The sequence below is a fragment of the Exiguobacterium sp. s28 genome, assembly GCF_018618135.1.
In the GTDB taxonomy this organism is placed as follows: Bacteria; Bacillota; Bacilli; order Exiguobacteriales; family Exiguobacteriaceae; genus Exiguobacterium; species Exiguobacterium mexicanum_A.
The window spans coordinates 1-55,836 of record NZ_JACSLL010000015.1; the positions used below are offsets into that span (position 1 = coordinate 1).

The following is a 55,836-nucleotide window of genomic DNA, read 5'->3' on the forward strand; positions in this document are numbered from 1 at the left end:
GGCAAGTCCTTTTTCTTTTCTAAAATAGGAGTGCAGAGTTGTGTACGTTTCCGTTGCACACTTCTGCACTCCTATTTTGCATTACACACCGAATTGATTGTTTGAAATATACGGATAAAATAACCATTTAGCTCGTCACGTAAACGATTTAACTTTAAGACTCGGTTGCTTTGGTTATGTATTAAAAATATCTCACTTATTTCGCTTTCTAATTGATTTAATCTTTCATCAAAATCCATAATCAAATTTTTAGTTGTACAAGCAAGATTCATGGCTTTTCTATATTCTTGAACCTTCATCGAAAGCAGCTCCTTTAGTTAAATAAATAATTTGCTTTTTATTGGTGGGGCCATTCCTTCTATAATTTTTGTGGTTTTATCAAAAAGATAAACTAACTCCTTATAATTCTTTATGTCTTCATCATTTATATATTGATATATATTATGAAAAGATATGTCACCCGCATATGCATTAACAAAATTAAAATTAAAGTCTCTCCATAAAGGCGATAAATTATCTTTATCTGCTAAAGCTTTTTCAACAATGGATTGAACCATGGGATTGCCACAGTCAATGCGAAGCGCTACATATTTTTGTGGATTGTCTCTAAGTGCTAAAGCATTTAAAAACATAATATTTTTTTCATTAAAATCCATAAAATTGGCTAGGTTTTGATAAACTTGAAACATTTCTTTAGCCCAGTAAGGAAAGATAATTGTAAAAACGTTACTAGATATAGAATCGCCAAAGTATTTCCCTAATTTTTGATTGTTTTGAATCATGTAAGAAACTGACGTTTCATTAAGTTTTAAATAAACATCTAGAGATTCTTGAAATCTTTTGAAAATTTCTGTTGGATTTGATACTTTATTAAATTCTGAATGACGTAAGTATTCTGTAAAATCATCAATCAAGTCAGTATTTAAATCTTTAAAGTCTATGGGATTATCGAGAGCCTCTGAAATAAGGTAACCATACATTTTTTCATCAGAATAAAAATGATCAATTAACATTTCCAGAACATCACCTTGTTTCATCTCCAAAGCATTAGAAATAAAATTTATACGAAATCGACTTTCTGTAGTCAGTTTAAATGATTTTGACTCGATACTATCCTGAACATACTCTCTATAAAAAGTGAGATTCATACTCCTCATCCTATCTATTATTGTTAAGTTTGAAATAACTATAACTGAATTGGAAATCCTAATCAATCAAAAAGATTTCTTTTTTAAAGATATAGATTTCTAATCCGGTTTTTATAAATATATTCCGTGGTTATGTACCCAAACGGTTGATTCAATAAGGTGTAAATAATAGAATGGATGAAGTGATTGGTTGGACCAGATAGGAAAGGGAATGATTTTATGAACGAAAACTTCTGGCGCGACCTTCCGCGTCCATTCTTTATACTTGCCCCGATGGAAGACGTGACCGATGTCGTCTTCCGCCACGTCGTCGCCCATGCGGGACGCCCGGACGTGTTCTTTACCGAGTTCGCCAACTCGGACAGCTACTGCCATCCGGAAGGGAAAGGCAGCCTTCGTGGACGCTTGACGTTCACCGAGGACGAGCAGCCGATGGTCGCCCACATTTGGGGCGACAACCCGGACTACTTCCGCGAGATGAGCATCGGCATGGCCGAGATGGGCTATAAAGGCCTCGACATCAACATGGGTTGCCCGGTGCCGAACGTGGCGAAGCGCGGGAAAGGGAGCGGGCTCATCCTCCGTCCTGACGTCGCAGCGGAACTCATCCAAGCGGCGAAAGCCGGCGGCATCCCGGTCAGCGTCAAGACACGTCTCGGATTCGCGAAGCTCGACGAGTGGCGCGACTGGTTGACGCATCTCTTGAAGCAAGACATCGCCAACTTGTCGATTCACTTGCGCACACGCAACGAGATGAGTAAAGTCGACGCGCACTGGGAGATGATCCCGGATATCGTCAAACTGCGTGACGAGATCGCACCGGACACGCTGATCACGATCAACGGTGACATCCTCGACCGTCAGATGGGATTAGAGCTTGTCGAAAAGTATGGCGTCGACGGCGTCATGATCGGTCGCGGGATTTTCAAGAACCCGTTCGCGTTCGAGAAAGAGCCGCGTGAGCATTCGATGGAAGAGTACCTTGACTTGCTTCGTCTCCAACTCGATTTGCAAGACAAGTTCCAAGAAGAAGTGCCGCGCTCGATTTCGAACTTGCACCGCTTCTTCAAGATTTACGTGAAAGGGTTCCGCGGGGCGAGCGACCTCCGTGTGAAGCTCATGGACACGAAATCGACAGACGAAGTGCGGGCACACCTTGATGCGTTCGTCGAGAACTATCATAGAGAAGAAGCGGCGCTTGCCGAGGCGGCGTCGACAGTCGAATAATGTTTTACGGGGATTCAGTGTATACTGGGTCCCTTTTTTATGTGGCGATAATGAATCGAAACTTTTGATCCACTTGGTTCGTAAGAAGGGATGGGAGGGATGAACATGAACGAATGGCGTGAATCTGCGGTCGGTCTTGGCCTTGCGTTTGGAACGGCTGGCGGGCTAATTATCTCATTATTATTCAATTTTCCGTCCATGTATGGAATCGTCATCGGTTCGATTATCGGCTATTGGATTGGGCTCTTCATCTCTATCCGTGCTATGAAACGATAACGACCCATTATTAAAACAGGAGGAGCGTTTCAATATGAGTGAATTCCAATTTATTACGAGCGATTACCCACTGAAAGAAGTCGAAAATCCGTATATCGAGTTCTTATCGATCAACGAGGCCATTAAAAGGGGCGTCGTGTTGCCTGACATGCTTACAGACGACGAAGACCTCGACCGCGATGAGAAGATTTTGATGAACGTCGAGGCAGAAGAACACCTCGACGAGATTGAAATCAAGCGCGACCTGTATTATGAAGTGGCGAACGTCGAGGCTTATTCGTCAAAAGCGCACGTCGTTGAATTGCGCTGGCGCTATTCCGATACGAGAGCCGAACAGCTCGTCGAGTATATAACCGACCACTTGAAGACGGCGGATGAAGTCGAGATTTGGAAAGTGTGGGTCGATGAACAGACGGAGCCGAACGTTCAATCGATCACGCTCGACGACTTGACGACTGATGCGCTGCGATTTTTAGGTGCAGACGGGTTCGAGCGGCCGGAATGCCTTCGCGTGACAAAAGCTTAACCTGACCGAACAAGATGTCTCGTTCGGTTTTTTGTTTTGTCTCCTCACTTGAAAAAGACTGCTATATTATGAAGAGAAGAGTCAGGAGGGAATCAGATGCACATTTTAATCGTTGAAGACGACCGGACAATCGCCTCCGGTCTCCAATATTCGCTCGAACAAGAACAATTCACGACGACGTTGTGCCAGAACGCGACCGACGCGACACGTTTGATTGAACAACAGTTACATACGATCGACCTGTGTCTATTCGACTTGTCGTTGCCGGACGGGAGCGGCTATGACTTATGTCGGCTCGTGAAGCAAAAACAGGATACGCCCGTCATCTTTTTGACGGCGTTCGATGATGAAGTGAACGTCGTCATGGGACTCGATATGGGAGCGGACGACTATATCACGAAACCGTTCCGGGTCCGTGAGCTTATCTCGCGGATTCACTCGGTGTTGCGCCGCTACCATAAACAGGTCAGCTCGCCCGTTTTGACAATCGGGTCGCTCGAAATCAACACGCAAGACGCGAAAGTCAAAAAAGATGGAAGCGAGATCCTGTTGACAGCGCTCGAGTATCGTTTACTGCTCATCTTCGGGAAACATACGGGCCAAGTGTTGTCCCGCGCCCAGCTGCTCGACCAGATTTGGGACATGGGCGGGGACTTCGTGAATGACAATACGTTGACCGTCTACATCAAACGGTTACGCGAGAAACTCGAAGATGACCCGCAACGGCCGACGTTGATTAAGACGGTTCGCGGGATTGGCTATAAGGTGGAACGCTGACATGTTGCGCAATCGAGAATTCCGTATCTATTTAGTCAGTCTGTTGCTGCTGATTGGAGTGGCTTCTATCGTCGCAGCTTTGTTCCTATCGATGGAGGCCGTCATTCTCGTCCTCCTTTTGTCGGTCGCGTTCTTGATCGTGACATATCGGTTCACGGCGTGGCGCTATCGGGAGATCAATCAGCTGTCGAGTTACCTGCAAGAGATCAGCAACGGCAATTATAAACTCGATGTCCGCGACAACCGTGAAGGCGAGCTCAGTCTATTGAAGAGCCAAATCTATAAAGTGACGAAGATGCTGTCCGAGCAAAGGACGCATCTCGAAGAGGACAAGCAGAAGTTGACGGATGCCATCTCCGACATTTCCCATCAGCTGAAGACCCCGCTCACCTCGATGACCGTCATGGCGGACTTGCTCAGTGACCCACGGCTGTCAGATGACAAGCGTCAAGAGTTCACGCATAACGTACAAGTGCAGCTCGAACGGATGGAGTGGCTCGTCTCGTCACTACTCAAGCTGTCTAAAATCGATGCCGGGACGATTCATTTCAAACGGGAACCGGTATCCATCCCCGTGCTCGTTCAAGCCGTGACGGAACCGATGCTTGTGCCAATCGATATTAAAATGCAGCGGCTTCAGATTACGGGTGAGGATGATGTCACGTTCGAAGGCGACTTGAAGTGGACGACCGAGGCGCTCATCAACATCTTGAAGAATTGCGTCGAGCATACACCGGAACAAGGGGAGCTGTTCATCGACTTCAGCGAGAACACCCTGTATACGGAAATCGTCATTCGCGATACGGGGAGCGGCATCGCCAAACAAGACATCCCGTATATTTTCCAACGTTTTTATAAGGGTATGAATGCGAGTGACGACAGCGTCGGCATCGGGCTCGCCATGGCCCACAGCATCATCACAAGTCAACAAGGTGAACTGACCGTCCGCAGTGAACGTGGAGCTGGGACTGCGTTTCAAATTCGATTCTACAAAGCAATCGTCTAAGTGACGAAACAGTCACTTTCGAGTCACGGACGTGTCACATTCGCTCGGTACACTCAAAGTAGATCAAGTACTGGAGGGTGCAAACATGAATATATTAGAAGTGCAACACTTATCGAAAGTATACGGAAAAGACGAGATGGAAGTGCGGGCGCTCGATGACGTGTCGTTCACCGTGAAAAAAGGCGAGTTCGTCTGTATCGTCGGACCGTCGGGCTCGGGAAAGTCGACGTTGTTACATTTGCTCGGCGGCGTCGATGTCCCGACGAGTGGACAGGTGTTAATCGACAATACGGATATTTATAAATTGGACGAGACGCAGCTCGCCATCTTCCGTCGCCGTCAAATCGGTTTGATTTATCAGTTTTACAACTTGATTCCGATTTTGACGGTTGAGGAGAACATTACGTTGCCGATGTTGTTGGACGAACAAAAAGTCGACGCCGCCCATTTGGAGCGCATCATCGGCATCCTTGGACTGTCGAACCGGTTGACGCATCTGCCGAACCAACTGTCTGGCGGGCAGCAACAACGCGTCTCCATCGGTCGGGCGCTCATCAGCAACCCGGCCATCATCTTGGCCGATGAGCCGACGGGGAACCTGGACAGTCAAAACAGTGAAGAGATCATGAGCCTCCTGAAACTGTTCAACAAGAAGTTCAATCAGACGCTGATCATCATCACGCATGACGAACGAATCGCCTTGCAGGCCGACCGCATCATCTCGATTGAGGATGGGAAGATTGCGAAGAACGAGGTCGTCCGCTCATGAACATCATCCATAAAATGACGCTGCGGCACTTGCGCGAGAACAAACGACGCTCGCTCGTCACCATCATCGGGGTCATCATCTCGGTGTCGATGATCACGGCCGTGACGACACTCGGTTCGTCGTTCTTGGACTTGATGATTCGCCAAGACATCGCGGATAACGGGGAATGGCACGTCAAATATGTCAACACGAACGAAGAACAAGTCGAGGCGATTCGGAAGGATGAGGCCACGAAGGACGTCATCCTATCGAGTGACGGCTATGCGACATTAACGGATTCGCAGAATGCGTATAAACCGTACTTGTACGTCCAGAATTATAATACCTCGGGACTGAAGAACTTCCCCGTCGAGTTGACGGAGGGACGCTTGCCGAACAAAGAAGGCGAAGTCGTCATTTCCGAGGCCATCCGTCAAAACGCGCAAGTCACGTACAACATCGGGGACGAGTTGACGCTTGAAATCGGCGAGCGCATGGACGAATCGTCGGGTCGGGTATTGACGCAAAACGACGGCTTGATTCGTGACGGGGAGACGATTCTGGAACAGCTGAACGTCGAGGACACGGTGACGTTGACCGTCGTCGGCACGATGACGCGCCCGGCCTGGGAGCCGACTTGGTCGCCGGGCTATACGGTCGTCGGATACATTGACGACAAGGCGTTGAACGGTGCGACCGTCGATACGTTCGTTGCCTTGAACGATGTCGATAACTCGATTTACTTGGATACGGAACGAGTGATGAACGAACAGAAAATGGAAGGGGTCGCTTATAACTCATCGTTGCTTCGCTATTACGGAGTGACAGACGACGGCGGATTGCGTAAGACGTTGTATGGTTTCGTCGGAATCATCATGACGGTCATCGTCATCGGCTCGATTTCGCTCATCTATAATGCGTTCGCCATCAGCGTATCCGAGCGCTCGCGTTATCTCGGGATGCTTGCGAGTGTCGGGGCGACGAAACGTCAAAAGCGGAATTCGGTCTTTTTTGAAGGATTGATTATCGGAGGGATTAGCATCCCGATCGGTATCATCGCCGGGGTGACCGGGATCGGAGTCACGTTCCTATTCATCAACGCCTTTGCTGAGAAGGCGCTCAATGTGACGGAGAAGTTTGAGGTCGTCGTCACACCGCTTACACTCCTGTTGACGGTCCTCATTTCGAGCGTGACGATTTTCATTTCCTGCTATCTGCCGGCACGTCGCGCTTCGAAGATTTCGGCGATTGACGCAATTCGTCAAACCCAGGACGTGCGACTCACGTCGAAAAACGTGAAGACGTCGAAGCTCGTTCGCCGTATCTTCGGATTAGAGGCGGAAATCGGGTTGAAAAACACGAAACGCAACCGGAAACGGTATTTGGCGACCGTGTTCTCGCTCGTCATCAGTATCGTGCTCTTTTTAGTCGTCAGTTACTTCACGGATCGGCTCGAACAGTCACTTGAGATGTCACAAGGGTCATACGAGTTCGATATCCTTGTGAACGGATCGAATCTCACCAAGGATGACTTGCGTCGCTATGAGACGTTGGACCATGTGACGGGCGGGACGTACTTCGAGAACACGACCGTCCAGACGATGGTCGACGAAGCCCGATTACCGAACGCGGTCACCGAAAACAAAGACTTGGTGTCCACGTTCGTCGATGGGAAATTTGTGTATTACGTGTCCCTTTATCAATTGGATGATGCCAGTTTCGATGCGTACTTGAAGCAAATCGGGGCATCCGCCAGCAACTTTGAAGACGGAGACATGCCGGGTGCCGTCTTAATTGATGAAGTGTCGTATCAAGACGTCGACAAGAAGAAGTTCGTCAACTCGAAGACGATTGAGACAGAGGTCGGTGATACGCTCGAACTCCAAAACGAAAACGCAACGGACGGCACGGCACCACTCAAAACAATCAAAATCGGAGCCATGACCGACGTCGCCCCGACCGGTGTGATGACGAGTTCACTTGGATGGCTTGATGTGATCGTTCGGGAAGGGACGTTTGAAGAGGATGCGATCGGTCAATTGATGAAACAATCAAGTCCATCGATTGCCTTGAACACGAGTAATCCTGATGCGACGCAACAAGTGATTGAAGCGGAACAAAACATGGACCAATACATTTTCAACGTGTCGGAGCAGCGTGAACAACAAGAGCAAGTGTTGTTGCTGTTATCGATTTTCGTCTATGGATTCATCGTCTTGATCTCGCTCATCTCGGTGGCGAACATCTTCAACACAATCTCGACGAGCGTCTCACTCCGACGCCGCGAATTCGCGATGCTACGGTCGGTCGGGATGACACCGAAAGGGTTCAACAAGATGGTGTACTATGAGAGCATTTTCTACGGCATGAAAGCATTGGCGTATGGGGTGCCGATCAGTATTCTCATCATGTACCTGATTTACCGAGCGCAAATCAACACGTTCGAAGCAGCGTTCACGTTGCCGTGGGGCGATATCTTGTTCGTCACGGTCGTAATCTTCCTCATCGTTGGTTCTTCGATGCTGTACGCGATTTCGAAAGTAAAGTCGGATAATATCATCGATCGGTTGAAGCAAGAGAATAACTAATATGCATGCAAAGGGATTCAGTGTCTACTGAGTCCCTTTTTCTGTAAAATGAGAATGAAGAAAGAGGTGGGAGAATGGACATCCGAGAAGTATTGAGTGGTGGGGATTTGCGATCGGTCGGCCACGTCGATGAGGTCGTCACTTTCGTCGGGAACGACCCGGACCGATTCAGCGAATTGATGACCGTCCTAACCGATGACCGTCCCGTCGTCCGGATGCGAAGCGCAGACGCGATGGAAAAAGTGACACGTCATTATCCTGCGCTGCTGCAAGCGCATCAGGCGTCCTTGTTCGAGCAGCTACAGATTGCCACCCAACAAGAAGTGAGGTGGCACTTGGCCCAACTCATGCCACGGATGACGTGGACGGAGGAAGAGGTGAGTGACATCGTCCGTGTGCTCACCGATTGGATTGCCGCGGAGACGAGCGCCATCGTCATCGTCAACGCTCTGCAGGCGATGTTCGACTTGAGCGCCATGCATCCACGATTCCGTGACGAGCTGAAAGCCTTGCTCGAGACGCAACTCGCGGCGGGTAGTCCGGCCGTGAAGAGCCGCGCCAAAAAACTTTTACACAAATTGTGACGGATGGACGTCATTTCCGGTCTATAAAGATGTAAGCACATCGAAAGGGGGATTCGATTGGACGATCAGGCGATCATCGATTTGTATTGGAGGCGTTCCGAGCGGGCGATTGAGGCGACGGCGCAAAAGTACGGCGGCTATTGTCATACGATTTCCTATAACATTTTGAACAGCCGAGAGGACGCGGACGAGTGCGTCAATGATACGTATATGAAGGCGTGGCAAGCGATTCCGCCGACACGTCCAGCACGGCTCGCCGCCTATTTGGCGAAGCTTGTTCGTAACGTCTCGCTCCATAAGTATGAGAAGGCGAACGCCAAGAAGCGCGGAGCGGGGCAAGTCCCGTTCATCGTCAGTGAGCTCGAGCACTGTCTCGTATCCTCCGTCGCGACCGATTCAGAAGTCATCGAGTTGTTGAACGACTTTTTGGCCCAGTTGCCGCAAGAGACTCGGCAGATTTTCATGGGACGTTACTTTCACTTTCAATCAATCAAAGACATCGCGACGATGCGCCAGGTGAGCGAGAGCAAGGTCAAGATGGTGCTGCTGCGGACCCGTAATGACTTGAAGCAAGCGCTCGAAGCGGAAGGGGTGGCGCTATGAATGGAGATCGACTTACACGTTTGATGGGGGACGTCGATGATCGTTTCGTCGAGGAATCGATGGAAGTCGAGGTAAAGAAACGAAGACATTGGCGTTGGATGGGCGGTCTCATCGCAGCAGCCGCTGTCACACTCTTTGTCGTGACATGGGACAGTTTTAAAGAATTGATTCCGCTGTCGGACAGCTCGAGCAATATGTCGGTCGCTTATATCGATGAAGGGGACATCGACGTCGGGATGTCATCGGCAAACCTTGCCGAGATGAGTGAAGACGAGCTGTTCTCGAAATGGGAACCTGCGGTGGTACGGGGCGTCGTGCAACAGATTGACCACATCGAGCTCGACTTCAACGGACAAGCGGAATATCAGTCGATTGTGACGATTAGCGTGACAGACGTCTATCGGGGTGAGGTTGAGCCTGGGAGTGAGATGAAAGTACTTACCGTTGCCGGTGTCGGTTCTGAAGTGCTTCAGTCGGATGCGGACGTCATCTCTGAACTTCGCCTTGGGATGGAAGGGATTTTTATGCCGATCCCATACGATGCGTCACACATCTGGTCACAAAACGAAGCCACGCTTCAAGTGATGGATGTGAGTGATTACGGATTTCCGGACGGTGAGCGGTACATGTTCTTGAACACGGACGAAGGACTCGTCTTCAGTCGAGATGCCTATCCGTCGCTACGTGGCGCTGAAACACTTGATGACATAGAGGAGTTCATGATGACTAAATTTAAATAAGTCACATTTCATGTCTATTTGATTTTTAAAAGCTGATAGATTATTATTAAGTCAATATTATAATAAATATGACTTAAAGGATGAGTGTCATGGCGATACAAGGATTAACCAAATTACCTGTCAAAATAGAAATCACACAAGCCATCAAATTACTTGAACGTCTGGCGCATGTGAATACGCTACTTGGAAAACTCGATGGTGAATTGACGCATTCGAAAGCAAGTAAGCAATTAATGCAACTCTTATCGCTTCAAGAATCCGTTGAATCAACGAAAATCGAAGGATCACAGGTGACGTTCACGGATATGATGGAGTCTTCGCTGAAGAAAAGTGACGATTCCGATGTTATCGAAATTCAGAACTATATGAGGGCCTTGCAGTTTGGGTATGAATCTGTCGAAAATGGTTATCCGGTGACGACGCGATTGATCAAGCAGTTACATGAGATTTTGATGAAAGGAAGTCGAGGCGAAGTCAGTTCAGCCGGTGAGTTCCGTAAAATTCAACATTTTATCGGGCCGACGAATCGATTAGAAGATGCTTCTTATATTCCGGTAGAGGCTCATTTGATTAACGAATACATGGAGAACTTAGAAAAATTTATCAATACTGATTCTTACGGACGATTGCTACCGCAGAACCACTTAAAGTCAGACGGATATGTCATTAATGAACAAGCGGCTCCACTTCTTAAAACAGGAATTATGCATGCTCAATTTGAATCCATCCATCCATTTTTGGACGGGAACGGGCGTTTAGGGCGGATTCTAATGGTGCTTTACCTCCTGCAGCAAAAAGTGATTACGCACCCCATCTTTTTTGTGAGTGAAGAACTTGAGAAAGAAAAAGCCCGCTACTACGATTTGCTCAACGGTGTTCGTGGAGACCAGTCGGATTGGGGGAAATGGTTACTGTTTTTCGTTGATGCTTCAGAACGAATGGCGACAAAGTTGTTGGATCAATTGAATAAAGCCAATCGCTTGCTGTCAGAAGGTGAACAGCTAATTGAAAACGAAGCGGAACGTAAACTATGGATTACGAGCTTTGAACAACCAATCTTGACGGTGGCGAAAGGTGTCGAAATGACAGGCTATTCACCGAACACGGTTCGAAAAGCACTTCATCAACTTGTGGAAAAAGAACTTTTATACGCTTCGAACACAGAGCGGAGAAATCGTAAATATCGAAATTATGCGTTATTGCGCATTTTCGTGAACTAAAAGCAGTGTGCCGTTTTTAAATCGCCAACAATGAAGGAGGAAATCATATGGACCGCACCATCACTGTCAAAGGCACAGGGAAAGTATCGGCCAAGCCTGATTTGATTGTCGTGAGAATGGATTTGTCGTCAAGAGCCGTCCGCTATGAGGAGACGATGAACGGGGCGGCACTCGCCGTCACACGTCTGCAAAAAGCGATTGAGCAGGCTGGCTTCGCGAAAACGGATTTAAAGACGACCGACTTCTCGATTGACACCGACTATGAGAGCTACCGCGACAAACAAGGTAACTACAAGTCTCGTTTCCGGGGTTACGTCTGTCAGCAGAAGACGAAACTCGAATTTTCGCTCGATACGAAACAATTGTCAGCGGTCATCGAACATGTCAGCAACTCGCTAGCCGAGCCGAAGCTGTCCATCTCGTTTACGATCAAGGATGCGGACACAATCCAAGACGAACTGCTCGCGAGCGCGGCGGCGAACGCGCGTCATCGGGCCGAACTGTTGGCGAAAGGGGCCGGGGCGACGCTCGGTGACTTGCTTCAAATCGATTACACGTGGGGCGAGCTTCATCTTTATTCGCCGACGCGTCTCACGCTCCATGACGAGGTTCTCTTCTCGGAGGCGGCAATGCCAGAACTCGAGCCGGATGAGATTGACTTGAGTGACTCGGCGACGTTCGTGTGGGCGATTCGATGAGGCGTATCATCGGATTGGTGCTGCTGTTCCTATCGGTTTCAATGTCAGCCCAAGCCTTATCTTGGGCGTATGCGTTCGTCGTGTTGGATGGACGGGTGTATGAAGTGATGGACGTCGCGGTATTGGAGGCTGACTTGGGAGAAGTCGTCGGCGAGGTCAAGACGATGGCCGACGATATGGATGGCAGCTATTATGGGGACGCCTCGAACATGTATCCGGTCGGGACGACCTATCGAAAAGTGAACGGGGAAGCGACGGAGGACGTGCTCGCGGTCGAGGATGGGTCTGGGTGGAAGCGGGCCGAATATCGGCATGACGCCCCGTTCAGCATGCGTGACCATTTGGATAAGGTGGCATATGGATTCGTCGGACTCGGCCTCGTATTTTTTGTTATGTATCGATTTAGGGGGACAAGATGAATTTATTTGAGTTTGAAAGATATGTATCACGGCGAATCGAGGACCGTGGCTACGGTTATTATATGAGTGGGAACCTCAAATTAGTGTCACAAACTCGAAATACGTACTGGTTTGATGTATATGGCAGTAGCGTTTATCGAGTGGGGGTTACATGTGCGAACGAGTGGATGATTCAATCGTCATGCGATTGCCCCTATAATCAAGGAACGTGTAAACATGAAGTCGCAGTTTATTATTGGTTACGCGATCGGCTTACACCGGGGGCACCATTTGATTTAGCAAAAGAACTCGGTAAGCTGAAGAAAGCCGACCTCATCGATGTGATGATAAAGCTAGCGCATGACCCGGATATTCACCATCGTTTGGCACACGACCTCGGACCGCCATCAAGCAACCCAGAAACATTCGTTCAAGTCTGTGAGCGAGAAATTGCCGAAAAGTTTTCAAACGGCACGATTAATCAACAAGAAATGAAGACCTTGAAACGTTATCTGTTTCGTAAAATAGATGTGATTCAGTCAGATGAAAATCCTGTATCACGCTTATTCAATAGTATTTCATTTCTTGATACAGTCACTCCGACAATCATGAGATGTGATATATTTCTTCACTTGTTGTTCGCTGTGCGGGACGAAGTCACTGATTTGATGGTGTCAGCCATTGAGGAAATCCCAGAGGCGGAACGAGACATGGTTTTTCAACGTTTCATTTTGATGTGGCATGAACTGCATCTAGCCGTTTACAATGACGTTCATGTTCAATTGTTGAAAGTGATTGTCCCCATCTATGAAGGAGATAAGACGTTTCTCATCGACCAAATCAATCGGTTTAGAAGCACGCACGCCGAGGCTAGTGATTTGGAGCACCTGGACGAGTTCACGAAAGTGTTAACAGAAGAAAGTTGGTAAGTTGATAATCAAGTATGGAAATGGGGAACAGATTCATGTAGGGGTTACCCAGTCTTGGAGAGAGAAGGGACAAACATGAAAATCCTCATCATCTTTGACTCGATGTACGGGTGTACCGAAAAAGTCGCATATGCCATCAAGGACGGATTCAGCGACTTACACCGCGTCGACATCATGCAGATCAGCCACGTCGGATACGGCGACCTCGCCAACCTTGATTTGTTCATCGTTGGTTCGCCGACTCACGGAGGGCGCGAAACCGAGGATGTGAAGACGTTTCTCGACGGCTTATCGGACCATGCACTGCGTGGTACGCGAGCTGCAGCCTTCGATACGAGTATGGCCGAAGAAGATCAAGGCTTTTTCGTCGGGAAAATCGTCAAATGGTTCGGTCACGCCTCGACCCGGATGGAGCAGTTATTGCTCGAAAAAGGAGCGGAGCCGGTGCTGAAAGAATCGTTCATCGTCCTTGATAAAGAAGGACCACTTAAAGACGGAGAGCTCGAGCGGGCGACCGAATGGGCCCGTCACTTGATGGACAAATAATCTGACGTGTTCCTTACGGGACGCGTCTTTTTTGACGCAGAATTGTCCGAAGCGTTCGCAAAACGGGTAAATATAAGGGTAGCTCTATTGTGTGGAACGGAGGGAGAATGATGAAAAAATGGGAACGTGACGTCCTCATGGGTTGGATTGTCGTCTTATTGGTGCTCGTTGCGCATTATGTGATCACGGTATCACTCGGCAACACGTATTTTGCCGAGTCCACGATGAACCGGATGCTTTGGCTCAGTAGCTTCCCGGCCTTTTTGATCGCCTTTCTCGCGGCCCTCTTCCAAAAAACGAACACGCTTACGCTTGCTGTTCGTCGTAGTGTCATTTGGACGGCCGAACTCGTCGTCGGCTTCTCGCTCGTCGCCTGGTTTTTCCGGGCGTTCGAGATGTTGTTTGTGAGCCCGGGCGCGTATTGGGTGTTCGGCGCCGTTCTGCTCGCTCCGCTCGTCTACTTGTTCGAGTTCCGGCGTCAAAACCGTGGGACGAAAGCCGGGGCCCACTAAATTTAGAAAACGTCTCCGCCATGGAGGCGTTTTTAGTCTGGTCTGGAATGGGAATGGGGTACAGAAGACAAGAATGGAGGGAATCACTATGAGTCAGTATTTTTCATCATCATACGAAGAGTCGCGTGAGAAGTTTCTCGCCTTACTCGACAACGTTAAAACCTATTATCCGACGGCCCGCGTGATGTCCCACTCGATCGGCGAGGACACGATCGACTTGATCATCGGTGAGCCGGCGGGGTCACGCGAGGCGGTGCTCCTCATGACAATCGGCGAGCACGGCATCGAAGGGTATGCCGGTGCCGCTGTGACGCATCAGTTCGTCGAGACGCAACTCGAAAACCTTCGGCACGAGTCGACAGGGATCTGTCTCATCCATGCGGTCAATCCGTGGGGGATGAAGCACTTCCGCCGCGTCAATGAACATAACGTCGACTTGAACCGGAACTACGTCATCGACCGGGAATCACTCCCGCGTAACGTCAATAAAGAGTATGAAGTCATGCGGCACTTGTTCGTCCCGGATGGCGTCATCGATGACTACCATGAATCGCGCGAACATATCTACTCGTTCCTCGGTTCTGGTATCAAGCTCGACGGCTTCGAGGCGATGACCGAGGCGAAAGGGATGGGACAATATCAGTTCCCGAAAGGCGTCTATTATGGCGGTGAGTCGGATGAGCCGTCCGCCATCTTTTTGAAGGAGATTCAACATGACCTGCTCGATCGCTATGACCGCGTCGTCCACATGGATTGGCATACGGCGCTCGGTCCGACGAACGAGGTGACTATGGTCATTAGTGAGCGCGACGGGCGTGACGTCGACGAGTTGAAGCGGACTTACGGGTTGAAGAACATCCAGACGTATGACCCGACCGATGTCCTCGGGGACTCGACGAACCACTTCTACTATGTGCGCGACACACATCACCCGGACAAACGGCTCGTCTCGGCGTTGTTCGAGTTCGGGACATTCGGGACATCGACGAAAGCGACGATTCGCGAGTTCTTGACGATCATCCTCGAGAACCGGCTCTACTTTGAAGGGACGAAAGACCCGGAAGCCCGCAACGGCATTCGAAAAGAGTTCATGGCGATGTTTTATCCGGAAGACGAGTCGTGGCGGACGTCCGTATTACGCGAAGGAGCGGCGGCGATTGAGCATGTCTTGAAAGGCGAATCGCTTTGGCGCGACAGTTGATAGGTTTCCACTTCGGTCAAACGGGAAAAGTTGGGTTGTGGGCAAACAAGCATGCCGCTCAACAATCCAACTGGGGGTTTTGACCAATGGGGAATTATATTACCGCACATGACGGAACGAGTATTTACGTGGAAGACGTCGGGACAGGCGATGCCGTCGTCTTCTTGCACGGCTGGCCGGCAAACAACAACATGTTCGAGTATCAAAAGAATGCATTGCTCGAAGCAGGCTATCGCTACGTCGGGATCGACTATCGTGGCTACGGCAAGTCGGATGCACCGGCGACAGGTTATGACTATGCGACGATGGCGTCGGACGTGCACATGGTCGTTGACGGGCTTGGCATCAAAGATTTCACGCTCGTCGGCTTCTCGATGGGCGGGGCCATCGCCATCCGCTATGCCGTCGATTTCCCGGATGACGGGTTGAAGAAACTCGTCCTCTCAGGCGCGGCGGCACCAGTGTTCACGCAACGTCCGGACTATCCGTACGGGATGACGCAAGCCGAGGTCGACGCGTTGATTGAGGATACGCTGAAAGACCGTCCGAAGATGCTCGAAGGGTTCGGTGAGATTTTCTTCGAGAAAGAACATTCGAAACCGATGCAAAACTGGTTCCATCATCTGTCGCTCGTCGCGTCGAGCCACGGGACGATTGCTTCGGCGAAAGCGCTCCGTGATGAGGATCTGCGCGAGGACTTGCCGAAAGTCAACGTCGAGACGCTCATCATCCATGGCGTCCATGACAAGATTTGTCCGTTCGAGTTCGCGCTCGAGATGGAAAAAGGAATCCCGAACTCTCGGATCGAACGGTTCGAGGAGAGCGGTCACGGTACCGTCCTCGACGAGATGGACAAGTTCAACAAGACGTTGCTCGGATTTATTTGAGTGTGTGACAAGCCTAGGACGTTCCTAGGCTTTTTTTGATGGTCATCTGTAGCACGTTTGTTACGGATTTTGAGGCTAGAACGACTTGTACACGGGTATAGCTAAAATGAAGCACTTTGTTCGAGTTGAGATTGAACAAGTTTGCTGTATGTCGAGGTTTTGACATAGAGTCGTTGGTGTTCGTCACACGGTCAAGGATGGCTATGGAAAAGCCGCTCGGGACCGTGCCTGTTTTTGTGGTCTCACACAATTCGAATAGCTCGTCTGGAAACGCTTCACAAGAAAAAAGAAATAAGCCTCCTTTTGCTAGAACGGATGACATTTAGATGGTCAATTTGTGCTGACTAGACCTTAATACATGGTACAATGGAGAGGTGGATTTTTAGATTGAGGAGAGATTGTACATGAATATCGCTTTCTTTTTATATCCGAAAGAAGACGTCAAATATTTAGACCCGGAATCGACGGTGCGTCAAGCGCTCGAGAAGATGAAACATCATCGCTTCACCTCGGTGCCGCTCGTATCCGAGAACGGCTTTTACGCCGGCACGATGACGGAAGGAGATTTGCTCTGGGCACTCGCCGAACAGCTTCGCGGGGAAGAAGACTACGAAAAAGTGCTCCGGACACGCCTGAAAGACATCAAGCAACGCGTACGGTATAAGCCGGTCGCCATCACGGCGCAAATCGAGGAGCTCGTCGATGCGATCACCGATCAAAACTTCGTGCCGGTCGTCGATGACGGGAAGTATTTCATCGGTATCATCCGGCGCCGCGACATCATCGAATATTACTCGACGAAGTTGCAACAGCTCGAGAATAAAGTGAACTGAACGAATGGACCAACCTGTGAAAGCGGGTTGGTTTTTGTATGTGTGAGTACAAGCAACGGGGAGGCGAGCTATAGATGGAAGCACGAGTCATTGAATCGATTGAGCTATGGTTTCAAGAGGCAGGGTCTGAGGAAGCGGTGAACTTCATCGACTTTATGTTGTTTTTGAATGAATCCGCCTATTCTTTGCTTCACCGAGACACGTTACATGGCATCTTCACCTATCAGGTCCGCTACCAAGATGGGACTTCTCAGTCCGTCTCGTACGATAAAGACGAGTGGGTCGCCCATGAACGGAATGAATGGCAAACCGGTATGAGCGGCGGTGAGTGGGTATGGTGGTTCATCGAACGATGGCGTTTTGTCGTGGAGTGGCGCAGTGGTCGAGACTTCCGGACAGGTGATGAGATAGAAGAGAACTTCTATGGGATCATCCCTTACGGTGAAGTTCAACCACTTGACGTTCTGTTGTATTCAATTATTGAAAATGATGCCCACAACACAGAAGCGTTAATCAAAGAGGGATATTACCATGACCCGCTGCTGCAGAAATGGATTGTCATTCCCGATTCGACGGACAGCCTACGACCGCTCGTGTTGGCCGTCTGTTACAACGAAGGAATCATCGAGACACCCCGAACTATCGAGCGGATTGAAGTGACGTTCACCGATTTGACGACAGGAGCGGTCCAATCGCTTGCGAGTGCACTCGAAGCGTATGAGAAACCGGCAGACCTCGATTTAGATGACATCGAGTATCGCGATGACATGTTTTATCGCGACGAGTCCATTCAAGGGACGATTCGTTTCGAGGTGACGTATCAAGGCGGAAGGGTCCAATATGTCGAACATGACAAATCAGAGATGTTTATGGATTGGGACATGGCGATCATCAAGTGGTTTTTCGAGCATTGGCTTAAGCTGTACGAAGCGTATGCCGAAAAGTCGTTTCCGTCCGGTCAACCATTGCAACGCTTTGAATCGGGCTATGATTATTGGAAAGCCAGACTGTCACCGGAAGCGTGGGACGAGCTCATTCATTCGACAGACCCTTTCGACCAACAACTTTTAACGGATAAGGAACCCCATGACGAGATTCGAGACGCAAAAGAGCAGTTCGAAATGATGTTCGATCAAGCAGCGGAACTCTATCTCGAAGATTTGCGTCACGGATTTTATGTTGATCAACTGTTGGAACAACGAATCGACGTCGAAAGCTCGTTCGATGCCGTGATTGCTCTTTACAAAGAAATATCCGAGGCAGAGCAGAAAAGGCGAACGAGGGAGCAACTGCTTTATGGGGAAAAGGATGAAGGCAACGCTAATTGATTGAATAAAGGCTATGGAAAAATAGGGACATTCCTTATACTTTTACGTATAGAGTCAAGACATACAAGGAAGGAGTGACAATGAATGGCGATGCCCGATTTACATATGCTGCGTGAATCGCTCAAACCGGATTGTGCGAATTGTTTCGGTCTCTGTTGTGTGGCGTTTCACTACTTGAAATCTGAGGATTTCCCGATTGATAAACCCGCAGGACAGCCGTGCGTCCATTTGGCAGATTCGTATGCCTGCAACATCCATTCCGAACTGCGCGAGCGGGGCTTCAAAGGATGTACGGTGTACGACTGTCTCGGGGCCGGGCAGTTCGTGTCACAAGTGACGTTTCACGGACGAAGCTGGCGGGAGGCGGATGTCGACGATACGCGTATGTTCACGGTGCTACCCATCATGAGTCAAGTCCATGAGCTGTTGCTCTACATAAGCGACATCCTGAGCCGAGTAATCCCAAAGCGCGATGCACGATTACTCGAGACGTTATTGGCAGAGCTACTGGCTTTCCGTGAGTTACCGCCTGAACAGTTGAGCGGTACGGCACTGATGGCATTCCGACAACGGGCCCGCCCATTGTTCGTCCGACTCAGTCGGCACATTCGAGCGGAAGGGTTGAAACATAACGGCCTGACGTTGACGTCACTCCACGAGCAAGACCGGGCCGATTTGATTGGTCGAAACGTGAGTCAGCATGACGTGAGAGGGACGTGTTATCGAGGCGCCTTGTTGATTGGTGCTAACTTACGTGGGCAAGACCTGTCCTATGTCGATTTCATGGGGGCCGACGTACGAGATTTGGATGTGCGAGGAGCAACGTTGACCGACAGTCTGTTTTTGACACAGATGCAAGTGAACGCGATGAACGGGGACCGGCAGACGAGACTGGCGCCCGTGTACACGCGACCGAGCCATTGGCTGTAACGCAAGAGACGACTTCCACAATGGAAAGTCGTCTTTTTGATGTGCTTGTGTTACGAGAGCGGTGGGAAATGGGGGAGCACATATTCCCCAAGCTCCTCGATGACCTCGTCGGCCGGACGTTGCCCGTCGAACAAGGCGAAGAACAGATGATTGACGCCGATGGCCCGATACGCCTCGAGCAGTTTGATCAATTGATTGCGACCGACACGGAAGCCGAGCCGGATCGGAGTCGGAAGCTCGTCCGCGTCATGCGCCAAATCGAGATGCATCGGCATCGAGAACGGGCGGAACCCTTTTCCATGCGTCTGACCTGACTCGCGCCAATCGTTGAGCACTTGCTGTTGGGCGAATGGGGCCTGCGGATAATACATCCACCCGTCCCCGTGTTGCCCGAGCCAGTCCATGTCCTGCTGCGCGAACCCGGTGATCATCGTTGGGATGCGTTTTTTCGGACGGGGAACGAGCGTCGCCTCATGGACCTCGCCGTACGACGAATCGATGGTCGGATAGTTGTGGTAGAGCGCCTGTTCCATGACACGGAGCGATTCTTTGAACTGCTCGCCCCGTGTCGCATGGTCGACCCCGAGTCCTTTGAAGTCGGCCCGACGGTCGCCGGACGAGATGCCGAGAATCAAACGTTCCGGGAACAACGCTTCAATCGTCGCGACTTCTTTCGCCGAACGGAGCGGGTGCCGGAGCGGCAAGACGAGGGCGGACGTGCCGAGGGCGATGCGCTTCGTCTGACCGAGCAAGTGTGTCCCATAGATGAGCATGTCGTAAATCTGTCCGACGGCCGGGTCTAGGAAGTTCGGGTCTTTCAGCAAGACGTCTCGGAGCCAGAGCGCCGTGAAGCCATAGTCGTCCGCTCGTTGGGCGAGCTCGACTTGACGTTCGAGCGTTGGGGTGCGCATCTTGAAATTTTCTAACGGGATGTGGAGGCCGAGCGTGAGCTCGCCCTCCCGATACATCCGATTGTAGCTGACATGATTGTTGAACATGGTGTCCTCCTTAGCTCGCTTCCAAACGACGTGAGACGGCGGTCAAGATGACAGCGATGATGACCATGATGCCACCGACCCAAGGCGTATGCACGAGACCGATCGAGTCCGCGACAATCCCACCGATGGTCGCACCGAGCGCGATACCGATATTGAAGGCGGCGATGTTGAGCGCCGACGCGACATCGACCGCGGCCGGTACATACTTCTCTGCCAACTGCACGATATATAGTTGAAGGCCAGGTACGTTCATGAAGGCGAGCAGTCCCATCAAGACGATGGCGATGAGTCCCGCGACTTTGAACGGAATCATGAACGACATGACGATCATGACAGCGGCGTGGACGATGAACATATAGAACAACGCCTTGGCCGGGTCTTCATTGGCGAATTTTCCGCCTGCCCAGTTGCCGATGGCGACGGCGATCCCGTAGACGAGTAGGACGATACTAATCAAGCTCGGACTGATGTTCGTCACGTCCTGCATGATTGGTGTCAAGTACGTGAAGGCGACGAACGTTCCGCCGTAACCGAGTGCTGTGATCAAGAAGCCGAGCATGATTCGGCCGTTCGTGAGCAATTTCTTCATATCGGAGAACTTCGCGGGCGGCGACTGTTTCAAATCTTTCGGGATCAAGAAGAAGCTGGCGATAATCGATACGATCCCGAGCGCGGCGACGGCGAAGAACGTGGCGCGCCATCCGAACGCTTGACCGATGAACGTGCCGAGCGGGACGCCGGTCACGGTCGCGACCGTCAAGCCGGTGAACATGAGTGCGATCGCACTCGCTTTTTTATGCGGTGGCACGAGCTGTACGGCGATCGTCGCTCCGATGGAGAAGAAAACACCGTGTGCGAACGCGGTGATGAAGCGGGCGGCAATTAACAGTTCGAAACTGGTCGACAGGGCAGAGACCAAATTTCCGCCGATAAAGACGACCATGAGTGCCATGAGTAACGTCTTGCGATTCATCCGGTTCGTGAGTGCCGTCAAGATCGGCGCACCGACGGCGACGCCGATGGCATAACCGGAGATGATAAGACCGGCGAGCGTGATGCCGATATTCAAGTCGCTGGCGATGGATGCGAGCAGGCCGACCGGGACGAACTCGGTCGTCCCGATGCCGAAGGCGCTAATGGCGAGGGCGAGCAGTGCCAGCCCTCCGTTTTTCGGTGCCTGTTCGTCGACAGGCTGGGTGTACGGTTGATTCATGAGTAGTTCCTCCTAAAGAATGTTTGTTGAGATGAGGGCCCTTCATCTCGAGGCAGCTCGAGCATCTCAATCTTCTCTATTGTCCAGTACGGTCGAAAAAGATCCTTACTGTCTCAAGAAGCGGTTACTGGTGAGATGAACTTGTATAACTGAGCTACAGTTGCTATCATAAGTCCATCGAATTTAATTGGGAAGTACGCACTTTCAAGTACGATAGGCACCGAAAAGTACCTATCCCGGTCTATAAGGAGGAACCATCATGCCATACAACATCCCGGTCGAGGCGACGCTCGACGTCATCGGCGGCAAGTGGAAAGTCGTCATCATGTGTCATTTGATTAAAGGGGAACGGCGGACGAGCGAATTGAAAAAGCTCATGCCGAACATCACGCAAAAAATGCTCACGCAACAGTTGCGCGAGCTCGAGGCGGACGGTGTCATCATTCGCACGGTGTATGAACAAGTCCCACCGAAAGTCGTCTATTCCCTGTCCGACTACGGCTGGTCGCTCCAACCGATTTTGGATGCGATGTGTGCCTGGGGAGAAGGGCATATTGAACAGACCGGGGAAGACGTCATTTCCTAAATCAGAAAAGACAGCGGCTCTTCAATGAGAGAACCGCTGTCTTTTTATCGTTATGAGGCGGATACGTCTTTTGAGACAGCTTGTTTGCGACTCCATAACGTCTCCATCTCTTCGAGCGTTTTGCCTTTCGTCTCCGGTACGAGCTTCCAGACGAACAAGGCGGACAATACGCTCATCACCCCGTAAAATCCGTATGTCATCGTACCACTAAATTCCATCATCATCGGATAGGTCGATGAAATGAAGTAGTTGGCGGTCCATTGAGCGGCGACGGCGATTGCGACCGCTTGCCCTCGAATTTTATTTGGGAAGATTTCCGAAATGAGTACCCAACAAATCGGTCCCCATGACATCATGAATGAGGCTGTGTAGATGATGATGAAGATGAGTGTACCGATTCCGATTGCATTCGTGTAGGCCATCGAAGCGACACCGAACATCCCGATTGCCATGCCGACCGAACCGATGATGAGCAGTGGTTTTCGACCGACTTTATCGACAAACAAGATGGCGACGATGGTGAAGACGACGTTGACGAGCCCCATGACGACGGTCTGCATCATGGAAGCATCTTTAGCGGCACCCATACTTTCAAAGATTCGTGGGGCATAGTACAATGCGACGTTGATGCCGACAAATTGTTGGAACACCGATAAGAGAATCCCGATGGTGATGACCAGTTTTCCGTAAGTGAACAGCTTGGCTGAAGAATGACTGACAGACGATTTGATGTCTTGCATGATCGCTTCGGCACGTTCTTTGCCATTGATTCGACTGAGGATGTGGAGAGCCTTTTCTTCCTCGCCTTGGAGCGCCAAATACCGTGGTGTTTCCGGAACAATCAATAAGAGCGAACCGAAAAGGAGGGCCGGGATGGCTTCAGAGGCAAACATATACCGCCAACCGATGTCATCGATCCAGGCGACCGTTTGCCCACTTGTGATCGACCAGTTGACGAAGTAGACGACGAGCATCCCGAGGATGATGGCAAATTGGTTTAGCGACACGAGCCGTCCTCGAATCGCAGCTGGCGCGACCTCACTGATATACATCGGCGTGATGGCCGAGGCAAGTCCGACGCCGATTCCGCCGATGATGCGATACAAGTTGAACGTAAGTAGAAGGGCAATCGTCGGTTCGCCTCTCGTAAAGAAGAGGACTTCGGGATAAGCCGATCCCAGTGCGGACAAGAAGAAAAGAGTGGCCGCGAAAATCAATGATTTTTTACGACCAAATCGGCTTGCGAATATACCGGAGATGATCCCCCCGATGATACAACCGATCAATGCCGAGGAAGTGGTCGCCCCGTGTACGAGCGAACTTAAATTCAGCCCGTCAATAAAATACTTCTCCAATGATTTCTCTGCGCCTGAGATGACAGCAGTATCATAACCGAACAACAAGCCACCTAATGTCGCGACGAGTGTGATGGTCATGAGGTATAGCGTGTTCTGATTTTGTTTCATCACGTTTTGCCCTCCTTGGAATTGGTAACGCTTACAATATCGGGTTAAAAAATAAGTTAGTTTGTTTGACGGATAAACTAACTATCCTTATCATACAAAATGAGGCTCGAATTCTCAACTATATTTTTGCAGTTTTTGTATAATGAAATTTGAGAGTAAACGGAATGGAACGAAAGTTAAACGATGGATGAGACATCACTTCGTATAAAGGGGAGACAAAGTCATTGGCAAAATTAGATGTGACCGCTGATCAACAGCTTGTAAAGAAAATGAATAAGACCGTATTGTTGAATGAAATCATTCGTAGTTACCCAATTTCACGCGCAAAACTGTCAGAAGTGACGGGGTTGAACAAATCGACGGTATCTGCGCAAATTGGCGCTCTATTGAACGAAGAACTCATCTTTGAAATCGGACAAGGCGATTCGAGCGGGGGGCGTCGCCCGGTCATGCTCGTGTTCAACCAGCAGGCAGGATTCACGATCGGAGTCGATTTAGGCGTGAAAGCGATCAATGCGGTATTGACCGATTTAAAAGGCAACGTTGTGGAGTCGTTGACGACCGAGTGGGCCGAGGCGGACCAGGAGGCAGAACCGAAAGTAAGAGCTGCCATCGATGTGTTGCTTGGTAAGATGCCGTCCTCTCCATACGGGCTCATTGGAATCGGCGTCTCGGTGCCTGGGCTCATCAATCGCGAGCAACAAGTCATTTTTGTCCCGAACCTCCGTCCTGACGTGACGAGTTTGAAGCAAGATTTAGAGAATCGTTATGATGTACCCGTCAATTTAGAGAACGAGGCCAATGCGGGGGCTTACGGAGAACGACGGTTCGGGGCCGGGAAAGACCATGAAGAGATGGTCTTCGTTAGTCTCGGGACCGGTGTCGGTACGGGCATCATCTTGCATGGGGAACTGTATCGAGGCGAGGACGGGTTCGCTGGCGAGTTCGGGCATATGTCGATTGAATACAATGGACCAAAATGTACGTGTGGCAACCGAGGGTGTTGGGAGTTGTATGCCTCGGAAAAAGTACTATGGGACAAGTATTTGCCGGGGCACACGGTCGAGACGCTCCAACGAAGTTTACAGGCCAATGAGGCATCGGTGTTGAATGAACTACAAAAATGGTGCTTTTACGTCGGGGTCGGGTTGAATACGGTACTAAACGTCTATAATCCGAAAGCGATCATCATTCAAAGTCGGGTCATCGAGTCGCATCCGATGGTCCTCAACATGATTCGCACGGCGATCTCATCGCGTGTGTATGCGCAAGCCGATCATTCGTTCGAGCTCATCCCGTCGAAATTGAGCGACCACGCTTCAGCGATTGGGATGGCCTCGCTTGCCATCGAGCAGTTTTTACAGCGTCGAATGATGCAATGACGAATAGCCCGTCACCTGGAGGTGACGGGCTATTGTTATGGGGCAAACGTCCACGTCGTCTCGGCGACGTACGTCTCGCCGGGACGTAATACACTACGAGGGTCTAGCAGGTTCGGTGCTTGTTGGGTCTCTACACAAAGGCCGGTCCGTCTCAGCCCGTTCGGAAGCATATTGCCCGAATAGAAGACGACACACGGCTCGGTCGTATGGACGGAAAGCCTGCGGCCAGAAGCATGACGAAGATTGATTTGAGGACGTTCCGTTTGGGACAGGCAAAACGGGTGGTCGAAGCCTCCGGCGAGGTCAAGTTGCGCATCTGTATCATTTAGGCCATCTTCGATTCGTTTCGCCGCTCTAAAATCGAATGCCCGGGAGGTCATGACGGACTTCACGCGGCGCGGAATAAGGGTCTCGTCTAGTTCATAGAACGAGTCGCTCATAAGCTGAAGCGTATGGTCAGAAATCGGCATGGACGTCCCTGATAAATTGAAGTATGTGTGATTCGTCATGTTCATGACGGTCGGCGCGTCGGTCTTCGCCTCATAGCGAATCGCCACGGCGTGGGGATTAATCGTGTATTCGACCGAGACGTCAATATTCCCAGGGTATCCGTGATGACCATGCGGAAACGACCGTTCAAATCGAATGGTCACGCCATCATCCGTCTGTTCGATGGATGGGGTCCAGACGACCTTATGGAAGTGATCACCGTGAAGGTGGTTGGGACCGTCGTTCAAAGGCAGGTGAACGGTCTGACCGTCGAGTGTGAACTGACCATTCTCTATCCTTCCGGCCACCCGTCCGACCACGCAACCCAGATAATAATCGTGACAGACATATTCCTCAAGCGAATCAAGCGCCAATACGACGTTCTCCATGTTCCCCAGTTGATCGGGGACGGCAATTTCCGTGATGGTACACCCATAATCGATACAAGAAAAGCTGAACGAGTCTGTCGATACGCGGTGACGCGAGACGGGGATACCGTCCACGGTCCCGTAATGGTCGGATGTATAGTTCATCGTCGTCTCACTTTCTCCGAAATGCGGACAGGCCATGAGAGAGCTGTTTTGTGGCCGGATAGACTTGTTGGTAGAGTGCGAATAAAGCGTGGTAGCGTGAGACGTTTTCTGGAATCGGTTCGTATCGCTTCGCCTCCTGAATGAACGCCTCACTGCAGGCCTCGAGACTGTCAAACCACCCACAGCCGTACGCAGCCAACATGGCGGCACCGAGCGCACAGCCTTGCTCGTTGGAAAGCTTGATGATGGTGGCGTCGAAGATGTCTGCCTGCATTTGCAGCCACGCCTCGTTTTTGGCGCCCCCTCCAATCGAAACGATCGACGTGATCACTTTCCCTTCCGCACGGAACAGCTCGAGCGACTCTTTTAGGGAGAACGTGATTCCTTCTAGCACGGCCCGTGAAAAATCGGCCAAGCGATGGGTGGAGTCCATTCCGATAAAGCTTCCTCGCACCATGGCATCCGCATAAGGGGTCCGTTCACCGACGAGATAAGGAGTGAACAACAACCCGTTCGCCCCGATCGGTACGTCTCTCACTTCGGCGAGCAACGTCTCGAATGATTGGTCCGGTGCGAACGTATCCTTGAACCACGATAAGCTATGTCCTGCTGCCAAGGTGACACCCATCGTATAATAGGCACCTGGCTTAGCATGATTGAAATAATGGACTTTCCCTTTAAAATCGAGCCGGGCGGTTGGTTCATAGGCCAAGACGACACCCGACGTGCCGATGCTGCACATCGTTTGTTGATCGTTCAAAATACCGGCCCCGATGGCACCACAGGCATTGTCCGCACCTCCGGCGAACACGCTAACGCTCGAAGAAAGGCCGGTGCGCGTCGCGTAGTAAGAGCTGAGCGTCCCAATTTGATCAGACGACTCGACGAGTGGGGGACAGAGGGATTTCGGCACACCGACCCGTTCACAGATTTCATCGCTCCATTCCTTTTTAGCGATATCGAGGAGAAGCGTTCCGGCCGCATCGGAATAATCCATGTGCAGTTGACCTGTCAACGCATAGCGGACATAGTCTTTCGGGAGCAGGAAGACGGCAGCTTGACGGAACAAGTCAGGTTCATGCCGTTTCACCCATAGTAATTTCGGGAGCGTGAAGCCCTCGAGCGCAGGGTTTTTAGTGAGGTCGAGGAGTAGCGGTCCGAGTCGATCTTTGATCTCCTCACATTCAGCCGTCGTCCGCGTATCGTTCCAAAGAATGGCATTGCGAAGCAACTGATGTTGCGCATCGAGTAAGACGAGCCCATGCATTTGTCCCGAGAAGCTGATGCCTTCGATGTCTTCAGGACGTCCTTCGAACTGTTGAACGAGCTCGGTCAAGGCGTTGACCGTCTGTTCGACCCAGGCTGACGGATCTTGTTCGCTGTAGCCTTCTCGTTCTTGGATGAGGGGGTAGGCGCGACTCGCTTCCCCGCAAAGTTGCCCGTTTTTGTCGACGAGGATGGCTTTGACCGCACTCGTCCCTAAATCGATTCCGATGACGTATTTCATTAGGTTCATCCTTTCCGGTTTGATTTAAAAGCCCAGACCCCATCATGGAGTCTGGGCTTCGCGATTAAGGGCGTTGTACATCCAACAAGTATTGGTTGAGGATGTGACGGAGCTGTTCTTGACGTCCCGATTTATTTTGGATGTCAGTAAGCGTGAACGCATGGGCCTCAAGTTTGTGGAAGTCGGTTTGACCGGAGACGATGTCTTTTCCGATTCCCTCATTGTAGCTTGCGTAGCGATCTTGGATGACGTTTTCGAACACACGGTCATCAATCAAGCGTTGAGCGACCTTCGCACCGACGGCGAAGCTGTCCATGCCTGCGATGTGGGCATAGAACAAGTCCTCAGGTTCGAATGAACCGCGGCGGACTTTCGCATCGAAGTTGAGCCCACCGCTTCCGAGCCCACCATTCAACAAGATCTCGTACATGGCGAGCGTCGTTGAATAGAGGTCGGTCGGGAATTCATCCGTATCCCAGCCGAGGAGCGGGTCACCTTGGTTCGCGTCGACGGACCCGAGCATCCCATTCACGCGGGCGACGCGGAGCTCATGTTCGAACGTGTGTCCGGCGAGCGTCGCATGGTTGGCTTCGATGTTGAATTTGAAGCGGTCCGCCAAGTCATATTTTTGCAAGAAGGCGAGACCCGTCGCCACGTCAAAGTCGTATTGGTGTTTCGTCGGCTCTTTTGGTTTCGGTTCGATCAAGAACTGGGCATCAAAGCCGATCTCTTTGGCATAGCTATCGGCCATGTGGAAGAAGCGGGCCAAGTTATCAAGCTCAAGTCCCATGTCGGTGTTGAGCAACGTTTCATACCCTTCACGACCTCCCCAGAACACATAGTTCTCGGCCCCGAGCTCTTTCCCGACCTCTAATCCTTTTTTCACTTTCGCTGCTGCGTAGGCGTACACATCTGCATTCGGTGCCGTGGCGGCTCCGTGAATCCAGCGCGGATGCGAGAACATGTTCGCTGTGTTCCAAAGTAATTTCGTCTTACTCGTTTTCATATATTCTTTCATCATCGAGACGATGACATCGATATTTCGGTTTGTCTCAGCGAGCGTGCTTCCTTCGGGGGCGATATCGAAATCATGGAAGCAGAAGTAAGGCACGTTCAACTTGTCAAAGAACTCGAACGCCGCTTCGACACGGGCTTTGGCGAGGTCCATTCCTGAAAGGCGGTCGTACGGTCGGATCATCGTGGCTTTGCCGAACGGATCGGTTCCATCGGCTGTGAACGTATGCCAATATGAGACGGCGAAACGGAGCAGCTCTTCCATCGACTTCCCACCAATTTGTTCCTCTGGGTTGTAGTGTTTGAAGGCGAATGGGTTTGTAGAAGAAGTACCTTCAAATTTGATTTGTCCGACACCTTGATAGTATTCCTTTTTCGTTTGAGTTTGTGACATGCGATTCATCCTCCTCATTTCTGTAATCGTTTTCAGGAATAGAATACATCAAACTTTTTAGTTTGTCTATCGAACAAACTAAGTTTTTTGAATTATCTTTTTGAACTTTTTCACCGTGAGTTGGCTCACAGGTTAATCGGGCGTCAACTCGGGTACAAAGACAGAGACAAGGAGGGAACAATATGGATGTGTTGACATATCGATTTGAAGATGACGGCTCGATTCCGAACAATCCGGATTTCCCGGTGTTGTTGTATCGCGGCGTGTTCGATGAGACGGACGGGATGCAGGCGACGTTCGAACATAACGGTTGGGGCAACAGTTGGGTCAACGGGGTGTTCGATTATCACCATTACCATAGCAACACGCATGAAGTGCTCGGCGTGAAGTCGGGCCGGGCGACCGTCCAACTTGGCGGTGCGACCGGGGACCTCGTCTCGCTACAAGCAGGGGACGTCTTGATTTTGCCGGCCGGGACGGGACATCGCCGTCTTGAGGCGAGTGAAGACTTCGCCATCGTCGGTGCCTATCCGGAAGGACGCGATTATGACACGTTGACAGGGAAACCGGAAGAACGGCCGGACAGTGTGCAACGGATCGAACGAGTCGACAAACCGGCGACCGATCCCGTCTTTGGGACGACCGGGCCGTTACATGAACAATGGACGAAGGAGGAGATGGCATGAACCGCATTCCACATACATTAATTTTGGCGGCATTGAAACAACACGTGGCTGAATTGCCAGACGGGCGTGAAATGAGGGCCCTCGGGCAGGGCACATGGCGCATGGGAGAAGACGAATCGAAACGGGAAGCCGAGATCGAGGCACTCCGGACGGGACTCGACTGCGGGTTGCACGTCATCGATACGGCGGAGATGTACGGGGAAGGGAAATCGGAGTCGCTCGTCGGTGAAGCGATCCAAGACCGGCGAGAAGACGTGTTCCTCGTCTCGAAAGTGTATCCGCATAACGCCGGGGGCGACAAACTCGTTCAAGCGTGTGACGCGACGCTCGAACGGCTCGGTACGGACTACCTCGACCTATATCTCCTGCATTGGCGCGGGAACGTCCCGCTCGAGGAGACGGTCGACGGGCTCGAACAGTTGAAGGCGGACGGCAAGATCCGAGCGTGGGGCGTCTCGAACTTTGATGTCGATGACATGAAAGAACTGCTCGCCTTGCCGAAGGGGAAACATTGCGCGGTCAACCAAGTGCTCTATCACCTAGGCAGCCGTGGCGTCGAATACGACTTGTTGCCATTTTTACAGGAGCAAGGAATCCCGATGATGGCTTACGCCCCGCTCGCGGAAGGCAGCGACGTGAAAGAGAAAGTCTTCAACGACGAGACGGTGAACCGGATCGCCGAAGCGTACAGTGCGACGCCGGCCCAAATCTTGCTTGCGTGGACGGTGCGGAGCGGAAACGTCATCGCCATCCCGAAAGCGGGTCAGAAAGCGCACGTCGAAGAGAACGGAGCGGCGTTGCTCCTCAACTTGACCGAGGACGACTTTAACGCGCTCGACGAGGCGTTCCCGCCACCGAGCCAAAAAGAACCATTAGATGTGATTTGAAGACACAGGTGGGCTCACGGGCTCACCTGTTGTTGCGTCTTGACCTCGGAGAAGATGAAATGTGTGACGGTCTGGGCATAAGGGATGGCCGCATCGATGAACTGCTCGGCCTCGGCGAACGTCGCGAATTGCATCTTCAGCATATAGCAGGCGCTCCCGGAGATGCGATAACAGAACGACACGTTCGACTGCTGACCCAAAAACTGAGTGAACGCCTCATAGTTCCCGTTCTTCACGGTCGCCTCGATGAGACATTGAATCGGTCGACCAAGCAATTCATGATCGATATCAATCGTGTAGCCTTTGATGACGCCAAATGACTCGAGCCGGCGGACGCGTTCGCCGACGGACGGAGCCGATAAATTGATGCGGCGCCCGAGTTCGCTCATCGAGAGGCGGCTGTCGTTTGTTAGTTCATGTAAGAGGAGACGGTCGATATCGTCGATTTTTAGCATGAAATGAATTCTCCTTTTTTTCGTATTATATGGCATGTATTGTAGCTGGATTCCGTTATGAATGAAATGGGAAACACTGTAATCACCTTCTATACTTATATACAGGAGGTGTTGAAATGAGTCGAATCCAACCAGCTGTCATCGGAAAGACGCCGTTTGAACGATTGATTGGGCATGACGAGGGCGTGATGCGACAGTGGTCCACGCTAGGAGACACGTTAACGGGCGAGGGGAGACTGTCCGCCGAGTTGAAAGAACAGGTACGACGGACGCTCGCCCAACAAAACGGCTGTGACTACTGCCAGGCGAAAGGAAAGCCTGAACCGCATATGTTCGACGAACGGACGGCACTCGCCGTTGGGTTCGCCGATGTATTTTCACAACTGAAAGGCGACATGCCGGCCTCATCAATTCGTGTGCTCCAAGACGTCTTCACTGATGCCGAGATCAGTGAACTTTGCGCTTTTATCGCCTTCATGACGGCCTCGCAATACGTCGGCGCCATGCTCGGGCTGGAACGCGAAAACCCACTCACGCTGACGTGAGTGGGTTCGTTTTAGTTCGCTAATGGGTGTTTCAATAGATAGTCTTCAATCTGTCCGACCGTCTGTTTCAACACGCCGTCCTCGAACGGCGACTTGAGACCGGCCAATTCGACGAGCTCGAGGAACGAGCGGCTGCCGCCGGCTTGGCAGAGCGTGAGGTAATCGCTCCACGCCGCCTCACGGTCCTCATGCATGCGCACCCAGAACTGGAAGGCGCACACTTGCGCGAGCGTGTAGTCGATATAGTAGAACGGGCTCTGGAAGATGTGTCCTTGTTGGTGCCACCAAGCGCCTGTCTCGAGGTAGTCGTTCGTCTCATAGTCACGGTGCGGCAAGTACACCTTCTCAAGGTCACGCCATGCCTGGCGACGCTCAGCGGCCGTCATGTCAGGGTTGCGGTAGACGACGTGCTGGAACTCGTCGACGAGGACGCCGTACGGGAGGAACGTGATGCTTCCTGCCAAGTGATTGAACTTGTATTTGTCGACTTGGTCGCCGAAGAACAGTTCCATCCATGGCCAGCAGAAGAACTCCATCGACATCGAGTGGATCTCACACGCCTCGTAAGTCGGGAACGCGTATTCCGGCGTCGTCAAATGACGGCTCTCGTACACTTGGAAGGCGTGACCGACCTCGTGCGTGAGCACGTCGATATCGCCGGCCGTCCCGTTGAAGTTCGAAAAGATGAACGGCAGACCTTCCGACGGGAGGTACGTGCAGTAACCGCCGCCGGCCTTGCCCGGTTTCGCCGTCAAGTCGAGGGCGCCGCGCTGTTGCATGAACTGGAAGAACTCGTCCGTCTCTTTTGAGAGTTCACGATACATCGTGTTCCCGCCTTCGATGATGAACGCCTCGTCGCCCTGTGGCGTCGCGTTGCCGTCTGGGAAGACGAACGACTCGTCGTAGTACGTGAGCGAATCGACGCCGATCCGTTTCGCCTGCTTCTCTTTTAACGTCGTCGCGAGCGGGACGATGACGTCGCGCACTTGTTTGCGGAAGTTGTCGACGTTCGACTCGTCATAGCCGACGCGTTGCATCCGGGCGTAACCGAGCTCGACGAACGACGGGAAGCCGAGCGCGTGCGCGATGTCGGTCCGGACGCGGACGAGTTCGCCGTAGATGCGGTCGAGTTCGTCCCCGTTGTCGGCGAGATATGTATAACGGGCCTCGGATGCCGCTTTTCGTACCGAACGGTCAGGGGACTGAAGATACGGGCCGAACTGGGACAAGTTGAGCGTCTTGCCGTCGAATTCGATTTGGGCCGCTGACATGACTTTCTGATAGGCGGTCGCCAATCGGTTCTCTTCCTGCAGTTTCGGGATGAGCGACTCCTCGAACGTTTTGAGTGCACGCTCGGCGAGTTCGAACAATTGGCTGCCCCATTCCTGTTCAAGTTGGCTGCGCAGGTCGTGCTCGGTCAAGACGCGATAATACGCTTGGACCTCTTTCTCGTAAACCGGTAACGCATCGTCAAAAAATGTCTGCTCGGCCTCGTAGAACGCATCACGCGTATCGATCGAGTGGCGGATTGCGACGAGTTGACTTTGCGTCTCGAACGCGTTCCGTTCCTGGTTGATTTGGCGAATCAATTCGTTCGCCTCTTCGAGTGTGCTCGCTTGTTGCAATTCGACTGAATAGTCCGACAATCGGCTGTTCAAAGCGTCCAAGTCGGGCCGTTCATATGACAATTTTGTGAAAGTCGTCATTGTAAGCGCCTCCATCATGTGAAATTTTTATAAAGTGTAAAAAGGGCTTGCAAAAGCGATTGCACACTCGTATTCTTACGATGTGTAAACGAATTCGCACTACCTTATTACAACTATACCGTTTATAGGGTAGGGATTGAAGAGGAAGCTTTTCGGGTATAAAAGCTAAGACTTTGATTAACAGAACATGTTGGAGGGATTAAGCTATGGGATTCTTTAAAAAACTATTTGGTGGTAAAGAAGAACAACTTAACGCGGTTTCACCGCTTACAGGGAAGGTCATTGACATCACGAACGTTCCTGACCAAGTGTTCTCGCAAAAAATGATGGGTGACGGCATCGCCGTCGAACCGACAGACGGCAAAGTCGTCTCGCCGGTCAACGGTACAATCGCGACTGTCTTCCCGACAAAACACGCAATTGGGATCAACGCTGACAACGGTGCAGAGTACTTGATTCACATCGGTCTCGACACGGTCAATCTTAAAGGTGAAGGTTTCGAAACACACGTGACAGAAGGTCAGGCCGTCAAAGCTGGCGACACGCTCGTCACGTTCGACCTCGACTTCATCAAAGCGAACGCGCCGTCGACGATCACACCGGTGATCATCACGAACCACGACAGCTTTGGCGTGAACAAACTCGTTGCTGAAGGCGACACGGTCACAGCCGGTTCTACAGAAGTCGTCGAATTGACGAAAAAATAAGTTGAACATTTTACTCGGAGGCGTATGCTTCCGAGTATTTTTTTATGGATTCGGGAACTATACTAAAAAGAGAGGGGGAGAGAGACATGGATGGAAAAAACGCACCGTACCGGGGTTATGGGGATCGGATTCGAATATTACGTGAGCGGGCCGGCATCTCGGTCGAGGCACTCGCCGACCGCATCGGCGTCGCCCCGTACTTTATTCGCCGGACCGAACTGAGTGAAGTCTACCCGACGATGCCTTACATAGAGGCGCTCGCCGAGGCGCTCAAGATCGACGCGAACTATTTGGCCCGCCATATTTGGACGGGCGAGTCGCTCAAAGTGCTCATGAAAGGGACGGTCCCAGAACTTGAACAAATGAAGCTCGCCTACGATGAGGCGATGCACGGCAAGTCGACCGAGGACATGCAGCGGCAGCTCGAGGCACGCATGCGCATCTTCGACCTCATGCATGAGGAAGAACTCCGTCGCATCTTCGCCGAAGACGAGGAACCGACGACACATCATGCGCTCGAGGCGCTCGTCGATGCTGTGCTCGACCTGGGACGCTCGCACGAACCGACGCATCGGATCGTGCCGTTCGCTCGCTATATCGAGCAGCTCGTACCGGACCAGTTCGTCGACAACTCGTTCCAATATACAGAGTTCGGGGTCGTCGATAAATCGTATAAATTGCAGTAAGGGCCGTGGGGGACCACGGTTTTTCATTATGGATGAAAGGAACAATGTGATGATTGCTGTTCAAGTACTGAAACGACGGTTGGTGAACAACCGGCTCGATGTCCAGTTAGAAGAAGGATACGTGAATCAACTGACATTCTCCTTCAACGGTCCAGCTACTGCGACGGAGTTAGAGCGGTTGCCGAAAGAAACACCGGCAGCGGTCCGTGCATGGTTAACCGAACAGAACGGTGCCAAACTGTTCGAAGACCCGGAATACGGCGGAGCAATCGAATTGTTCTCGATCGACGACATCCTTGAGCACCGACAACTTTGGGACTGTCCGGCGCGTTTTCTACCGATAGGGGCGGGGCGTGACGGAGAATGGATGGTTTGCGAATACATAAGTGAGACGGACAATCGGGTGTGGATTGGAGAATTTTTGAGTTTTGATGAAGAAGACGCTAAATTGAACCGCTTGCCGTTCAACTTTTCGCAATGGTTGGACTATGTGATTGTGGCACAAGGTGCTTCATTTTGGGATTGGTATCGAGCATAAAAAAGAACGGCCGCCCATTTGGGTGGCCGTTCTGTCGTTCAGCGCACAGAACGTGCGTCATATCTTACTTTCGGTCGTGTCCCGGCAAGTAGGAAGCCGAGCACGATGTTGAGAATCGTGAGCACCCAACCGACGTAACCGAACGTGTAGGCGAGGCTCGCGAGCATCGTCTGCCAGTCGAGTAAGGACGCGGCGTCACCTCTGATGGTGAAGCGGATCGCGGTGAATCCGATGAGCGTCGTCGTCGTGATCAAGATGCCGATCCACGCGCCGCCGAACCGCGACGTCTCTGGACGCCGGCTGACCGGATACCAAAAAGCGAGCGTCCCGAGGAACGTGCTTCCGGCGTATGCGAGCAAGATTTGCCACAGCGCATCGGCGTCCAAGAAGACGGTATAACAGATGAACGTCGTGAGCGTCGTCATGAAAGTAAAGATTAAAGCTGCGAGTAATCGTGATCGCATTGTTCGTTTCCTCCTCATTTTGCACATTCTTTAGAGTATACGAAAACGAAAATGCTGTAAACGTTATTGTCGATTCTGTAATATTTGTCGCCATTGTTTAATCGCGTTGTTGCCGTAGAATAGGACTCCGCCGCGATAAAATTTCGAGCCGACCCACAAAATCACACCGATCGTGGCAATCATGATGCCAATCGACAACGCGACTTCCCATACCGGCACATCGACGAGCATGACACGAAGGAACATGAGCATCGGCGTGAAGAACGGTACGTACGACAAAATCGTGACGATCGGTGCTTCCGGGTTGTTCAAGCCGAACATGGCGGCGAGGAACCCGGCGACAAGCAGCATGATGACCGGCATCGTCATCTGTTGCGATTCTTCGACCCGGCTGACGAGTGAGCCGAGTACGGCGAACATGGCCGCATAGAGCAAGTAGCCGAGCGTGAAGAACGTCAACAGGTAGACGACGGCCCGGACGTTGCCGGCGTTATCGATGACCGACTGGGCCATCTCGTTGCTGCGGGCGCTGAAGTACCCGAAGCCGAGGAAAATCGCGATTTGAAGCAACGCGAGCGTCCCGATGGCCGAGATTTTGGCGAGCATGTGTGTCACCGGATGCGTCGTCGAGATAATCAACTCCATGACGCGTGACGACTTCTCGGTCGTGACCTCGGTCGAAATCATTGAGCCGTACGTGATGATTGAGACGTAGAGCAACATGAGCATGACGTAGACGAACGCGAATGACGAGAACAGTTCGTCCGAGTTCTCTCCGCCGCGGCCGAGATACGACTCTTCGACCGTGACAGGTTCATTCAACGCCGCGAGGACGGTCGGATCGATGTTCGACGTCTCGATCAGTTCGGCGTTCCGGATTTCGCGGAGTGCCGTCTGGAGGACCGTCGTGAAGTCCGGTTCTGGCCGTTCCGATAGAACGCGGGCCGAATCGCCCTCGATGAAGGCGACAATCTCATAATCCCCGTTGTCGAGACCAGCACGCGCCTCGGACTCGGAGATCGCGGCCGATTCGATGTCTTCATAACCGAGCGACTGCATGAGCGTCGTCAGTTCGCTGTTTTCAGTGACGAGGATGGCTTGGGCCTGGTCGGTATCCTCGAAGTTCGCGAGCAGACGGTCGATGTTCGTGAAGCCGAGGATGAACAAGATCGTTAAAATCGTCGAGATGAGGAACGCCTTTGAGCGCAGCTTCGAGCGTAACGTGAACGAGTAAAGTGGTCCGAAGTTATGAAACATGTTGACCGACCTCCTTGATGAAGATGTCATTTAATGAGACGGGTTGGCGCATGAACGTCTTGACGGCGGCACCGTTCGAGACGAGGGCGCCGAGCACCGCATCACTGTCTTCAAATGAGTCGAGTCGGACGAAATGGCCGTCTTTATGCGGCTCGATCGCCCGGACGACCGGGAGGGCTTGGAGCACGTCAGGTCGGTCCGTCTCGATAAAGAGCACCGGTTCAGCGTAACGTTCCTTGATCGTCGGAACGTCGCCGCTGACGACCGCGCGGCCGCCTTTCAAGATGCCGATGTGTTGGCATAGCTCCTCGACGTGCTCCATCCGGTGGCTCGAGAAGACGATTGTCGTCCCGGCGTCGCGGAGGGCGAGCACTTCACGTTTCAAGATCTCGACGTTGACCGGGTCGAGCCCGCTGAACGGTTCATCGAGGATGAGCAGCTCCGGGTTGTGGAGCAGGGCGGCCACGAGTTGAATCTTCTGCTGGTTCCCTTTGGACAGTTGTTCGACGCGCATCGTCTCATACTGCGGGATTTCGAGTCGTTCGAGCCATGACTTGACCGCCCGTTTCGCCTCGGCTTGGCGCATTCCTTTCAAGCTTGCTAGAAAGACGAGCTGGTCCCGGACGGGTGACTTCGGATAAAGGCCCCGTTCTTCCGGCAGATAGCCGACGATGCGGTGGTCGACTTTTCGGCCGTCCCAGAGGATCGTCCCGTCACTCGGTTTTAGAATGTCGAGAATCATGCGGAACGTCGTCGTCTTCCCAGCCCCGTTCGCCCCGAGCAGGCCAAACATCTCGCCTTTCGGGACGTGGAAGCTCAAGTCGTCGACAGCGGTGAAGTCACCGAACTGTTTTGACACACGATCGATTTGTAACGTCATATATGTACCTCCTTATAGGTGTCTACTATTAGCGTACGCCATATTGAGCAAAAAGTTTCACATTTCTTCGAAAATGATTTATCTTGAAATCAAGATAATAAAAAGGAGGACATGAGATGACGAAGCAATCAGCGGGTATCCATCACATCTCGGCGATGGTGAAAGACCCACAACGCACATTAGACTTTTACGGGAATGTCCTCGGACTCCGGTTCGTCAAACAGACGGTCAACTTCGATGACCCGGGCACGTACCATTTCTACTTTGGGGACGAGCAAGGGTCACCGGGGACGGTCATCACGTTCTTCCCGATTCCAGGGGTCGGCAAAGGCAGCGTCGGCAGCGGACAAGTCGGGGTCACGGCTTACCTCGTCCCAGAAGGCAGTCTCTTGTTTTGGGAGAAACGATTGAACGACCATGGCGTCGGCACGGTCGCGACCGAACGGTTCGGCGAGCCGTCGCTCTTGTTTGAAGACCCGGACGGACTCGTCGTCGAGCTCGTCGCCCGGGCGAGTTCGAAACAGACGAGTTGGGTCGTGCCGGGCGTGACATCAGCTGAAGCAATCACCGGCTTTGCTGGAGCGACGCTGTTGTCGAAAGACCCTGAGGCGACGGTCCGCTTGTTGACGGGACTGTTTGGCTTTGAGACGGTAGGGGAAGATTCAGAATGGATTCGCCTACAAGCCTCTGCCGACTACGGCAACGTCATCGACGTGAAAAAGACCATCCTGCCGAACGGGGTGCCCGGTTCGGGGACGGTCCATCATATCGCGTGGCGCGTCAATGAAGGGGAGGACTACACGACGTGGCAAGACGCCATCTTCGAGCTCGGGCTCCGTCCGACCGAAGTGAAGGAACGCCACTACTTCCGCTCGGTCTACTTCCATGACGCCGGCCGAATTCTTCATGAACTGGCGACCGATGCGCCCGGCTTTTTGATCGATGAGAGTTTGGAGGGCCTCGGCTCGACGCTCCAGCTCCCGGCCTGGTTCGAACAAGACCGTGACGCGATCACCCGTACGTTACCGACGATTACAATCCCGAGAGGAGACATGACATGATACATCAATTCATTCAAGGCACGACCGAGACGACACTCGTTTTATTGCACGGCACAGGAGGGACGGAGCAGGACTTGATTCCGCTCGCACGAAGACTCGCTCCCGAGGCGAACATTTTGACGCTCCGGGGGGACGTGCTCGAGAACGGCATGTCCCGCTTCTTCCGCCGTCACGCGGAAGGCGTCCTCGACCTAGAGGACTTGAAGAAACAGACGGAACGGTTCTTGACGTTCTTGGATGATGCGGCGGCGGAATATGGCATCGACCGCGACAAGATGATCCCGCTCGGCTATTCGAACGGGGCCAACTTGATCGGATCGGCGCTTTACCGGAATGATGCGTTCCACGCATCCCTTTTGTTCCACCCGATGGTGCCCGACCGCTCGCTCACGTTGCCAGACCTTACGGGGGCGAACGTGTTCATCTCGGCGGGAGAACGTGACCCGATTTGTCCGAAAACAGAAACAGAAGAGCTCACATCGACGCTCCGAAGTGCCGGAGCGGACGTTGAACTCTTCTATCACGAAGGCGGGCACGAGCTGCGCATGGAAGAAGTCGAGGCAGCGCAGACCTGGCTGACACCGTATCTCGGTTAAGCCATCTTCTTCGGTTTCGATGGTCTCGAGTAGACGACGAGCACACCACGATCAATCAAATAGGCGGCAAACAGACGTTTCGCCTCTTCAGAACGGACAGTTCGGTCGATTTGGATATACAATCGGCCGAGCTTTTTTTGTGACGTGCGGGTCAATAACCAGATGGAGTCGAGCGTGTACTGCCAGCTGCGGAGCGTGTCGGCCCCGATGTACATGTATCGGTTCGATGTGCGTTCGAGCAGGTAGTTGAGCCACCAGACGTCACGCGCGAGTTTCATGGCGACGCCGATGAAGAACGAAAGGAACACAAAGGACAGCACGGACAGAATCGGATGGATGGCGGTAAATCGTTCCCGGATTGGTTCGAAGGCGACGATGAGCAGTCCGACGGAAAAGGCGCCGGTGAACCACCAAAATCCGAAGTTAGAGAATGAACGTTTCGGGTCATGTACCATGTGGTGACGGTTACGAATGACGGAAGCCATTCTCCACACCTCCTTTTATTAGAATATTCTGATTATTTGGTAAGACTACTATACTATACTGTACCCACTCTCGTCTATTTGAATACGCTTGAAACATGCTGTCGGATGAAGATTTCTTGACGTTTCGGCTTGCGAAGGGCAAATCCGGGGAATGATGACAGTGACGTCATCATTTTTTTGTGGAAACGTAATTTCACCAGTTCAAAAAATCGGCTATGATGAATGAGGCAAAAAATGAAGCGAGGGAATTGGATGAAGAAGATGAAGGTGGGCGAGTTGCGGGCCGAGCTCAAGCAATTCGACCAAAACGAGTTGATTGAGCTCATCGTCGGTCTGTATAAACAGCACGCAGACGTGAAGACGACGTTGAACCGTTATTTCAGCGAAGGCTTCGAAGCTGAAGAGATGCTTCGGCTCATCAAAGAGATTGTCCGACTAGGGGACAAGGGAACGAATCGTTTTTTGATGAACTTTAACATGTTGCGTGAAGGGGCGGCCATCGTCAAAGAAGCAGAACGTTTCACGGATCCGGTGCTCACGGAACGGGTGCGCATCTTCTATCTCACTTATTTTGGCGGATATGTCGCGGAAGCTGGACAGCTGCTCGAAACGCAGGCTCCTCGCGAACTCGAGGTGTTCTTTACGCAGTTTGAAAAGATTATGCGGTGCGCTCAGGAAAACCCCGGATTGCTGTTGCCACTCGAAGACGAAGTGGGGGAGATGCTCGAGGAGTTTCCAATTGAACGGAAGAAAGAAACGATTGCTTTTTGGAATCGTCAAAAAGAATTGGCTAAACAACAATATTGATTTATAGAACTTGAGGGAATATCATGCGAAATCATTGGTACGATAATATTAAAGGCGTGCTCGTCTTACTCGTCGTGTTCGGTCACTTGTTGACCGATGTGCGCGGTGCTTATGACGACATCTTGCCGAAATGGGTCTATTTATTCTTATACACGTTCCACATGCCGTTATTCATTATGCTGAGCGGTTACTTCTTCCGGGAGAACCGCTATTTGCGCGTCATCCAGCTGTTCGTCGTCTACGTCATCTGGCAAGTGATCCTCGGCTCATGGTTTGCCTTCACCGAGGGCATCCCGCTCTTGTCGCTCGAGAACCCGGGATTGATTCTATTGAAGCCGTATTGGGCGCTCTGGTACTTGATGGCGATCATCATCTGGTACGTCATCACCCCGTATGTGACCCAGTTGAAAGGATACGTGCTGTACGCGCTCCTATTCGCGCTCTTGTTCGGCTTCCAAGCTGAATCGACCGGGTTCTTCGCCCTGCGGAAAGTCATCATGTTCTATCCGTTCTTCTTGATCGGGAACTGGATGAGCGCGCGGAACACGATGAACTTCTTCGAACTGCCGAAGCGGGCCGAGCAACGGAACCGGTATCGGATCGGCGGGTTTGCCGTCTTCACGACGCTCACGCTCGGGCTGCTCGCCTCGATGAGTCTTCAGAACGAGAGCGCGTTCTATCATATCGGCAACTTGTTCAAGTTCCGGTTCGCCTATGAGACGGCGGTGCCGGAGGCAATCTGGAGCGGGCCGTTCGCCTTCTTGATCGTCTATACGGTATCGATCCTCATGGCGATCAGTTTCGCACTCATCATCCCGGGGCGCGAGCTACCGGTCATCACTCGGGCCGGAAAGTACAGTCTCTACATTTATTTGGTGCACGTCTTCCTCGTCGTCGCCTGGAAGGCGTTCGTGCCGGCCGGGTTCATGCCGACGTCGTGGCTCCAATTGCTCGTCTTGTTCGGCGTCGCCTTCTTGATCGTCCTATTGATCATCAGCCCGCCGGTCGTCAAGCTATTGAAGCCGCTCGTCGAAATCGACGTCCGCCGTGCCCAAGATGTGAAAGATGCAAAACCGTAAACCCTTTTCTAAACGGACGTTTTCCGCTACACTTTATAAAGGGAAGCGAAACTAGAGTTAAGGAAGTGACACCATGCCATACGAAAATGGAATGCATAGCACAGAAGGAGACGTCAACGTCTCACGTCACGTCGTCGAAATGATCGCCGCAGTCGCGGTCAAAGAGACGAAACACGTGTCGTTCACGCAAGAAGATACGAAACTGTCGGAGCGTGCGCTCATGAAGCACGTCAAAGTCGACGAATCGTCAGAAGGCGTCACGATCAACTTGTCGCTCTACATCGCTTACGGTCAATCGATCGTCAAGACGGTGACAGCCGTACAAGAACGCATCACGCAAGACATGGATACGATGCTCGCGATGACACCGCTATCGGTCAACGTGAAAGTCGTCGGCATCCAGTTGTAAGCAGTGGGAGAGGCGAATGCTTCTCCTGCTTTTTTATTTTTTTGCGAAAGCGGTTGCATGATGATGGCTTTTTCATTTATAATAGAAATCGAACAAGTGCAACCGTTTGCATCAATGACCAATCGTGCAACGGGTACTTGTCAAGTTCCCTTAATGTAGTCTGACGACAGAAACATTAGAAGGAAAGGCGGAAAGCATGTATGTCGACGATTGAAGCAGTCATTTTTGATTTGGACGGTGTCATCACTGACACCGCGGAGTACCATTACCTCGCTTGGAAACAACTCGGAGAAGAGCTCGATATTCCGTTTGACCGCGAGTTCAATGAGACGCTAAAAGGCGTGAGTCGGACGGACTCGCTCGAGCGCATCCTCGCGCTCGGTGGAAGACAGGACGATTTCACACCGGATGAAAAAGCGGAACTCGCACAGAAGAAGAACGAGCATTACGTTGAACTCATTCGACATATCTCTTCAGACGATTTGTTGCCGGGCATCATTTCATTCCTCGATGAAATCAAAGAGGCTGGTCTCAAAATCGGAATGGCCTCGGCTTCTAAAAACGCATTTGCGGTCGTTGACGCACTTGGTGTCCGTCATTACTTCGATCACATTGTCGATGCAGCAACTGTCGCCGAATCGAAACCACATCCCGAAGTGTTTTTGAAGGCTGCCTCTGCCCTTGGCGTGAAACCCGAACATGCCATCGGTGTTGAAGACGCAGCCGCAGGCGTGACTGCAATCAAAGCGGCAAACATGTTTGCTGTCGCCGTCGGGGAAGAATCGATGCTTGGTCATGCAGACCTCATCGTCGCTTCGACCGACGAACTCTCGCTCGCACGCATCCTCGAACGCGTCGGCGTGTAAAGACTACGATCATCTTCCGTGAGATGACGACTGCCCCGAACAGTCGTCATCTTTTTTGTGTTGGGTCAAAAGGCCTAAATAGATAAAAGTGCCTAAAAACAGATGACAAGCACATTACAAAACCGTTACACTTTTAATTGGGAATAAGTAATAACTGGCAATAATTGATGAAATTGGGTAATGGGGAACATCAATTAAGTGTAGAGGAGGACTTGTGCATGGAATCTACGGACGTCAATGAGAATATCTATCGGGAACTGATGGAGATCGAAGAGTCATATCGTCAGTTGCAACGCCGGGCGGAATACTTGATTTCAGAGTTGAACCGAAACAAGCGCGAAGAGGAATCACTCCTCGATCCGGCGAAACGACTGCGCCCGCGTCGCGTCAATCAACGTTATCCGCTCGAGGTCTACGTCCATCAGGTAACAGACCTGTTGAAAGAACGGAAGACGATGAGCGTGCGGGACATCCAAATGGAGCTCGAATTGCGCTATCGGCATCACATTAGCAATATTTACCAATTGATGGTGAAAATCGAATCGGTCAATCCTGACATCAAAAAGATTGGCCGCGGCTTGTATACATACGAGGCCACGGATGAAGTGACGACGCATCCGGCCCACGCCTGAACGTGACCCGACGAGACGACCTCGTCGGGATTTTTTCGTTGTAACATTTCTGATACGTCTCGCCTCAAGGGAAATATGCTATAATTCGCCAGAGTCTATTTTTTTATGAGAGAGGAACGTTGGCCCATGCTATGGATTGCCATGTTGGTCAGTTTTGTGATGGCCATCTTGATCACGCCGCTCGTTCGCCGGTTTGCTTTTCTGATCGGAGCGGTCGATCACCCGAACGCCCGAAAAGTACATTTACGGACGATGCCACGGATCGGCGGCCTCGCCATCTTCATCGCTTTTTTCATCGGCTACGCCTTGTTGCTGCCGACGAGTCGATATAACGATGCCATCTTGATCGGGGCGGTCGTCATCATCTTGACCGGCTTCATCGACGACCGGTTCCAGTTGACGGCCCGCGTCAAGCTGATGGGGCAGATGATCGCGACGGTCATCGTCTTGAACGCCGGTATGCGCATCGAATTGATTAACCTCCCGTTCGACCAGCAGCTCTATCTCGGTTCATGGAGCATCCCGGTGACGGTGCTCTGGCTGATCGGGATCACGAACGCGATCAACTTGATCGATGGGCTCGACGGGCTCGCCGCGGGCGTGTCAAGCATCGCCCTCGGGACGATTTCCCTGCTCGCCATCATCCAAGGCAACGTCTATTTGACGATGATGGCCTTGTTGCTCCTGGCGAGCACGCTCGGCTTTCTCGTCCATAACTTCTATCCGGCGAAGATTTTCATGGGAGACACCGGGGCGCTCTTCCTCGGTTATATGCTCGCCGTGTTCTCGCTCATTGGGTTCAAGAACGTGACGTTGTTCTCGCTCGTCGTGCCGGTGCTCTTGCTCGGTCTGCCAATCTCGGACACGATCTTTGCGATCGTCCGCCGGCTCGTGCAAGGCCGTCCGCCGATGTCGCCCGATAAGTCGCACATGCATCACCAGTTGATCGACATGGGCTTCACGACACGGCAGGCCGTTCTGCTCATGTACGGGATGACGTTCTTTTTCGGCATCGCCTCGATTCTGTTCGCCAAGACGACGATGCTCGGGGCGGTCATCACGTTCGTCATCGTGCTCATCGTCATCGAGCTGATCGTCGAATCGACCGAGTTGATCCATCCGAACTATAAGCCGATCATCCAGACGTCACGACGCCTGCTCGGCCGGCCGAAGGCCTGATGTGACCATATGAAAACGACCGGGGACACGCGTCCCCGGTCGTTTTTTGGTATCAGTACGTCGTCGTCTCGCTGAAACCGTCTTCCGTTTCATTCAAGCCGTCGCCGGTTCCGTTGTCACTGTCTTCCGCCGTCACCGGCAGGCCGAGCTCGCTCTTCAAGAGTGTGCGTTTCTCGCTCAAGTCGGCCGGGTCGAGTTCGTAGTAATACACACCGCCGAGCGTCAAGTCACCGCCTGCGAGCGTCTCTTGGTTGAACGACCGGAGCGACTTCGTGTACGGCTGGAGCTGTGACGCCTCGGACAAGGACATATTCGTTCGGATGTTATCGCCGACCGCATTCATGATCCGGTTGAGCTTCGTGAACGAATTGATCGTCGTCGCCTCGTTGATGATGGCCTCGAGCACCTGCTGTTGACGTTTCGCCCGTCCGACGTCACCCTCGGGGTCGTCTTTGCGCATGCGCGCGTAGGCGAGTGCTTCTTTTCCATCTAACATTTGGACGCCGGGTTCGAGCTCGACGTTACCGGTCGCCCGGCCCGAGATTGGGACGAGCACATCGACCTCGACGCCGCCGACCGCATCGACGAGATCCTCGATGCCGTCAAAGTTGATCGTCGCGTAGTAGTCAATCGGAATGTCGAACAGCCTCTCGACCGTCGCGATCGTCGTGTCGATGCCGCCGTAGGCGTAGGCGTGGTTGATCTTGTCTTTGAACTCGCCGTCCGTCGTCACGATGTCGACGTATGAGTCGCGCGGGATGCTGACGAGCGTCACTTGGCGCGATTCCTTGTTGAACGTCGCCACCATGAGCGAGTCGGTCCGTCCTTCCTCGAGCGAGGCACCGCCATCGACGCCGGCGAGTAGGACGGAGAAGTGATCTTTCGTCAGGTCGACCGTCTCTTCCCGACGGTCCGACTTGTCACCTCGTGTCAGCTCGCTGTTCGTGTTCTCCGCCGTCTCGTTCGCCTTAAAGACGAAGTAGCCGAAGGCCGACCCGCCAATCAACAGGACGAGGCCGAGCACGAGCAGGACGATCTTCCACACGGGGCGTTTCTTGCGGGAGTCTTGTTCCATGTCGTCTCCTCATTTCATTCGTTTCCTTTAGTATACGTGACCTACCGCACAAAATCACGTTCGATGATGCGCTGGTCCTGGGTCTCGAGTCCCCCTTGTCCGTTCGTCAAATCGACGAGCCATGCCATCGCGGCCTCGGTCTCTTCGACCGGCACCGAGATGTGGAACGTGACGGTGTCCGCGTAGACGATGTCGTCGAGGAGGTACGACGATTGCCGCAGTTCGTTCTCGACCTTGCCGATCCAACCGTAATCGACCGTGAGCGTCAAGCGTTGCATCGGGATGCGCTCGACGATGCCGACCGCGTCGAGACCTTCGCTCACCGTGCCGCCGTATGCGCGAATCAGTCCGCCACCGCCGAGCTTGATGCCGCCGAAGTAGCGGGTGACGACGACGACCGTGTCTTTCAACTCGCGTTTTCGGAGCACCTCGAGCATCGGCAGCCCGGCCGTCCCGCTCGGCTCGCCGTCATCGTTCGCTTTTTGGAACTCGTTCCGCTCGCCGATGATGTAGGCCGAGCAGTTATGGTTGGCGCTCCAATGGGCCTTTTTGATGGCTTGGATGAACGCCTGCGCCTCTGCTTCAGAGGTGACCCGTTTGAAGTGGGCGATAAATTTTGATTTTTGAATGACGACCTCGTATTCTCCGTCTTGTTTTATAGTATAATTTTGTTCAGCAGACATTTCTGAAAATTCTCCTTTCTATTTTTGAATATTTTTTTTAGAATTCAAGTAGGCGTCAACGCCTGATGCGGCGAATGGGAAGGAGAGCCTCCATTTTTTACTGTAAACGAACGTTCCGCAGTCGATAATAGGAATAGATGAAGACTTACTACCGAATTATTAGGGGATGGCATCGTGAATCATATTACCGATCGTACAGCTTTAGAACATATCATAACAAATATGATTGATACGGTGACGGAAAGTAAAGAGGAGATCGTCCGGATTACCGAGAGTTCGGCCAACGAGTATTCGTTGATTCAAAACGAACTGAAAGAGTTGACGCAAAAGATCGAGTTTTATATCGAGGAGTCGGAACGGCTCGACCTGCTCGTGAAAGCGGCGAAGAACAAACTCGTCCAAGTGAGCAAGAAGTTTCATATACATAGCGAGCAAGAGATTCGAGAGGCGTATGAACGCGCCAATCAAATGCAGCTCGAACGCTTTCTCATCCAAAAAGAAGAGATGGCCGGCCAGCAGCGTCGCAACGACCTCGAACGCCGCCTACTCGTCCTCGAGGACACGATCGAACGGGCCGACAAACTCGTCAGCCGCGTCTCCGTCGTGCTGAACTTCCTTCGGGACGACCTGCAGCAAGAGTATTCGGACATGATGAAGAAGCAAGAGATGGCGATCAGCGTCTTCGAGGCGGCCGAACGTGAACGGCGTCACCTCGCCCGTGAGATGCACGACGGACCGGCGCAATCGCTTGCTCACATCTTGATTCGAGCCGATTTGATCGAGAAGACGTTCGACAAGCGCGGGAAAGACGAGGCGTTCGCCGAACTGCACGAGCTGAAACGCCTCATCCGCGGCGCGCTCGTCGACGTCCGGCGGCTCATCTATGACCTTCGTCCGATGTCACTTGACGACCTCGGCTTCTTGCCGACGCTCGAACGATACCTCCACCAGACCGAGGAATATACGACCATCAAGACGCGCCTCAACTACCGGGGGTCTCGGGCCCGATTGCCTGAGAAACTGGAGATCAACGTGTTCCGGCTCGTCCAAGAGGCCGTCCAAAACGCGATCAAACACTCGAAGACGGCGGAGATCATCGTCAACGTCGAGCAAGCGCACGACGCGATACATATTCATGTACGGGACCATGGGGTCGGATTCGTGCCGAGCACGATTGGCGAAGAGTCGTTCGGGATCGTTGGGATGCGGGAACGGATCGAGCTTGTGAACGGAAGCATGACCATTGATTCGGAAGTCGGCAAAGGGACGGTCGTCCGCATGTCGATTCCAATCACGTAAGACAAGAACAAGGGGGAGTATCCAGATGGAACAATTACAAACACGCATCGCGATCGTGGATGACCATGAGCTGTTTCGAGAAGGCTTGAAACGGATCTTTGATTTAGAGGATGAATTCACGGTCGTCGCCGAAGGGCGGACCGGCACCGAGGCGATTCGCATCGCCGCCGACCACAAACCAGAGATCTTGATTCTCGATATCAACATGCCTGAACTGAACGGGATCGAGGCGACGAAACAGTTGTCGGTGCTGTCACCGGAGACGCGTGTCCTCATCCTGTCGATCCACGACGACGAGTCGTACATCACGCACGCGCTCGAAGCGGGCGCATCGGGCTTCCTGCTCAAAGAAGTGGCTTCGACCGAGCTCATCTCGGCCGTCCGTTCGGTCGCGAAAGACGGGGCGTACCTGCACCCGAAAGTGACGACGAACGTCTTGAAGGAATACCGTCGCTTGCTCCAATTCAAAGGGGAGCAGGCCGGCCGTAACGTCGAGAACCGCACGGACGATCCGGTCTACCAATTGTTGTCGCGCCGTGAAGTCGAAGTGTTGCACTTGCTCGCCGAGGGCCGCTCGAACCGCGACATCAGCGACATGTTGTTCATCAGCGAGAAGACGGTCAAGAACCACGTCTCGTCGGTGCTTCGCAAGATGGAAGTGAACGACCGGACGCAAGCCGTCGTCGATGCCATCCGCCGCGGATGGGTTGAGATTTGACCTCTACCGATGCAATACATCGTTTTTATGCTACAATATGGAATGGAATCCACATTCAATTGGAAAACGAAACGATGTAAAGTGAGGATATAGCATGGGAAACATAGCCATTTTGACCGACAGTACTGCCTATTTGCCGGCCGAATTTTGTGAGCGGCACGACATCCACGTCGCCCCGCTCAGCGTGATCTTTGACGGGGAGTCATTCCGCGAAGCCGTCGACATCACGACCGAGGCGTTTTATGACCGGATCGAGGCAGGGAACTTGCCGACGACTTCCCAACCGAGCATCGGGGAAACAATCGAATTGATTGAACGTTTGCCGGACGAGGTGACGGATGTGATCGCGATCACCCTCTCGAGCGGAATCAGCGGCACGTACCAGTCGATGATTGCCTTGAACGGTATGGTCGACGTCAACGTCCACGCGTTCGATTCGGAGATCTCATGTATGCCTCAAGCGTTCCTCGTCGAAGAAGCGATCCATCTGCGCGACGCAGGCGCGTCGGCACAGGAGATCATGGCTCACCTTGAAAAGATGCGCGAATTGATTCGTGCGTACTTTGTCGTCGATGACCTCGACCACCTCCAACGAGGCGGACGACTCAGCGCGGCACAGGCGCTCGTCGGATCGTTCCTTCAAATCAAGCCGGTGTTGCATTTCCAAGACCGGTTGATCGTCCCGTTCGAAAAGATTCGGACGTACAAGAAGGCGGTCCGCCGCATCGAAGAGATGATGGAACAATCGATCGAGGGCGACGGTGCAGGCTACTGTATCGGCATCATCCACGCCAATTGCCCGGACCGTCAGGCCGAGGAGATCGCATCGATGAAACAGAAGTTTCCACAGGCCCATGTCACGGGCGGTCATTTCGGACCGGTCATCGGGACACACCTTGGACCTGGTGCGATCGGCATCACGTGGTATCGCCGCGAGTGGTAAACAAAAGACGGCCATCCGGTCGTCTTTTTCGATAGAGAGGAGTGAGCCTGTGGCCAAATATCGTCAAATCTATGAGCGCCTCGCCGAGCGGATGAAGACCGGGGAATATGCGGCGGAGTCGAAGCTGCCATCCGAGACCGAGCTCATGCATGAGTATGAGGCGAGCCGAGGCACGGTCCGGAAAGCGCTCGACTTGCTCCAAGAGCACGGGTACGTCCGGAAGCATCATGGGAAAGGCGTCTTCGTGCTCCGGCGCGACCAAATCGAGTTCCAATTCAACGGCATCGTCAGCTTCTCGGAAGTGTACGCTTCCTTGCTCGGCCGCTCGATCCAGACGTCGGTCGCCTCGTTCGAGGACATCGAGGCGCCGACTTGGCTCGCCGACCGGATGAACCTGGAGCCGGGGACGCGGATGTACCGGATCGAACGGGTCCGGAACTTCGACGGGGAGGACGTCATCCTAGACGTGAACTATTTCGTCAAAGACCTCGTTCCGGGACTGACGGAAGAGATCGCCGCCCGCTCGATCTATGAGTACGTCGAGCATGAGCTCGGGCTCCAGATCAGTTACGCCAAGCGGAAGATCGCGGCCGAGGATGTGACCGAGCTCGACCGGATGCGGCTCGACCTCCACGATTACGAGTACGTCATCGTCATCACGAACGACACGTTCCTCTATGAGGGCAGACAGTTCGAGTATACCGAGTCCCGCCACCGGCTCGACAAGTTTCAGTTCAGTGACGTGGCGCGCCGCTAGTGCCCCTTCTTTCGAAGGGGTCTTTTTTTTCGTTTTGAATCGAGGGGAGAGGGAACAAAAATAGTGAACGCCTGTCACGAATTTGTCACGCATAACTTATATAGATAAGTTGTTGACAGAACTCGTCTATATAAGTTAAACTTTGTTTGTACTCATAAGTAACCGTTTTCAACAAACGCTTTCAAACAAAGGAGGCCAACAAATATGAAGGCAGATTATCGTCAAATCGCCGCGGATATCCTTGAAGCCATCGGGGGCAAGGATAACGTCGACAAAGCGGCACACTGTGTCACGCGGCTCCGTCTTTCGTTGAAAGACCAGTCGCTCGTCAATGAAGCAAAAGTGAAAGAAGCTGATCTCGTCAAAGGGGCATTCGAAAACTCGGGTGTCTATCAAGTCGTCATCGGGGCCGGTGACGTCGAACGCGTCTACGCCGAATTCATCAAACTCGCCGGGCTCGAAGCGGCGACGGTCGCCGAGGTCAAATCGGCCGGCGGCAAGAAGATGAACCCGCTCCAAAAACTCGTCAAAGTGTTCTCGGACGTGTTCATGCCGATCATCCCGGCCATCATCGTCGCCGGTCTATTGATGGGGATCAACAACTTGCTCGCGTCGGAAGGGCTGTTCGTCGATGATGCGACGCTGATCGAGGCGTACCCGAACCTGCAAGGACTCTGGGACCTCATCAACATGATGGCGAACACGGCGTTCGTCTTCCTCCCGGCGCTCGTCGGTTGGTCGGCGACGAAACGGTTCGGCGGCAGCGAAGTGCTCGGGATTGTCATGGGTCTCTTGCTCGTCCACCCGGACCTCTTGAACGCCTGGGGTTATGGGCAGGCGGCGCTTGAAGGCGACGTCCCGACGTTCAACATTCTCGGCTTGTTCGAAATCGAGAAAGTCGGCTATCAAGGTCAGATCCTTCCGATTTTGGCCGCGGCCTTCATCTTGAGCCATATTGAGATGTTTTTGAAAAAACACGTCCCGAACGCGATTCAATTGCTCGTCGTACCGATCACGACCATCGTCGTCACCGGTTTCCTCGCGCTCGCGATCGTCGGACCGGTCACACGTGGAATCGGGAACGTCATCGCGACGAGCCTCGTCAACGTGTTCGAAGTCGTACCGGTCGTCGGTGCGCTCTTGTTTGGATTGTTCTACGCACCGCTCGTCGTCACGGGGATGCACCACTTGTTCATCGCGATCGACCTTCAGCTCATCGCGGAAACGGGCGGTACGTTCATCTGGCCGATGCTCGCCTTGTCGAACATCGCCCAAGGCTCGGCTGCACTTGCCATGTTCTTCGTCTATAAGCACAACGCGAAACAAAAGAGTATGGCGTCGACATCAGCCATCTCGGCTTACTTCGGGATCACCGAGCCGGCCATGTTCGGGGTGAACTTGCCGAACAAGTTCCCGTTCTACTCGGCAATGATCGGGTCGGCGATTGCCGCCGTCTTCATCACCTTGAACGATGTTCAAGCGATTGGGATCGGGGTCGGGGGTCTACCTGGCTTCCTCTCCATCTTCACTGATAAGATCTTGCTCTTCATCGTCGGGATGATTATCGCGATCGTCGTGCCGTTCGCGCTCACATTCGTCTTGTCGAAGCGCTATATGAAGAAAGGTGAAATCGAAGAAAATAAAGTAGCATAAGAAGATGACTGACAAGGGGAGGGACGGAGGTTCTTCCCCTTTTCCTGTACAAATGAAAACTCTTACAAAAGGAGACTACACCTATGACACCATCAAACTGGCGCAAATCTGTCGTCTATCAAATCTACCCGAAAAGCTTCTATAGCCCGGAAGGCAATGCCACCGGCTCCATCAAAGGCGTGACGGCCAAGCTCGACTATTTGGCCGAGCTCGGCATCGAATATATCTGGATGACACCGGTATACAAGTCACCACAAAACGACAACGGCTATGACGTCAGCGACTATTACGCGATCGACCCCTCGTACGGGACGATGGATGACCTCGATGAGCTCGTCCGTGAGGCCGAGGCGCGCGGTATCGGGCTCATGATGGACATCGTCGTCAACCACTCGTCGACCGAGCATGAGTGGTTCCAGAAGTCGCTCGCCGGCGACGAGCGCTACCGCGACTATTACATCTGGCGCGACGAGCCGACGAACTGGGAGTCGAAGTTCGGCGGCAACGCCTGGAAGTATGATGAGAAGAGCGGCCAATATTATCTCCACTTGTTCGACGTGACCCAGGCCGACCTCAACTGGGAGAACGAGCAGATGCGCGAGGACGTCTATGAAATGATGCGCTTTTGGCGTGACAAAGGCATCAAAGGGTTCCGCCTCGACGTCATCAACTTGATCTCGAAGCAGCAGGACTTCCCGGAAGACGACTCGGACGGCCGCAAGTTCTATACGGACGGGCCGCGCATCCATGAATATTTGAAAGAGATGAACCGCGAGGTGTTCGACGGGCATGACGTCATCACGGTCGGCGAGATGTCATCGACGACGCTCGACCACTGCGTCCGCTACTCGAGCCCGGACGAGCGCGAGCTCAGCATGACGTTCAGCTTCCATCACTTGAAAGTCGACTATCCGAACGGCGAAAAGTTCGTCGCCGCCCCGTTCGACTTCATCCAACTGAAAGACATCATGTCGACGTGGCAGGAAGGGATGCACGGCAAGGGCTGGAACGCCATCTTCTGGTGCAACCATGACCAGCCGCGCGTCGTCAGCCGGTTCGGCAACGACACCGACCATCGCGTCGAGAGCGCGAAGATGCTCGCGACCGTGCTCCATGGCCTCCAAGGGACACCGTACATCTATCAAGGCGAGGAGATCGGCATGACGAACCCAGGCTTCGACTCGCTCGACGAGTATCGTGACATCGAGACGCTCAACGCCTATAACTTGAAGCGCGAACAGGGCGTGTCGCACGAGGACATGATGGCCGCCATCAAACAGAAGTCGCGCGACAACTCGCGGACGCCGATGCAGTGGGACGCGACGCCGCACGCCGGCTTCACGAGCGGGACGCCGTGGATCAATGTGGCGCCGAACTATACGGACGTCAACGTCGAGACGGCGCTCGACGACCCGAACTCGGTGTTCTACCACTACAAGAACTTGATCTCGCTCCGCAAAGAGTTCGACGTGTTGACGGACGGGGACTACACGCTCCTCACACCGGACGCGCTCGATGTCTGGGCATACACGCGGAAGACGGCAGACGAGGAAGTGCTCGTCGTCGCCAACTTCTACGGCCCCGAGACGACGTATGAGATCCCGGCAGGTTTCTCGCAGGCCGAGGTCGTCAGCCACAACTATGACGTGCCGCAGCTCGACGGGACGACGTTGTCGCTCCGGGCGTATGAGGCGATCATGTTCTACAAACGGAACGCATAACGAGAAAAACTCGCCAGACGAAATCGTCTGGCGAGTTTTTTGATTATAGGTGTTAGTCGAAGGCGTCGCGTCTGTCCAATGACCGTGAGACGTTCGCGACATCCCCGATATTGTCGTCCACGACGTCTCCGGCTCGAGTGACGCGCACCCACAACTCAGCTTCGGCATGGGACGGGGACGCGAACAAGACGTAATACTTCGCATCGTACAGGGATAAGTACGTCACGTCGGTCACGACGAGTTCCATCTCGGGATACGTCGTGTCGACATACGTTTCGGCTGCTCGGACGGCTCGTTGTTCGGCCGCCTCACTGCCGTTCAGCACATACCACACCCACCAACCGAGACAGAACACGGCCATCATTCCGAGTACGGTCAAGACGTTATGAAGCGGTCGTTTGTGCATCGGACACCTGCTTTCCAATTACTGGGCTACGCTTAGTATAAAAGAGATGTTGCACCGTTCGCCTCGGTCGTAAGTCGCAAATGACTCAGGTTCCGTACGGGAATGGTGACGCTACATGCTGACAACGCCTCGTGTCCGACGGCTTCTCACATGATATCCTCATTCAAAAAGGACTGATTGTATTGGGACAACTCATCATCGCCCCGACCGGCACGCCCGCCATCCGCTTCGGCATCTGTCAACGCTGTCTGAGCGCGGACACCCGTTCGTTCACGTGCCACCATGGTGCGTGCCGCTATTGCCGGAATTGCCTCCATCTCGGCCGTGTCTGTCAGTGCGACCGTCTCGGGGAAGAAGACATCACGACACCGGTCGAACCGACGGAACTCGTCATGCCGTTCGAGCTGTCGGCCGACCAGCAACACATCAGCCGGCAGTTGCTCACCTGGTGGGAATCTCGGACGAGCGGGCTCGTCCATGCCGTCTGCGGGGCCGGGAAGACGGAGATGACGTTCCCGGTCATCGCGCGCGTCGTCAATGAAGGGAAGCGTGTCCTCGTCGTCTCGCCGCGCCGTGACGTCGCCATCGAATGGGTCGACCGGCTCGAGGCCGCCTTCTCCGTCCCAATCACCCGGCGTTACGGGGGTGGGGACAAGGACACGATTGGAATGATCACTGTCGCGACGGCGCCGCTGCTCGTGAACTTACGACATGTGTTCGATTACGTCCTCGTCGATGAGTCTGATGCCTTCCCGTTCGCCTTCGATCTGGCACTTTGGTGGACGCTCCGCCGAGCCGGAAAAGGTCTATTTTTGTTCGTGACGGCGACGCCGACCGTCTGGCAGTGCCAGTTCCCGACCGTGCATCTATCGCGTCGCTATCACGGCCACGACTTGCCGGTGCCGCGACTCGTGCGTGAGACGTGGCAGGCGATCCTCGACTTCTGTCAGCGTCATGAGTCGACGCCGCGCCTGTTGTTCGTCCCGACGAAGCCGGACCTTGCCCGATACAGGGAGCTGCTTGAGACAAACGGCTTCCCCTGCAAAGCCGTCTCGGCCGATACGGACGAGCGGACGGATACGCTCGAATGGCTCGAAGCGACGAACGGGATCGTGCTCGCGACGTCGATTTGGGAGCGGGGCATGACCGTGACCGGGGTTCACGTCGCCGTCCTCGACAGCAGCCACGCCTTGTTCTCGTCTCGCGCCCTCGTCCAGATGGCAGGACGGGCTGGTCGGAAACCGACCGCGCCGACCGGGGACGTCGTCTTCTTCTACCACGAGCGCACGTTCCGGCAAGACCGGGCCATCCGCGAGATCGAGGAGGCGAACCGGCGATGAACTGTCTCGTCTGCCGAAAACCGTTCGCT

62 protein-coding genes (1 of these 62 only partly in view) are annotated in these 55,836 nt (G+C 52.7%); 45 read left to right on the forward strand and 17 right to left on the reverse strand.

The window, feature by feature from the left end:
- Positions 1-71: 71 nt before the first annotated feature.
- The gene (locus tag KNP78_RS13350) at positions 72-299 is read right to left on the reverse strand and encodes a hypothetical protein (protein ID WP_214824886.1); all 228 of its coding nucleotides are present in this window, start codon (positions 297-299) and stop codon (positions 72-74) included.
- A gap of 18 nt (positions 300-317) precedes the next feature.
- Positions 318-1,148: a hypothetical protein gene (locus KNP78_RS13355; RefSeq protein ID WP_214824889.1), complete on the reverse strand. Its 831-nt coding sequence runs from the start codon at positions 1,146-1,148 to the stop codon at positions 318-320.
- A gap of 219 nt (positions 1,149-1,367) precedes the next feature.
- Here KNP78_RS13355 and KNP78_RS13360 point away from each other — a divergent pair, with 219 nt between their 5' ends.
- From KNP78_RS13360 to KNP78_RS13460, 21 genes are all read left to right on the forward strand, one after another.
- Positions 1,368-2,375: a tRNA dihydrouridine synthase gene (locus tag KNP78_RS13360; RefSeq protein WP_128123324.1), complete on the forward strand. Its 1,008-nt coding sequence runs from the start codon at positions 1,368-1,370 to the stop codon at positions 2,373-2,375.
- A 105-nt stretch (positions 2,376-2,480) separates the two neighbouring features.
- Entirely contained in the window at positions 2,481-2,651 is a 171-nt protein-coding gene (locus KNP78_RS13365) for a hypothetical protein (RefSeq protein ID WP_214824891.1), read from the forward strand.
- Positions 2,652-2,685: 34 nt separating this feature from the next.
- The gene (locus tag KNP78_RS13370) at positions 2,686-3,177 is read left to right on the forward strand and encodes a hypothetical protein (protein ID WP_214824894.1); all 492 of its coding nucleotides are present in this window, start codon (positions 2,686-2,688) and stop codon (positions 3,175-3,177) included.
- A gap of 96 nt (positions 3,178-3,273) precedes the next feature.
- A complete protein-coding gene (locus KNP78_RS13375) occupies positions 3,274-3,954 on the forward strand; it encodes a response regulator transcription factor (RefSeq protein WP_214824897.1) in 681 nt (226 codons plus the stop codon).
- A gap of 1 nt (position 3,955) precedes the next feature.
- Positions 3,956-4,960, forward strand: a complete 1,005-nt coding sequence (locus tag KNP78_RS13380; RefSeq protein ID WP_214824911.1) for a sensor histidine kinase — start codon at positions 3,956-3,958, stop codon at positions 4,958-4,960.
- Between the two features lie 85 nt (positions 4,961-5,045).
- A complete protein-coding gene (locus KNP78_RS13385) occupies positions 5,046-5,729 on the forward strand; it encodes an ABC transporter ATP-binding protein (protein ID WP_021066503.1) in 684 nt (227 codons plus the stop codon).
- Entirely contained in the window at positions 5,726-8,296 is a 2,571-nt protein-coding gene (locus tag KNP78_RS13390; RefSeq protein ID WP_214824915.1) for an ABC transporter permease, read from the forward strand. The genes KNP78_RS13385 and KNP78_RS13390 overlap by 4 nt, the downstream gene beginning before the upstream one ends.
- Before the next feature lie 74 nt (positions 8,297-8,370).
- Positions 8,371-8,880: a hypothetical protein gene (locus KNP78_RS13395; protein WP_214824918.1), complete on the forward strand. Its 510-nt coding sequence runs from the start codon at positions 8,371-8,373 to the stop codon at positions 8,878-8,880.
- Positions 8,881-8,937: 57 nt separating this feature from the next.
- Complete coding sequence (locus KNP78_RS13400; protein ID WP_214824921.1) at positions 8,938-9,483, forward strand: RNA polymerase sigma factor; 546 nt, start codon at positions 8,938-8,940, stop codon at positions 9,481-9,483.
- Positions 9,480-10,223: a hypothetical protein gene (locus KNP78_RS13405; RefSeq protein WP_214753957.1), complete on the forward strand. Its 744-nt coding sequence runs from the start codon at positions 9,480-9,482 to the stop codon at positions 10,221-10,223. The genes KNP78_RS13400 and KNP78_RS13405 overlap by 4 nt, the downstream gene beginning before the upstream one ends.
- Positions 10,224-10,312: 89 nt before the next feature.
- Positions 10,313-11,443, forward strand: a complete 1,131-nt coding sequence (locus KNP78_RS13410) for a Fic family protein (RefSeq protein ID WP_214824937.1) — start codon at positions 10,313-10,315, stop codon at positions 11,441-11,443.
- A 47-nt stretch (positions 11,444-11,490) separates the two neighbouring features.
- Positions 11,491-12,141 (forward strand): SIMPL domain-containing protein, encoded by a 651-nt coding sequence (locus tag KNP78_RS13415; RefSeq protein WP_214753953.1) that lies wholly within the window; start codon positions 11,491-11,493, stop codon positions 12,139-12,141.
- A complete protein-coding gene (locus KNP78_RS13420; protein WP_214753951.1) occupies positions 12,138-12,560 on the forward strand; it encodes a hypothetical protein in 423 nt (140 codons plus the stop codon). The genes KNP78_RS13415 and KNP78_RS13420 overlap by 4 nt, the downstream gene beginning before the upstream one ends.
- Positions 12,557-13,468 carry an SWIM zinc finger family protein gene (locus KNP78_RS13425; protein WP_214753949.1) on the forward strand — a complete coding sequence of 304 codons (912 nt, stop codon included), beginning with the start codon at positions 12,557-12,559 and terminating at the stop codon, positions 13,466-13,468. Before KNP78_RS13420 ends, KNP78_RS13425 begins: the two co-directional genes overlap by 4 nt.
- 75 nt (positions 13,469-13,543) lie before the next feature.
- Complete coding sequence (locus KNP78_RS13430; protein WP_214753947.1) at positions 13,544-14,014, forward strand: flavodoxin family protein; 471 nt, start codon at positions 13,544-13,546, stop codon at positions 14,012-14,014.
- A 110-nt stretch (positions 14,015-14,124) separates the two neighbouring features.
- Positions 14,125-14,526: a hypothetical protein gene (locus tag KNP78_RS13435; RefSeq protein WP_214753945.1), complete on the forward strand. Its 402-nt coding sequence runs from the start codon at positions 14,125-14,127 to the stop codon at positions 14,524-14,526.
- 88 nt (positions 14,527-14,614) lie between these two features.
- Complete coding sequence (locus KNP78_RS13440) at positions 14,615-15,727, forward strand: M14 family metallopeptidase (RefSeq protein ID WP_131472911.1); 1,113 nt, start codon at positions 14,615-14,617, stop codon at positions 15,725-15,727.
- An 86-nt stretch (positions 15,728-15,813) separates the two neighbouring features.
- Complete coding sequence (locus tag KNP78_RS13445) at positions 15,814-16,614, forward strand: alpha/beta fold hydrolase (protein ID WP_214824939.1); 801 nt, start codon at positions 15,814-15,816, stop codon at positions 16,612-16,614.
- 404 nt (positions 16,615-17,018) lie between these two features.
- The gene (locus KNP78_RS13450) at positions 17,019-17,447 is read left to right on the forward strand and encodes a CBS domain-containing protein (protein WP_021066516.1); all 429 of its coding nucleotides are present in this window, start codon (positions 17,019-17,021) and stop codon (positions 17,445-17,447) included.
- Positions 17,448-17,521: 74 nt separating this feature from the next.
- Entirely contained in the window at positions 17,522-18,775 is a 1,254-nt protein-coding gene (locus KNP78_RS13455; RefSeq protein ID WP_214824941.1) for a hypothetical protein, read from the forward strand.
- A gap of 84 nt (positions 18,776-18,859) precedes the next feature.
- A complete protein-coding gene (locus KNP78_RS13460; protein ID WP_214824953.1) occupies positions 18,860-19,705 on the forward strand; it encodes a pentapeptide repeat-containing protein in 846 nt (281 codons plus the stop codon).
- A gap of 50 nt (positions 19,706-19,755) precedes the next feature.
- Here the strand turns inward: KNP78_RS13460 and KNP78_RS13465 are convergent, their stop codons facing one another.
- Positions 19,756-20,703, reverse strand: coding sequence for an LLM class oxidoreductase (locus tag KNP78_RS13465; protein WP_214824956.1), 948 nt, complete (start codon positions 20,701-20,703; stop codon positions 19,756-19,758).
- Positions 20,704-20,713: 10 nt separating this feature from the next.
- The gene (locus tag KNP78_RS13470; RefSeq protein ID WP_214824959.1) at positions 20,714-21,916 is read right to left on the reverse strand and encodes an MFS transporter; all 1,203 of its coding nucleotides are present in this window, start codon (positions 21,914-21,916) and stop codon (positions 20,714-20,716) included.
- A 256-nt stretch (positions 21,917-22,172) separates the two neighbouring features.
- Between KNP78_RS13470 and KNP78_RS13475 the strand changes: the two genes are divergently transcribed.
- Positions 22,173-22,502, forward strand: a complete 330-nt coding sequence (locus KNP78_RS13475; RefSeq protein ID WP_200881502.1) for a winged helix-turn-helix transcriptional regulator — start codon at positions 22,173-22,175, stop codon at positions 22,500-22,502.
- A 50-nt stretch (positions 22,503-22,552) separates the two neighbouring features.
- Here KNP78_RS13475 and xylE read toward each other — a convergent pair whose 3' ends face one another.
- On the reverse strand, positions 22,553-23,968 hold the full coding sequence (xylE, locus tag KNP78_RS13480; RefSeq protein ID WP_214754187.1) for a D-xylose transporter XylE: 1,416 nt from the start codon (positions 23,966-23,968) through the stop codon (positions 22,553-22,555).
- 269 nt (positions 23,969-24,237) lie between these two features.
- Here xylE and KNP78_RS13485 point away from each other — a divergent pair, with 269 nt between their 5' ends.
- A complete protein-coding gene (locus KNP78_RS13485; RefSeq protein ID WP_214825060.1) occupies positions 24,238-25,350 on the forward strand; it encodes an ROK family transcriptional regulator in 1,113 nt (370 codons plus the stop codon).
- Positions 25,351-25,385: 35 nt separating this feature from the next.
- On the opposite strand, the gene KNP78_RS13490 is transcribed toward KNP78_RS13485, so the two are convergent.
- The 3 genes from KNP78_RS13490 to xylA form a co-directional block, all read right to left on the reverse strand.
- Positions 25,386-26,372 (reverse strand): aldose epimerase family protein, encoded by a 987-nt coding sequence (locus tag KNP78_RS13490; RefSeq protein ID WP_214824962.1) that lies wholly within the window; start codon positions 26,370-26,372, stop codon positions 25,386-25,388.
- Positions 26,373-26,379: 7 nt separating this feature from the next.
- Positions 26,380-27,879 carry a xylulokinase gene (gene xylB / locus KNP78_RS13495; protein ID WP_214824965.1) on the reverse strand — a complete coding sequence of 500 codons (1,500 nt, stop codon included), beginning with the start codon at positions 27,877-27,879 and terminating at the stop codon, positions 26,380-26,382.
- A gap of 64 nt (positions 27,880-27,943) precedes the next feature.
- Complete coding sequence (gene xylA / locus KNP78_RS13500; protein WP_034778691.1) at positions 27,944-29,287, reverse strand: xylose isomerase; 1,344 nt, start codon at positions 29,285-29,287, stop codon at positions 27,944-27,946.
- Positions 29,288-29,469: 182 nt separating this feature from the next.
- Between xylA and KNP78_RS13505 the strand changes: the two genes are divergently transcribed.
- Positions 29,470-29,973, forward strand: coding sequence for a cupin domain-containing protein (locus tag KNP78_RS13505; protein WP_034778690.1), 504 nt, complete (start codon positions 29,470-29,472; stop codon positions 29,971-29,973).
- A complete protein-coding gene (locus KNP78_RS13510; RefSeq protein WP_305798047.1) occupies positions 29,970-30,860 on the forward strand; it encodes an aldo/keto reductase in 891 nt (296 codons plus the stop codon). Before KNP78_RS13505 ends, KNP78_RS13510 begins: the two co-directional genes overlap by 4 nt.
- A gap of 14 nt (positions 30,861-30,874) precedes the next feature.
- Here the strand turns inward: KNP78_RS13510 and KNP78_RS13515 are convergent, their stop codons facing one another.
- Positions 30,875-31,315 (reverse strand): Lrp/AsnC family transcriptional regulator, encoded by a 441-nt coding sequence (locus tag KNP78_RS13515; protein WP_131472905.1) that lies wholly within the window; start codon positions 31,313-31,315, stop codon positions 30,875-30,877.
- Between the two features lie 116 nt (positions 31,316-31,431).
- On the opposite strand from KNP78_RS13515, the gene KNP78_RS13520 reads away from it, so the two are divergent.
- Positions 31,432-31,860: a carboxymuconolactone decarboxylase family protein gene (locus KNP78_RS13520; RefSeq protein WP_214824968.1), complete on the forward strand. Its 429-nt coding sequence runs from the start codon at positions 31,432-31,434 to the stop codon at positions 31,858-31,860.
- A gap of 11 nt (positions 31,861-31,871) precedes the next feature.
- On the opposite strand, the gene KNP78_RS13525 is transcribed toward KNP78_RS13520, so the two are convergent.
- Positions 31,872-33,566, reverse strand: a complete 1,695-nt coding sequence (locus tag KNP78_RS13525; RefSeq protein WP_214824982.1) for a M3 family oligoendopeptidase — start codon at positions 33,564-33,566, stop codon at positions 31,872-31,874.
- A 206-nt stretch (positions 33,567-33,772) separates the two neighbouring features.
- Between KNP78_RS13525 and KNP78_RS13530 the strand changes: the two genes are divergently transcribed.
- From KNP78_RS13530 to KNP78_RS13540, 3 genes are all read left to right on the forward strand, one after another.
- Positions 33,773-34,273: a PTS sugar transporter subunit IIA gene (locus tag KNP78_RS13530; protein ID WP_021066526.1), complete on the forward strand. Its 501-nt coding sequence runs from the start codon at positions 33,773-33,775 to the stop codon at positions 34,271-34,273.
- Positions 34,274-34,359: 86 nt separating this feature from the next.
- The gene (locus KNP78_RS13535; protein WP_214763415.1) at positions 34,360-34,959 is read left to right on the forward strand and encodes a helix-turn-helix domain-containing protein; all 600 of its coding nucleotides are present in this window, start codon (positions 34,360-34,362) and stop codon (positions 34,957-34,959) included.
- Between the two features lie 49 nt (positions 34,960-35,008).
- A complete protein-coding gene (locus tag KNP78_RS13540; RefSeq protein ID WP_214824985.1) occupies positions 35,009-35,497 on the forward strand; it encodes an SMI1/KNR4 family protein in 489 nt (162 codons plus the stop codon).
- A 38-nt stretch (positions 35,498-35,535) separates the two neighbouring features.
- Here the strand turns inward: KNP78_RS13540 and KNP78_RS13545 are convergent, their stop codons facing one another.
- The 3 genes from KNP78_RS13545 to KNP78_RS13555 all read right to left on the reverse strand — a co-directional run bounded on the left by KNP78_RS13545 (position 35,536) and on the right by KNP78_RS13555 (position 38,098).
- The gene (locus KNP78_RS13545; protein WP_138859019.1) at positions 35,536-35,961 is read right to left on the reverse strand and encodes a hypothetical protein; all 426 of its coding nucleotides are present in this window, start codon (positions 35,959-35,961) and stop codon (positions 35,536-35,538) included.
- Between the two features lie 63 nt (positions 35,962-36,024).
- Positions 36,025-37,218 carry an ABC transporter permease gene (locus tag KNP78_RS13550; RefSeq protein ID WP_214824988.1) on the reverse strand — a complete coding sequence of 398 codons (1,194 nt, stop codon included), beginning with the start codon at positions 37,216-37,218 and terminating at the stop codon, positions 36,025-36,027.
- Positions 37,208-38,098: an ABC transporter ATP-binding protein gene (locus tag KNP78_RS13555; RefSeq protein WP_214824991.1), complete on the reverse strand. Its 891-nt coding sequence runs from the start codon at positions 38,096-38,098 to the stop codon at positions 37,208-37,210. Before KNP78_RS13555 ends, KNP78_RS13550 begins: the two co-directional genes overlap by 11 nt.
- A gap of 116 nt (positions 38,099-38,214) precedes the next feature.
- On the opposite strand from KNP78_RS13555, the gene KNP78_RS13560 reads away from it, so the two are divergent.
- Both KNP78_RS13560 and KNP78_RS13565 read left to right on the forward strand, forming a co-directional pair.
- Positions 38,215-39,159: a VOC family protein gene (locus tag KNP78_RS13560; protein WP_214824993.1), complete on the forward strand. Its 945-nt coding sequence runs from the start codon at positions 38,215-38,217 to the stop codon at positions 39,157-39,159.
- Positions 39,156-39,755 (forward strand): alpha/beta hydrolase, encoded by a 600-nt coding sequence (locus KNP78_RS13565; RefSeq protein ID WP_214824996.1) that lies wholly within the window; start codon positions 39,156-39,158, stop codon positions 39,753-39,755. The genes KNP78_RS13560 and KNP78_RS13565 overlap by 4 nt, the downstream gene beginning before the upstream one ends.
- Here KNP78_RS13565 and KNP78_RS13570 read toward each other — a convergent pair.
- A complete protein-coding gene (locus KNP78_RS13570) occupies positions 39,752-40,240 on the reverse strand; it encodes a hypothetical protein (RefSeq protein WP_034778666.1) in 489 nt (162 codons plus the stop codon). The two genes, KNP78_RS13565 and KNP78_RS13570, sit on opposite strands and share 4 nt — an antisense overlap.
- 252 nt (positions 40,241-40,492) lie before the next feature.
- On the opposite strand from KNP78_RS13570, the gene KNP78_RS13575 reads away from it, so the two are divergent.
- From KNP78_RS13575 to KNP78_RS13600, 6 genes are all read left to right on the forward strand, one after another.
- Positions 40,493-41,047: a hypothetical protein gene (locus KNP78_RS13575; protein WP_214753921.1), complete on the forward strand. Its 555-nt coding sequence runs from the start codon at positions 40,493-40,495 to the stop codon at positions 41,045-41,047.
- A gap of 23 nt (positions 41,048-41,070) precedes the next feature.
- The gene (locus tag KNP78_RS13580; protein ID WP_084592844.1) at positions 41,071-42,126 is read left to right on the forward strand and encodes an acyltransferase family protein; all 1,056 of its coding nucleotides are present in this window, start codon (positions 41,071-41,073) and stop codon (positions 42,124-42,126) included.
- Positions 42,127-42,199: 73 nt separating this feature from the next.
- Entirely contained in the window at positions 42,200-42,535 is a 336-nt protein-coding gene (locus tag KNP78_RS13585) for an Asp23/Gls24 family envelope stress response protein (protein ID WP_034778659.1), read from the forward strand.
- 200 nt (positions 42,536-42,735) lie between these two features.
- Positions 42,736-43,401: a beta-phosphoglucomutase gene (gene pgmB, locus KNP78_RS13590; protein ID WP_214825009.1), complete on the forward strand. Its 666-nt coding sequence runs from the start codon at positions 42,736-42,738 to the stop codon at positions 43,399-43,401.
- A gap of 218 nt (positions 43,402-43,619) precedes the next feature.
- Positions 43,620-44,033: a Rok-like winged helix domain-containing protein gene (locus KNP78_RS13595; protein WP_034778654.1), complete on the forward strand. Its 414-nt coding sequence runs from the start codon at positions 43,620-43,622 to the stop codon at positions 44,031-44,033.
- A gap of 126 nt (positions 44,034-44,159) precedes the next feature.
- The gene (locus tag KNP78_RS13600) at positions 44,160-45,212 is read left to right on the forward strand and encodes a glycosyltransferase family 4 protein (RefSeq protein ID WP_034778651.1); all 1,053 of its coding nucleotides are present in this window, start codon (positions 44,160-44,162) and stop codon (positions 45,210-45,212) included.
- A 52-nt stretch (positions 45,213-45,264) separates the two neighbouring features.
- On the opposite strand, the gene KNP78_RS13605 is transcribed toward KNP78_RS13600, so the two are convergent.
- Positions 45,265-46,287: an LCP family protein gene (locus KNP78_RS13605; protein ID WP_214825012.1), complete on the reverse strand. Its 1,023-nt coding sequence runs from the start codon at positions 46,285-46,287 to the stop codon at positions 45,265-45,267.
- A 41-nt stretch (positions 46,288-46,328) separates the two neighbouring features.
- The gene (locus KNP78_RS13610) at positions 46,329-46,970 is read right to left on the reverse strand and encodes a YigZ family protein (protein WP_214825015.1); all 642 of its coding nucleotides are present in this window, start codon (positions 46,968-46,970) and stop codon (positions 46,329-46,331) included.
- Between the two features lie 174 nt (positions 46,971-47,144).
- On the opposite strand from KNP78_RS13610, the gene KNP78_RS15835 reads away from it, so the two are divergent.
- The 6 genes from KNP78_RS15835 to treC all read left to right on the forward strand — a co-directional run bounded on the left by KNP78_RS15835 (position 47,145) and on the right by treC (position 54,061).
- The gene (locus KNP78_RS15835; RefSeq protein ID WP_200881489.1) at positions 47,145-48,269 is read left to right on the forward strand and encodes a sensor histidine kinase; all 1,125 of its coding nucleotides are present in this window, start codon (positions 47,145-47,147) and stop codon (positions 48,267-48,269) included.
- 25 nt (positions 48,270-48,294) lie between these two features.
- On the forward strand, positions 48,295-48,987 hold the full coding sequence (locus KNP78_RS13620; RefSeq protein ID WP_034778646.1) for a response regulator transcription factor: 693 nt from the start codon (positions 48,295-48,297) through the stop codon (positions 48,985-48,987).
- A gap of 94 nt (positions 48,988-49,081) precedes the next feature.
- Positions 49,082-49,930, forward strand: coding sequence for a DegV family protein (locus tag KNP78_RS13625; protein WP_034778644.1), 849 nt, complete (start codon positions 49,082-49,084; stop codon positions 49,928-49,930).
- Between the two features lie 91 nt (positions 49,931-50,021).
- Positions 50,022-50,687 carry a trehalose operon repressor gene (gene treR / locus KNP78_RS13630; RefSeq protein WP_052090231.1) on the forward strand — a complete coding sequence of 222 codons (666 nt, stop codon included), beginning with the start codon at positions 50,022-50,024 and terminating at the stop codon, positions 50,685-50,687.
- 204 nt (positions 50,688-50,891) lie between these two features.
- The gene (gene treP, locus KNP78_RS13635; RefSeq protein WP_034778639.1) at positions 50,892-52,340 is read left to right on the forward strand and encodes a PTS system trehalose-specific EIIBC component; all 1,449 of its coding nucleotides are present in this window, start codon (positions 50,892-50,894) and stop codon (positions 52,338-52,340) included.
- Between the two features lie 83 nt (positions 52,341-52,423).
- Entirely contained in the window at positions 52,424-54,061 is a 1,638-nt protein-coding gene (treC, locus tag KNP78_RS13640; protein WP_214825018.1) for an alpha,alpha-phosphotrehalase, read from the forward strand.
- A 52-nt stretch (positions 54,062-54,113) separates the two neighbouring features.
- On the opposite strand, the gene KNP78_RS13645 is transcribed toward treC, so the two are convergent.
- A complete protein-coding gene (locus KNP78_RS13645; protein ID WP_214753915.1) occupies positions 54,114-54,467 on the reverse strand; it encodes a hypothetical protein in 354 nt (117 codons plus the stop codon).
- A 182-nt stretch (positions 54,468-54,649) separates the two neighbouring features.
- On the opposite strand from KNP78_RS13645, the gene KNP78_RS13650 reads away from it, so the two are divergent.
- Together KNP78_RS13650 and KNP78_RS13655 are read left to right on the forward strand one after the other, a co-directional pair.
- Positions 54,650-55,807 carry a helicase-related protein gene (locus KNP78_RS13650; RefSeq protein ID WP_214825021.1) on the forward strand — a complete coding sequence of 386 codons (1,158 nt, stop codon included), beginning with the start codon at positions 54,650-54,652 and terminating at the stop codon, positions 55,805-55,807.
- Positions 55,804-55,836: the beginning of a ComFC family protein gene (locus KNP78_RS13655; RefSeq protein WP_214825024.1), read on the forward strand. Its footprint extends 636 nt past the window's final position; 33 of the gene's 669 nt are visible here — the first part of the coding sequence; it begins with the start codon at positions 55,804-55,806; its stop codon lies off the right edge, out of view. Before KNP78_RS13650 ends, KNP78_RS13655 begins: the two co-directional genes overlap by 4 nt.

Excerpts from the sequence above, each read along its gene's own strand:
- KNP78_RS13645 (WP_214753915.1), bottom strand. The coding sequence starts at position 54,467 with ATGCACAAACGACCGCTTCATAACGTCTTGACCGTACTCGGAATGATG.
- KNP78_RS13420 (WP_214753951.1), top strand. The coding sequence starts at position 12,138 with ATGAGGCGTATCATCGGATTGGTGCTGCTGTTCCTATCGGTTTCAATG.
- KNP78_RS13585 (WP_034778659.1), top strand. The coding sequence starts at position 42,200 with ATGCCATACGAAAATGGAATGCATAGCACAGAAGGAGACGTCAACGTC.
- pgmB (WP_214825009.1), top strand. The coding sequence starts at position 42,736 with ATGTCGACGATTGAAGCAGTCATTTTTGATTTGGACGGTGTCATCACT.
- KNP78_RS13570 (WP_034778666.1), bottom strand. The coding sequence starts at position 40,240 with ATGGCTTCCGTCATTCGTAACCGTCACCACATGGTACATGACCCGAAA.
- KNP78_RS13545 (WP_138859019.1), bottom strand. The coding sequence starts at position 35,961 with ATGCGATCACGATTACTCGCAGCTTTAATCTTTACTTTCATGACGACG.
- KNP78_RS13565 (WP_214824996.1), top strand. The coding sequence starts at position 39,156 with ATGATACATCAATTCATTCAAGGCACGACCGAGACGACACTCGTTTTA.
- treR (WP_052090231.1), top strand. The coding sequence starts at position 50,022 with ATGAAGACCGGGGAATATGCGGCGGAGTCGAAGCTGCCATCCGAGACC.
- KNP78_RS13625 (WP_034778644.1), top strand. The coding sequence starts at position 49,082 with ATGGGAAACATAGCCATTTTGACCGACAGTACTGCCTATTTGCCGGCC.
- KNP78_RS13450 (WP_021066516.1), top strand. The coding sequence starts at position 17,019 with ATGAATATCGCTTTCTTTTTATATCCGAAAGAAGACGTCAAATATTTA.
- KNP78_RS13365 (WP_214824891.1), top strand. The coding sequence starts at position 2,481 with ATGAACGAATGGCGTGAATCTGCGGTCGGTCTTGGCCTTGCGTTTGGA.
- KNP78_RS13455 (WP_214824941.1), top strand. The coding sequence starts at position 17,522 with ATGGAAGCACGAGTCATTGAATCGATTGAGCTATGGTTTCAAGAGGCA.
- KNP78_RS13460 (WP_214824953.1), top strand. The coding sequence starts at position 18,860 with ATGGCGATGCCCGATTTACATATGCTGCGTGAATCGCTCAAACCGGAT.
- KNP78_RS13380 (WP_214824911.1), top strand. The coding sequence starts at position 3,956 with ATGTTGCGCAATCGAGAATTCCGTATCTATTTAGTCAGTCTGTTGCTG.
- KNP78_RS13390 (WP_214824915.1), top strand. The coding sequence starts at position 5,726 with ATGAACATCATCCATAAAATGACGCTGCGGCACTTGCGCGAGAACAAA.
- KNP78_RS13510 (WP_305798047.1), top strand. The coding sequence starts at position 29,970 with ATGAACCGCATTCCACATACATTAATTTTGGCGGCATTGAAACAACAC.
- KNP78_RS13580 (WP_084592844.1), top strand. The coding sequence starts at position 41,071 with ATGCGAAATCATTGGTACGATAATATTAAAGGCGTGCTCGTCTTACTC.
- KNP78_RS13445 (WP_214824939.1), top strand. The coding sequence starts at position 15,814 with ATGGGGAATTATATTACCGCACATGACGGAACGAGTATTTACGTGGAA.
- KNP78_RS13375 (WP_214824897.1), top strand. The coding sequence starts at position 3,274 with ATGCACATTTTAATCGTTGAAGACGACCGGACAATCGCCTCCGGTCTC.
- KNP78_RS13435 (WP_214753945.1), top strand. The coding sequence starts at position 14,125 with ATGAAAAAATGGGAACGTGACGTCCTCATGGGTTGGATTGTCGTCTTA.
- xylB (WP_214824965.1), bottom strand. The coding sequence starts at position 27,879 with ATGAAATACGTCATCGGAATCGATTTAGGGACGAGTGCGGTCAAAGCC.
- KNP78_RS13485 (WP_214825060.1), top strand. The coding sequence starts at position 24,238 with ATGAATAAGACCGTATTGTTGAATGAAATCATTCGTAGTTACCCAATT.
- xylE (WP_214754187.1), bottom strand. The coding sequence starts at position 23,968 with ATGAAACAAAATCAGAACACGCTATACCTCATGACCATCACACTCGTC.
- KNP78_RS13370 (WP_214824894.1), top strand. The coding sequence starts at position 2,686 with ATGAGTGAATTCCAATTTATTACGAGCGATTACCCACTGAAAGAAGTC.
- KNP78_RS13515 (WP_131472905.1), bottom strand. The coding sequence starts at position 31,315 with ATGCTAAAAATCGACGATATCGACCGTCTCCTCTTACATGAACTAACA.
- KNP78_RS13520 (WP_214824968.1), top strand. The coding sequence starts at position 31,432 with ATGAGTCGAATCCAACCAGCTGTCATCGGAAAGACGCCGTTTGAACGA.
- KNP78_RS13610 (WP_214825015.1), bottom strand. The coding sequence starts at position 46,970 with ATGTCTGCTGAACAAAATTATACTATAAAACAAGACGGAGAATACGAG.
- KNP78_RS13535 (WP_214763415.1), top strand. The coding sequence starts at position 34,360 with ATGGATGGAAAAAACGCACCGTACCGGGGTTATGGGGATCGGATTCGA.
- KNP78_RS13560 (WP_214824993.1), top strand. The coding sequence starts at position 38,215 with ATGACGAAGCAATCAGCGGGTATCCATCACATCTCGGCGATGGTGAAA.
- xylA (WP_034778691.1), bottom strand. The coding sequence starts at position 29,287 with ATGTCACAAACTCAAACGAAAAAGGAATACTATCAAGGTGTCGGACAA.
- KNP78_RS13440 (WP_131472911.1), top strand. The coding sequence starts at position 14,615 with ATGAGTCAGTATTTTTCATCATCATACGAAGAGTCGCGTGAGAAGTTT.
- KNP78_RS13530 (WP_021066526.1), top strand. The coding sequence starts at position 33,773 with ATGGGATTCTTTAAAAAACTATTTGGTGGTAAAGAAGAACAACTTAAC.
- KNP78_RS13490 (WP_214824962.1), bottom strand. The coding sequence starts at position 26,372 with ATGAACTATACATCCGACCATTACGGGACCGTGGACGGTATCCCCGTC.
- KNP78_RS13595 (WP_034778654.1), top strand. The coding sequence starts at position 43,620 with ATGGAATCTACGGACGTCAATGAGAATATCTATCGGGAACTGATGGAG.
- KNP78_RS13405 (WP_214753957.1), top strand. The coding sequence starts at position 9,480 with ATGAATGGAGATCGACTTACACGTTTGATGGGGGACGTCGATGATCGT.
- treP (WP_034778639.1), top strand. The coding sequence starts at position 50,892 with ATGAAGGCAGATTATCGTCAAATCGCCGCGGATATCCTTGAAGCCATC.
- KNP78_RS13430 (WP_214753947.1), top strand. The coding sequence starts at position 13,544 with ATGAAAATCCTCATCATCTTTGACTCGATGTACGGGTGTACCGAAAAA.
- KNP78_RS13410 (WP_214824937.1), top strand. The coding sequence starts at position 10,313 with ATGGCGATACAAGGATTAACCAAATTACCTGTCAAAATAGAAATCACA.
- KNP78_RS13415 (WP_214753953.1), top strand. The coding sequence starts at position 11,491 with ATGGACCGCACCATCACTGTCAAAGGCACAGGGAAAGTATCGGCCAAG.
- KNP78_RS13385 (WP_021066503.1), top strand. The coding sequence starts at position 5,046 with ATGAATATATTAGAAGTGCAACACTTATCGAAAGTATACGGAAAAGAC.
- KNP78_RS13395 (WP_214824918.1), top strand. The coding sequence starts at position 8,371 with ATGGACATCCGAGAAGTATTGAGTGGTGGGGATTTGCGATCGGTCGGC.
- KNP78_RS13525 (WP_214824982.1), bottom strand. The coding sequence starts at position 33,566 with ATGACGACTTTCACAAAATTGTCATATGAACGGCCCGACTTGGACGCT.
- KNP78_RS13540 (WP_214824985.1), top strand. The coding sequence starts at position 35,009 with ATGATTGCTGTTCAAGTACTGAAACGACGGTTGGTGAACAACCGGCTC.
- KNP78_RS13350 (WP_214824886.1), bottom strand. The coding sequence starts at position 299 with ATGAAGGTTCAAGAATATAGAAAAGCCATGAATCTTGCTTGTACAACT.
- KNP78_RS13600 (WP_034778651.1), top strand. The coding sequence starts at position 44,160 with ATGCTATGGATTGCCATGTTGGTCAGTTTTGTGATGGCCATCTTGATC.
- KNP78_RS13575 (WP_214753921.1), top strand. The coding sequence starts at position 40,493 with ATGAAGAAGATGAAGGTGGGCGAGTTGCGGGCCGAGCTCAAGCAATTC.
- KNP78_RS13360 (WP_128123324.1), top strand. The coding sequence starts at position 1,368 with ATGAACGAAAACTTCTGGCGCGACCTTCCGCGTCCATTCTTTATACTT.
- KNP78_RS13465 (WP_214824956.1), bottom strand. The coding sequence starts at position 20,703 with ATGTTCAACAATCATGTCAGCTACAATCGGATGTATCGGGAGGGCGAG.
- KNP78_RS13505 (WP_034778690.1), top strand. The coding sequence starts at position 29,470 with ATGGATGTGTTGACATATCGATTTGAAGATGACGGCTCGATTCCGAAC.
- KNP78_RS13620 (WP_034778646.1), top strand. The coding sequence starts at position 48,295 with ATGGAACAATTACAAACACGCATCGCGATCGTGGATGACCATGAGCTG.
- KNP78_RS13555 (WP_214824991.1), bottom strand. The coding sequence starts at position 38,098 with ATGACGTTACAAATCGATCGTGTGTCAAAACAGTTCGGTGACTTCACC.
- treC (WP_214825018.1), top strand. The coding sequence starts at position 52,424 with ATGACACCATCAAACTGGCGCAAATCTGTCGTCTATCAAATCTACCCG.
- KNP78_RS13355 (WP_214824889.1), bottom strand. The coding sequence starts at position 1,148 with ATGAATCTCACTTTTTATAGAGAGTATGTTCAGGATAGTATCGAGTCA.
- KNP78_RS13425 (WP_214753949.1), top strand. The coding sequence starts at position 12,557 with ATGAATTTATTTGAGTTTGAAAGATATGTATCACGGCGAATCGAGGAC.
- KNP78_RS13470 (WP_214824959.1), bottom strand. The coding sequence starts at position 21,916 with ATGAATCAACCGTACACCCAGCCTGTCGACGAACAGGCACCGAAAAAC.
- KNP78_RS13550 (WP_214824988.1), bottom strand. The coding sequence starts at position 37,218 with ATGTTTCATAACTTCGGACCACTTTACTCGTTCACGTTACGCTCGAAG.
- KNP78_RS13605 (WP_214825012.1), bottom strand. The coding sequence starts at position 46,287 with ATGGAACAAGACTCCCGCAAGAAACGCCCCGTGTGGAAGATCGTCCTG.